Below are 56,456 nucleotides of genomic sequence, written 5' to 3'. Positions count from 1 at the left end.
GGGCCGCGCCAGCCGCGTTTGCGGTCGTAGGCGACAAGGCCGTCGATCAATGCCTTGCGGCCGATGCGCTGCAGGCGCGGGTCAAGCGTCGTGCGCACGGACAGGCCGCCAGCGTAGAGCTTGCCTTCGCCGTAGGCGTTGAACAGGGAGCGGCGAACCTCCTCGGCGAAGTATTCGGCGGCGAAGATGTGAGCGCCGCCAGCGCGCAGGTTGACGGTCAGTTCCTTGGCTTTCGCGTGCTCGGCTTCTTCCTCCGAGATGTAACCATTCTCCTCCATCTGGCCGATGATCCAGTTGCGCCGGTCAGTTGCACGCTTCTTCTGGCGGAACGGATGGTAGTTGTTCGGCGCTTTCGGAAGCGCCGCGAGATAGGCGGCCTCCTCGACCGTGAGATCCTTCAGCTCCTTGCTGAAGTAGGCGAGCCCGGCCGCTGCCACGCCGTAGGCGCCAATGCCGAGATAGATCTCGTTGAGGTACAACTCGAGGATCTTGTCTTTCGAATACGCGCGCTCGATGCGGATGGCGAGGATCGCCTCCTTGATCTTGCGGTCGATCGTGCGGTCGCTGGTCAGAAGGAAGTTCTTGGCGACCTGCTGCGTGATCGTGGACGCGCCTTCGGTGCGCCGGTCGCCGCCCTGGACCTTGTTCTCGACGAACTTGAAGACGGCGCGGGCGATGCCCTGCATGTCGAGGCCGCCGTGCTCGTAGAAGCGGCTGTCCTCCGCCGAGAGGAAGGCGGCGATGACGCGCTTTGGAATGGTGTTGATCGGCACGAAGATGCGCCGCTCGCGCGCGTACTCGGCGATCAGCGAGCCGTCGTGGGCGTGAATACGCGTCATCACGGGCGGCTCGTAGCTCGCCAGGCTCTCGTAGTCCGGGAGGTCCTTGGAGGCATTCCACAGCACGTAGCCGACCGCGGCCGAGCCCACGAGGAACAGCACCACGAACGCGCCAAAGCTCCAGCCGAGGAAGCTCAAGAGCAGACTCTTGCGCTTCCGGCCTCGCCTCCGGTGCTCCGGGTATGGTGGGGGCAGCGTTGGGGCTCGCATCCGCCTGGGGTCCGCTCGACCGATGTTCACTGGGGGCTAGTACGCTCGGCGCACTGCTATTGCATTGCAGCAACCCATGGATCAAGCCTGAACATTAACACGGAATGTGGCATCACGTCGTCCTAAACCCCGGATTTCCTAAATGGTTATTTGCCAATTGCCGCAGAGTGCCGCGACAGTCCGGTGCCAAAATCCGGAGGGGGCTTGGGGCAGGGAAATGCCCTTTTGCTCAGGGGCCTGCCGCGCCAGCCGTGCGTTTGGTGAAATAGGCGTCAACGGCCGCGGTTATGGCGGCCGCCACTTTCTTCCTCCACGCCGGCGTGTTCAGAAGCTTCTCGTCTTCCGTATTACTGAGGTAGCCGAGCTCGACCAGGACGGACGGCGCGTGCGTCTGCTTCAGTACCTTGAAGGCCGCGGCGCGCTGGGGCGTGCGGGCCAGGACCTTTACGGGCCTTAGTTTGCGTACCAGGGCATTGGAGAAATCGGCCGAGAAGTTTGCGGTCTCGCGCTTCATGAGGTCGAAAAGGATGCCCTTCACGGCGTCGTCATCCGCACCGTCGACGACGTTGATGCCGGCCACGAGATCGGAGGCGTTCTCCTTTTCGGCCATCCGCCGGGAGCGTTCGTCGGAAGCGCGCTCGGACAAAGTGTAGACGGTCGCGCCGCGCACGACCTGGGCGCCCTCTTGTTCCGGCAACGAATCCGCATGCAGGGAGATGAAAAGGTCGACGCCGTGCTTGGCCGATAGTCCGAGACGCTGATCGAGCGAGACGAAGACGTCGGAATCGCGGGTCATCCGCACGTCATAGCGGCCTGTCGCAACCAGCTGGCGTGCAACCTCCTTGCCGGCGGCGAGCACGATCTCCTTTTCGAGCAGGTTCGACGGGCTGATGGCTCCGCCGTCGATGCCGCCGTGGCCCGGATCGATCATGATCACGGGCTTTCCGGCGCTGCGGGGCGTCTCGTCTGTAGCCTTGACCGGCGGCTGCTCCTCGCTGTTCGCGGCTGCCTTGCCGGCTCCGGTGCCGACACCGAAGCTCGCTGGATCGGTCGTCACCATGTCGAAGGTGAAGACGATGCCCTTGCCGCCTGGCGCGGCGGTCATGCCCGCTTTCTCGATCCGCACGGGCCCTGCGGTGTCGAGCACGACACGCGCCTTGCGCTCGGCAAACTGGCCGTAGCGGAACGCGCTGACGAGGCCGCTTCCTTGCTGACCGGTGCTTTCGGGGAGGCGAAATTCGACATCCGGGAGGTCGACGATGACGCGGTACGGATTGGCGAGCGTGTAGATCTCGGCCGGGACGCCCACGGACAGATCGAGGCGGAAGGAGGTCCGGTGCTTGTCGCCGGACAGGGCGGCGTGGGTGGCAGCGGCCGTTTGATCGGCTGCGGCCGGCAGTCCACAGAATAAAGCGTGTATCAGCATCGCGACGGCGGCCGCCGTCCCGCGCAGGCTCAAAGACCCGGCCCTGATCCCCATCCCCGGTTGCACGCGGTCCCTATCGCGTTCGTGAGCAAATTATCACGTAGGCCCTACAAGTTAGGTCATATTTGGTGTTTTTGCGCAAGGTCCGGACTCATCCGGGCCTCGACGCGGATCGTAACCTAAAACATGCTTGCCACACTGCCACTGAACCCGTACAAAATTGAACTGCATCGTGTTCGAGTACGTCCTCTTCGCGCGGGAGTTCAGTCGGCTGTTGGATGCTCGGTCCGGTTGAGGCCGGTTTTCATTCCAGCCCGCTATTGCCCAGGTGCTCCGGAAGCGGATGGTGCGCACGGCCCGACGGCCGCTTCGGCGTGTGCTTCGTGATCGGCAGCACTGCCCGAACCCTGAAAATGGGTCTCAGGTCAGCGATGTGCCGGAATGCGTCGCCCCCGACGTCACGGTCCGGGACTAGCCTCGGCTGCGGTGCAGCTTGCCTGATCGGGCGTACGCGCCAGAGATCACTGGCCCCCTTCTTTTTCGGCGCGCGCGTCGCGTGCGCCCGGAATCATTCGTTCGAGACTCATGCAGATCGTTCGCGCAGTCCGTTCTTCAGCCTCCGAGCCCATTGCGGCTGGGGCGGGCGTGCGCGTGTCAACCTTCACCCCAACCTTCCCTTCAAACACAACAAAGGCGCGCGCCAAGACCAGGCCGCAAGTCGCCTCCGGCTGCACGGCCGGTTCCGGTGGTTCGGCACACCGGCGCGCAAAGGATAAAAATTCATGGCAACCAACAAGATGCTTATCGATGCCACCCACCCCGAAGAGACGCGGGTGGTGGTACTGCGCAACGGACGTGTAGAGGAATTCGATTACGAGAGCGCCGCACGTAAACTCCTGCGGGGCAACATCTATCTAGCCAAGGTCACCCGCGTCGAGCCGTCGCTTCAGGCGGCGTTCGTCGATTACGGCGGCAATCGGCACGGCTTCCTCGCCTTCAACGAAATCCATCCGGACTACTATCAGATCCCCATGGCGGACCGTCAGGCGCTTCTCGAGGAGGAAGCGCTCGCGGAAGCCGAGGAGGAAGCTGCCGCCGATGCGCGCGCCGAGCGGCTGGCCCGCCGGCGTGGTCCGACCCCCTCGAGCGATCGCCCGACCGAGGCCGGTGTGGATGCTGCACCCTCTGATGATGATGGCGATGTCGAGGAGAACGGCGACGATAACGGCGTTGTCGACGTGCACGCGGAAGGCGACGATGCAACCGACGACACCGACGACGATCCTCCGCAGGTGATCGCCGAGGCGACCGAGCGCGATGCCGTGCTGGTCGAGGAGGTCGGTGCACTGGAGACCGCGGCCGAGATCGACGCGGCGCCTGTGCCTGAGACGACCCGGGCCGAGGCAGACGCCCAGGACGCCAATGCCGTCACCGAGGAACAAGCCGCAGCCGCTACTGCGGACATTGGCCCCGAGGCGTCCGGCGAGGGCGCCGAGCCGGGTACCGTGCAGGTCGTGGCCAGCGCCACGGCGGAGCCCGAGGCCGTCGAAAGCGTCGGCTCGGAGGATGCGCTCGAAGAGCTGCCGTCACGCCCGCGGCGCAGGCCGCGCAGCTACAAGATTCAAGAGGTGATCAAGCGCCGGCAGGTGATCCTGGTCCAGGTGGTCAAAGAAGAGCGCGGCAACAAGGGCGCGGCGCTCACGACCTATCTGTCGCTGGCTGGCCGTTACACCGTACTCATGCCAAATACGGCGCGCGGTGGTGGCATCAGCCGCAAGATCACCAATCCGCAGGACAGGAAGCGCCTCAAGGCCATCGCGCAGGAGCTCGAGGTGCCGGAAGGCATGGGGCTTATCATCCGCACCGCGGGCGCCTCGCGCACGAAGCAAGAAATCAAGCGCGACTTCGAGTACCTGCTCCGGCTTTGGGAGAGCGTGCGTGACCTGACGCTCGAATCCACGGCGCCGAGCCTCGTCTACGAAGAAGGCAACCTCATCAAGCGCTCGATCCGCGACCTCTACAACAAGGAGGTCGAGGAGATCGTCGTCGCCGGCGAGCACGCGCAAAAGGATGCCAAGGACTTCATGCGCATGCTCATGCCGAGCCATGCGAAGAACGTCACCTTGCACCAGGATCCCGAGCCGCTGTTCACGAAATACGGCATCGAGCGGCAGCTCAATGCCATGTTCAGTCCTTACGTAACGCTGAAGTCGGGCGGCTACCTGGTCATCAATCAGGCCGAGGCGCTGGTCGCGATCGACGTCAACTCCGGCAAGGCGACGCGCGAGTTCTCGATCGAGGAAACGGCGCTCAATACCAATCTCGAGGCCGCGGACGAGATCGCGCGCCAGCTCAAGCTGCGCGACCTCGCGGGCCTTATCGTCATCGACTTCATCGACATGGAGGAGAAGCGCAACAACCGGGCCGTCGAGCGGCGGCTCAAGGATGCGCTGCGCTTCGACCGGGCCCGCATCCAGCTCGGGCGGATCAGCCACTTCGGCCTCATGGAGATGAGCCGGCAGCGGCTGCGCTCGGGCGTGCTCGAGGGTTCGACCTCGCAGTGCCCGCACTGTCAGGGCACCGGCATCATCCGTTCGACGGAAAGCGTGGCGCTCGCCGTGCTGCGCGCGCTCGAAGATGCGTTGATGCAGGGTGCGAAGACCTCGCTTGTCGCCACGACGACGACGCCGGTCGCACTCTATATCCTCAACAACAAGCGCCACTTCATCAACGAGATGCAGCAGCGCCAGGGCGTGTTCGTCACGGTGCAGGCGAGCGAGAAGCTGCAGGGCGCGAACTTCCTGATCGAGAAGGGGCACGCGCCGGCGGCGGTGGTGCGCCGCCCGGATCGGGCAGCAGTCAATATGGACTGGGGCTTCACCGGTGAAGGCGCCGAAGGTGAGGCCGGGGGCGAGATCGAAGCCGAAGAGGCTCCGACGCGCGGGGCCGATCAGTCCCGCGATCGTGATCGTGACAGGGATTGCGATCGCGATGAGAGTCGCGAAGGTGGCGGACGCCGGCGGCGGAGGCGGCGTGGTCGGCGTGGTGGCGAGGGCCGTGGCGAGCAGCGGGCCGAGGGCCGGCATGCGGACGACACCCAGCAGCCCTATCCCGATGATTTCGCTGACAATCAGGACGGCGGTGCGAACGGCTACGCGGTCCCTGCCGAAGGTTTCGGCGACGACGAGCCGGCGCCCGAGCGCGAGCCTGCTGATGAGGCGCGTGCCGATGACCAGCACGGCCGTGAAGGACAGGAGGACGGCAATGGCCGGCGTCGGCGGCGCGGCCGGCGCGGCGGGCGGCGTGGCCGTGAGCGGGCCCGCCAGGGTGAGGCAGGCAGCGAAGCCTCGGTTGCCGCCGAATCCGGCGATGCCGAGCACGAGGTCATGTCCGAGTCGGTCGAGGATGTGGGCGAAGACGCTCAGGTGGAGGCTCAGGCCGAAGAGAAGCCGGCTCCGGCCCGCGAGCCGAGGCGGCGCGGTGCCGAGCCGAAGGACGAAGGTCGCCGTGGCCGTTCCCGCGGCGCGGTTGATGTTGAATCCGAGGCTGTGACGGCTGCCAGTGAGGCGGTTGAGCCGGTGCGCAAGCCGCGGGCTCAGCCGGAAGCGGCTGAAGACGCGGTGTCGGCGGTGCAGGACGAGGCTGTCGTCTCGCGCGTCAGGGCTCGCCACGAGGTGACGTCGACCGAGCCCAAGCTCGAGCGCGTTGTCGTTTCGCCGGACAGCGGGGCAACCGAGGCCAGTGGCGAGGAGCCGGTCAAGCGTGGCTGGTGGCAGCGCCGATTGGGCGGCTGAGGCGGCGGGGAAAATCGATCCCACTATGCGAAGGCCGGGTCCCACGCCCGGCCTTCTTCATCTAAAATCTCATGTGTCGCGCCCATCTTGCTCGGCGCGACATTTTTTCCAGTTTTGGCGATCGCTTCGTGATTCCGGCAAATATTTCAATTCCTCCCCGCCGGGGTCTTCCCCTCGGCGGTCCGCGTTGCCTCAATTTTGTCTCAATTTGAACACGACCGGCTGATGAGTGCCGCCCCGTCATGCCGAGTGATCCGGGGGGATACCGACATCACAGTCAGCCCTTCGCTGAGTGACTCCGCGATCAGCGCATGATGTCACGCGGATGTACTTCGCCTTCTCCAGGCAGACATCCGCTGATGACTTCACATCTTCCAGGTCAGGAGCCGGGTGGGTAGCGGCTCTACTTCGCAAGCCCTGGAAATTGGTGGGACATCAAGGGAGTCTTTCATGAGTAAGTCGATTTTTGCTGCCGTGCTGGCATTGGGCGCTGCCGCCTTCCTCGCCGCACCTGCTGCGGCACGCGTTGAGTCCGGCGTGGTCAGCTCGCACTACGAACGTGATGGCCGACCGCTGCCGCGGGCGCAGAAGCAGCGGGCCAAGAAATACCACGCACCAAAGGCGCGTCGCGCTGGCGCTCACACTAACAAGAAGGCGTATCGCAGTAAGAGCGCCTACAAGAGCAAGAAGGCACCTGTCGGCCGCAAGGCGCGCCTTGCGAATCGCTCCATGACCGCCGTTGCGCGTTCCGGTGGCGGTGCCACCGCCTCGCGCGGGTGTCTGAAGCCGGCCGCAGCCGCGCTGCTCGCCCGCATCGAGTCGCAGTTCGGCGCGGTGAAGGTGATCTCGACCTGCCGTCCGGGTGCTCGCATCGCCGGCAGCGGCAAGCCCTCCAAGCACGGCTTCGGCCTCGCTGTCGATTTCGACGCGGGCGCACGCAAGCAGGCGATCGTCAATTGGCTGCGTGCCAATCACACCGCCGGTGGCACCATGACGTATGCGCGCATGAGCCATATCCATGTCGATATCGGTCCGCGCTTCGTGTCGCTCGGCGCGGGCGGCGGCAAGCGTCGGAGCTGATCCGGAAACGCTCGGATACGGAAAGGGGACGCCAGCGGCGTCCCCTTTTCCTTGTTCAAGGCCGCTTTCGTCAGCCTCGTGCCTTGAGGCGCGGCCATGCCTTGAGACGGCGTGCGGCTTCGGCCATGTCGGCCTCCGTCCCGGCGTAGGAAAAGCGCAGGAAGCGGTGGCCGCGCTCGGCGTCGAAGTCGAGACCCGGTGTTGTCGCGACGCCGATCTCCTCGAGCATGGCGCTGGCGAAGGCGCGCGAGTCGTCGGTGTGGGCCGAGACATCGGCATAGAGATAGAAGGCGCCGTCGGCGGGTGCGAGCGAGGCGAAGCCTGCCTCGGGCAAGGCCTCTAGCAGGAGCGCCCGGTTCCTGGCGTAGCTCGCCCGGTTGCGCTCGAGTTCGTCCACGCCCGCGAAGGCGCCGAGCGCTGCGACCTGCGATACGGCAGGCGCCGAAATGAACAGGTTTTGCTGCAGGCGCTCGAAGACCCGCACCAGAGACGGCGGCACCACCAGCCAGCCGATGCGCCAGCCGGTCATGGCGTAATACTTCGAGAAACTGTTGATCACGACGACATCGTCCGTGATGCTGAGCGCTGTCGTGGCGGGCGCCTCGTAGGTCAGGCCGTGATAGATCTCGTCGGACACGAACCAGAGCCCGTTCCGGTCTGCGTGGCGGATCAGCTCCGCAAGGCGCGCGGGCTCGATCATGGTTCCGGTGGGATTGGCGGGGCTCGCGATCAGAAGCCCGTCGAGGCCCACTTCGTCGTGAAGTTTTGCCACTGCGTCGCGTGTGGGCATCCAGCGCGTTTCGGGGCCGGTCTCAATCAACGGTGTTCGGCAGCCGAGCGCGGATAGAATGTGCCGATAGCACGGGTAGCCCGGCGAGGGCAGTGCAACACGGGCGCCCGTATCGAATAGCGCGAGGAAGGCAAGGATGAATGCCGCCGAGGAGCCCGTGCAGATGACAATGCGTTCGGCACCGATAGAGAGACCGTAACGCTCGCGGTAGCTGTCGGCGATGCGCTGGCGCAGGGCGTCGATACCGAGCGCCGCCGTATATCCGAGTGTCTCAGTCCCGAGCGCAGCGCGCGCGGCGGCAAGGGCGCTTTCAGGCGCGGGCGTGCCCGGCTGGCCCACCTCCATATGGATCACCGAACGGCCCTTCGCCTCGAGATCGGCGGCCGCGCGCATGACGTCCATGACGATGAAGCTCTGAATGTCGCTGCGCGCAGCGGGAGCGCGGCGTCTTTCGCCGGCGATGTTCCGAGGGCCGGAGTCGTCTTTGGCCATTGTCAGTTCCTTAGGGGCTATGCGTGCGCCTTCCTTTGGCCGTATTGAAGACGACCTCTGGCGCAGGGAAAAGCGATTTGGCGCCGGTTAACTGTCTCTGTTCGGGAAGCATTCCCCCGGCTGGTCGGTATGTGCGCCGCGGTCTTGCGTTGGCCGGCGCTCTATGACCATTTAACGTTTCCATTGTGATGTTTCGTAGTGTCCCCCGAGCGTTCGAACGACCGGTTGCAAAGCATGACGACATCGACCTCGAAATCCCTTATCCGCCGCGCACTCGCTCTCGGGCTTGCGGCCGGTATGCTTGCAGGCCTCGTGCCTGCAAAGCGCGCAGAAGCGCAGGGGCTGCCGCTGATCCGCGACACCGAGATCGAGCTTCTGCTCAACGACTATTCGCAGGGCATCTTCCGCGCGGCAGGGCTTGGCACGGGACGCGTTACGGTGCGTATCGTCAACAACGAGGCGTTCAACGCCTTCGTCATCGATGGACGCAACGTCTTTATGCACACTGGCGCGCTCACGCAAGCCAACACCCCCAACGAGGTGATCGGCGTGCTTGCGCACGAAGCGGGCCACATCGCGGGCGGGCACATGGCGGCGCTTCGGACGCGCATCGCCAAGGATCAGACACGCGCGCTCCTCATTCAGCTGCTCGGTATCGGCGCCATGATCGGCGGCGCGGCTTCGGGCGGCGACGCCGGTCGCGAGATCGGAAGTGCCGGACAGGGCGTCATGATGGGCGGCAACGAGCTCATCATGCGCGGCCTCACGGCCGAGCGGCGCTCGCAGGAATCGGCGGCCGACCAGGCGGGCCTGCAGTATCTCAATGCGACGAAGCAGTCGGGGCGCGGCATGCTGGCGACGTTCGAGCGGTTTGCCGGCGAGGAGCTTTTTTCGGATGCACACCGCACGGCGTTCGCACGCACGCATCCCGTGGCGACCGATCGCTTGGCGCGTCTTCGTCAGCTCGTCGAGAACAGCCCCTACTACAGCAACACGGATTCGCCGCAGCTTCAGCATCGCCACAACATGATGCGCGCCAAGCTTTCGGGCTACATGGAAGTGCCTACCATCGTGTTCAACCGCTATCCGCGCTCGGACAACAGCCTGCCGGCGCGCTATGCGCGGGCGATTGCGTCGTTCCGGCAGGGTACGAGCGGCTTCGACCAGGGCATGGCCGGCATCCAGTCGTTGATCAGCGAGCAGCCGAACAATCCCTATTTCTGGGAAGTGAAAGGCGACTTCGAGCAGAAGGCCGGGCGGCCGAAGCAGGCGATCACCTCTTTGCGGAAGGCGCTGCAGCTCCACAAGGGGGATGCGCCTTTGGTCGGCGTGCAACTCGCCCAGGCGATGCTGCAGACAAAGGAGCCGCAATACTCGGACGAGGCCATCTCTCTGCTGCGCAAAGCGGTGCAGCGCGAGCCGGATAACGCTACGGCTTATAATACCTTGGGGCAGGCGTATTATGATAAAGGCATGCTTCCGCAATCGGAGCTGGCGCGCGCCCAGGGCCTTTTCTATTTTGGCGCCCTGAAGCAGGCTCAGGAGTTCGCCAAGCGTGCCCAGGCGGGACTGCAGCCGGGCTCGCCGGACTGGGTCAAGGCCGACGACATCGTCAACTTCAAGCCGCAGACCTGACGCGGCGAGATCCTATGGCCGGGGACACGGATCCGCCGGTCCTATCATGGAGCATTTATGACCCAACCCGAGTCCACCAAGCCGAGCGCACCGTCGCGGACGAGCCTCGGCGCGCTGATCGCCGTGCCGCTCCTTGCCGCAACGGGCCTCTGGCTCGTCTTCGCAGGTGGCGCTGACACGAGCCGTGCCGTCTCCCCGACACTTGTCGGCGCCAACACGGACGCGTTCACGCCAGATCAGCGCCGCGCCATCGAAGGCATCATCAAGGACTATCTGGTCCAGAACCCCGAGATCTTCCTCGAAGTCCAGAGCGCACTCGAATCGAAGATGGTTGCGCAGGAGGCCGCGCGGACCAAGTCGCTGGTCGCCGAGCATGCCAAGGAGATCTACCGTGCTGCCGACGCACCCGTGGCCGGCAATCCGAACGGCGACATTACGGTTGTCGAGTTCTTCGATTATAACTGCGGCTACTGCAAGCGCGGCTTCTCCGAGATCGCCAAGCTCGTCGAGCAGGACAAGAACGTTCGCGTCGTGTTCAAGGAGTTCCCGATCCTGCGCGATGAGTCGGAACAAGCGGCACGTGTCGCGCTCGCCGCGCGCATGCAGGGCAAGTATTGGGAAGTGCACAGCGACCTAATCACGACCAAGGGCCTCGTCAACGAGGCGGTCGGGCTCAAGGTCGCCGAGAAGCACGGGCTCGACATCGAGAAGCTCAAGCGGGACATGGCCTCGCCCGAGGTCAAGGCGGAGCTGGATCGGGTCAAGCAGCTGGCGCAGACGCTGCAGATCAACGGCACGCCGCACTTCCTGGTCGGAGACCGAGCCATCGGCGGTGCGCCTGAGAACCTTTATGAGGTGCTCGAGCAACACGTCGTGGATCTCAGAAAAGAAGGCTGCAATTACTGCTGAGGCCGTGCTTTGGCCCGCGGAGGCCATGCGCGCCTGCGGGCGCCGCTAACGGGGCTTGGCGAAGGCGCCTGAGGCGTGGTTCGTCCGGGGATTGTCCGGATCCGGCCTATCTTTCAGATGGGCCGGGAACCTCGGGCTTGGCGCTCTTTCGCAGCCGCGGTAAAGCTGCTAGGGAACCCTACGGGGACGGCTGGTGCCCGTGCGTTCCGTCATTCCAGGACGTAAGTCCAGGGCGCCAAGGTTAACTTCCCGACATTCCTCAATCCGATCCTGCTCATGGCCAAACCGGTATTCGTTCTCAACGGTCCGAACCTCAATTTGCTCGGCGTGCGCGAGCCGGAGATCTATGGCCGCGACACACTCGATGACGTGCGCCAGCGCGCCGAGGCCCGGGCCCGGGCGCTCGGCCTTTCGATCGCGTTCCGGCAGACGAACCACGAGGGCGAGCTGATCGGGTGGATCCAGGAGGGGCGCGACGGCGCCTCGGGCATCATCCTTAACGCGGGCTCGCTGACGCATACGTCGATCGGCATCCTCGATGCGCTTACCGCGGCCGAGCTGCCCGTGATCGAGGTTCATCTCTCGAACATCTTCCGCCGCGAGGATTTCCGCCACCACTCCTATGTGTCGCTCGGCGCCAAGGGGGTGATCTGCGGTCTCGGCGTCCAGGGTTACGAGCTGGCGCTCGAGGCGATGGCGAAGCTCGTGGCGTGAGAGGCCCGGTGAAACGCAAATCCAAAGACAGCGACAAGAAGCCGAAAGGGAAGGGGCTAGCGCGTATGACGGCGAAAGACGAGGGCGAGAAGCCGAGTGGCGAGCAGCAGCTCATCCGAGAGCTTGCGCAGCTCCTGAACGACACGGGACTTTCGGAGATCGAGATCGAAAAGAGCGGTCTCAAGATCCGTGTCGCGCGCTCGGTGACGATCGCGGCGGCCGTGCCGTCGGCGCCGGTGCCTTTCGTGCCGACGGGCGCCTCCGCTCCGGCGACGGGCGCCGCTCCGGCCGCCTCGGGTGCGGCGGATCCCGCCAAGCATCCGGGCGCCGTCAAGTCGCCGATGGTCGGCACCGCCTACCGCTCGCCCGAGCCCAATGCGCCGCCGTTCGTCGAGGTCGGCCGCCGTGTGCAGCAGGGCGAGACGCTGCTGATCATCGAGGCCATGAAGACCATGAACCAGATCCCCGCTCCGCGCGCGGGCACCATCACGGCCATTCTCGTCGAGAGTGGCCAGCCGGTGGAGTTCGGCGAGCCGCTCGTCATCATCGAATAAGGGAGACGCGGCAGCGGGCAGCACGGCACAGGGCAGCAGGGTCTTCGTTCTTCGACCGCTGCCGGATGCCAGGCGCCTCTCGCCTCAGAAAAAAGAATGTTCGACAAGGTTCTGATCGCTAACAGGGGTGAGATCGCGCTGCGCATCCAGCGCGCGTGCAAGGAGCTCGGCATCGCGACCGTTGCCGTGCATTCGACGGCGGATGCGGATGCCATGCACGTCAGGCTCGCCGACGAAAGCGTCTGCATCGGATCGCCGCCCGCGAGCGACAGCTACCTCAACATTCCGCGCCTTCTGGCAGCCTGCGAGATCACGGGCGCCGACGCGGTGCATCCCGGTTACGGCTTCCTTTCCGAGAACGCGCGCTTCGCCGAGATCCTCGAAGAGCACGCGATCACCTTCATCGGCCCCACTTCCGAGCACATCCGGACCATGGGCGACAAGATCGAGGCCAAGGAGACGGCGCGGCGGCTCGGCATCCCCGTCGTGCCTGGTTCGGACGGCGCGGTCGCCAACGAAGCGCAGGCGATGAAGCTCGCCAAGGAGATCGGCTTTCCGGTTCTGATCAAGGCCACGGCGGGTGGTGGCGGTCGCGGCATGAAGGTGGCGCACACGGCAGCGGATCTCGGGCTCGCACTGTCCACCGCACGCGCGGAAGCCAAAGCGGCGTTCGGGAACGACGCAGTTTATATCGAAAAGTATTTGCAGAAGCCGCGGCATATCGAGATCCAGGTGTTCGGTGACGGCCGCGGCAATGCCATTCACCTCGGCGAGCGCGACTGCTCGCTGCAGCGGCGTCATCAGAAGGTGCTCGAGGAAAGCCCGTCGCCGGCGCTCAATGCCGCGTCGCGCAAGAAGATCGGCGAGATCGTCGCTTCGGCGATGCGCAAGATCAAGTATCGCGGTGCCGGCACGGTCGAGTTCCTCTATGAGGACGGCGAGTTCTATTTCATCGAGATGAATACGCGGCTCCAGGTCGAGCATCCCGTTACCGAGCAGATCACGGGTATCGATCTCGTGCTCGAGCAGATCCGCATCGCGTCGGGCGCGAACCTCTCTTACAAGCAGGACGACATCACGTTCTCGGGGCACGCCATCGAGTGTCGCATCAATGCCGAAAACCCGCGCACCTTCCGGCCGTCTCCGGGGCAGATCACTTATTGGCATCCGCCGGGCGGCCTTGGCGTGCGCGTCGACAGCGGCGTCTATCAGGGCTATCGCATACCGCCCTTCTACGACAGTTTGATCGGCAAGCTGATCGTTCACGGCAAGAACCGCAACGAGTGCTTGATGCGACTCAGGCGGGCGCTCTCGGAGTTCGTCATCGACGGCATCGAGACGACGATCCCGCTTTTCAGCGAGTTGATCCGCCAGCCGGACATTGCCAACGGGCTTTATGATATTCACTGGCTCGAGAAATATCTGGCCGCAAACGGCTGACGGTTCTCGCTTTGCTGAATGTAGAGGCAAGACGTAGGAGCGGGGGCGCGGCGGGACCAAGGTGCGAACAAGCCCGTAGTTCCCATCCACCGCGCGAATTTGATAGAGTCGTGTTTCGGGACGGAGGGGGCTAGCTGTCCGAACACAGGAGTTTGCCCTGATGGCGTCGCGCGACGACATCATGATCGAGATTACGCCGCAGGTCCTGCTCAAGGCCTACAGTTGCGGCATCTTTCCCATGGCCGAAAGCGCGGATGACCCGGCGCTTTACTGGATCGAGCCGCAGCACCGCGGGATCCTGCCCCTCGATATCGTGCACGTTCCGAAGCGTCTCGCGCGGACCGTCCGGCAGGGAGCGCTCCGGGTTGCCATCGATACCGAATACGAGGGCGTGATCGAGGGCTGCGCGGCGGAGCGCGCCGGGCGGCGCTCGACCTGGATCAACTCGCGCATTCGCGGCCTCTATCGTGATCTGTTTCGGCTCGGACACTGCCACACGGTCGAGGTGTGGAACGGGGATCGGCTGGTTGGCGGGCTTTATGGGGTCGCGCTGGGCGGTGCCTTTTTCGGCGAGAGTATGTTCTCGTACGAGCGGGATGCGTCTAAGATTGCGCTCGTGCACTTGGCCGGCAGGCTGATCGCGGGTGGCTTTACGCTGCTCGATACGCAATTCGTTACCGATCACCTTCGTCAGTTCGGGACCCTCGAGATCGACCGTGACGAATTCCATCGCCATCTCGACACGGCGCTGGGCGTGACGGCCGATTTCATGCGGCTGCCGCTCGATGCCTCGGGCGAGAAGATCCTCGATATCATCGCAAAGGCGCAGCGCGCGGCCGCCTGAGGCCAGGCGCACGGTGCCGGAACGCAAGGTCATCCCACACGTGAGCAAGAGCGACGGACAGACGGCCGAGCGGCGGGCCCGTGCGCCACAGAGGGCCGCCGGTCTCGAGGTGATCCGCACGCCCGGTCCGGAGGACTATCAGCTCATCGACAGTGGCGGAGGGCGCAAGCTCGAACGGTTCGGTAAGGTCGTCGTGGACCGGCCGGAGCCGCAGGCACTGTGGCAGCGGCAGAAGCCGGCCGAGGTGTGGAAGCAGGCGCACGCGGTGTTCTCCGCCTCGGCTGATGACGAGGAGAAGGGCAAGTGGCGTTTCGACAAGCCGGTGCCGGAGAGCTGGCCGGTACGCGTTGGCAGCGACGTCTCGGTGACGTGCCGGCTGCAGGGGCTCTGGCACGTTGGCCTGTTCCCAGAGCAGGTGCCGCATTGGGACTGGACGCTGGAGCGCATCGGGCGCGTCACCGGTGAGCGGCCGCGCGTTCTCAATCTCTTCGCCTACACGGGCGCGGCGTCGCTACTCGCCGCGCGGGCGGGTGCCGAGGTCACGCACGTCGATGCATCGAAGAAGGCCATCCAGTGGGCCAAGGAGAACCAGGTTGCGTCCGGTCTCTCGGATGCGCCCATCCGCTGGATCCTCGATGATGCGGCAAAGTTCGTGGCGCGCGAAGTGCGGCGCGGGCGGACCTATCACGCGATCCTGATCGATCCGCCGAAGTTCGGGCGTGGTCCGGAAGGCGAGGTGTGGGATCTGTTTCAGGGACTGCCCACGCTGATGCAGAATGCGGCGCAGTTGCTCGCCGATCCGTCGGCGCTCGTGCTCACGGTGTATGCGATCCGCGCATCCGCGCTGGCGTTCGAGCAACTCGCGGCGGACGTGCTGGCTGGTCGCGGCGGGCAGCTCTCGGCCGGCGAGCTTGCTCTTTCTGGCGGCGGCGATGGTGCGGCGGTGCCGACGTCTCTCTTTGTGCGGTGGACGTCATGAGTACCGCTGAGCCGCGCGTCATCACCAGCCTCACGAACGACCGCATCAAGGCGATCCGCGCGCTCGAGATGCGCAAAGAGCGCAAGGAGACAGGCCTCTTCGTCGCGGAAGGCGCGTCGATCCTGCTCACGGCGCGCGATGCGGGCTTCGTGCCGACGAGCCTCGTTTATCAGGCGGGCACGGCCACGACGCCGGTGGCGCGGGCGCTCGTGACGTGGGCGCTTGGCACGGGTGCTGACGTTCTCGAAGTGTCGGAAGCGGTGCTCTCGAAGCTCTCCGCGAAGGAAAACCCGCAGACGATGCTCGGTGTTTTCCGGCAGCGTTGGAGTGAGCTTCCGTCGCAAGCGGCGCGCGACGACTGCTGGCTGGCGCTCGAGGAGGTGCGCGATCCCGGCAACCTCGGCACCATCATTCGCACGGTCGACGCGGTTGGCGCCAAGGGCATCATCCTGATCGGCAACGCGTGCGATCCTTTTTCGCGGGAAGCGGTGCGGGCGACGATGGGATCGGTGTTCGCTGTGCCGCTGATCAAGACGTCGCGCGAAGCCTTTCTGGCGTGGCGCGCGAGCTGGCGGGGCGATGTCGTTGGAACGCACCTCGACGCGCGCGAGGATTTCCGGCATGCGGCCTACAAGGGGCCGGTGCTGCTGGTCATGGGTAGCGAGGGGCCGGGTCTATCCGACAGCCTGACGCGTTCTTGCTCGCGACTGGTAAAGATCCCGATGGCCGGGAAGCTCGATAGCCTCAATCTCGCCGTCGCAACGGCGCTGACGCTGTACCAGATCCGCGGCGGCGCGCTGACAATCTGACAGCTCAGATGCAGCGGCCGCCGTCGACCTCGAGGGCGACGCCGGTGATGAAGCTCGAGGCGGGATCGGCGAGAAACACGGCTGCGTTGGCGATGTCGGTCGGCTTCGACATGCGCCCGAGCGGGATGCCGGCGATGAAGCGGGCGCGCGTTTCGGCCGTATCGGGGGCGCCCATGAACTCTTCCAGCAGCCCCGTTTCGCCGATCACCGGATTGATGGCGTTGACGCGAATGTTGCGCGGGGCGAGCTCGGCGGCCATCGACTTCGTGAGCGTGATCACCGCGCCTTTGGAGCCGTTGTACCAGGTGAGACCCGGACGCGGGCGCACGCCAGCGGTCGAGGCCGTGTTGATGATCGAGCCGCCGCCGCGCTTTTCAAGCTCCGGCACCGCAGCGAGAGTTGTCAGGTAGATCGACTTCACGTTGACGGCATAGATGCGGTCGAACTCATCCTCGGTGACCGTCATCAGCGACTGATTGCGATGCGTAACGCCGGCATTGTTGACGACGATGTCGAGGCCGCCGAATGCACGCGTCGTCCGCTCGATCATTGCCGCAACGTCAGCAGATCGCGAAACATCGGCAACGATGGAGATCGCTGAATCTCCGATGGCCTCTACGACCTCGCGGGCGTGCACCGGATCAATATCGGCGACGGCAACCTTCGCGCCTTCCTGTGCGAAGGCCTCGGCGATGCCGCGACCGAAGCCCGAGCCTGCTCCGGTCACGATCGCGATCTTGCCGGCCAGCCTCATAGGTGCGCTCCCGTCTTTTACTTATCCGACGGGCGGCGCCGCGGCGCGGGCCGCCTCGATGCGATAGGGGCTTGCCGGGTAAGTGCCAAGCAGGCGCACCTCGCTCGAGAAGAACGACAGCTCCTCGAGTGCAAGCTGCACCAGCCGGTCGGCCGGGTGGCCCTCGATGTCGGCGTGGAACATGGTGGCGTTGAACGTGCCTTCGAGCTGGTAGCTCTCGAGCTTCGTCATGTTGACACCGTTGGTCGCGAAGCCGCCGAGCGCCTTGTAGAGCGCGGCCGGCACGTTGCGCACGCGGAACAGGAACGTGGTGATGACCGGGCCATCGCCAGGCTCGGCGTCGTCGGGGTCTTTAGCCAGGATCAAGAAGCGCGTGGTGTTGTGCGCTTCGTCCTCGACGTCGGCGCGCAGAATTTCGAGCCCGTAGGTCTCGGCGGCAAGCGTGGAGGCGATGGCGGCGAAAGCGGGATCGTTCTGCTCGGCGACGAGCCGGGCCGAGCCGGCAGTATCGGCCTCCGGCACCGGGGTCAGCCCCAGCGAGCGCAACGTCTTGCGGCACTGGCCGAGCGCTTGCGTGTGGCTCAGCACTTTCTTGACGGTCTCAAGTGTTGCCCCCTTGATGGACATCAGCTGGTGGCGCACGCGCAGGAAGTGCTCGCCGACAATGTAGAGGTTGGCGTTGGGTAGCAGGTGATGGATGTCTGCAACGCGGCCCGCGACCGAGTTCTCAATCGGGATCATGGCGTAGAAGACATCGCCCGATTTCACCGCCGCCAACGCGTCCTCGAAGGTCGGGTAAGCTACCGGCTCGTAGTCGGGATAGGCCTCGGTGCAGGCGAGGTGCGAGTTTGCGCCTGGCTCACCCTGATAGGCGATGCGTGTTTCAGCAGGGCTTGTGGACATGGGATGCGGCTCGTCGGTGACGGAAACGGAGAAAGGTGCGGGACGTCCGACGTCGCGTCAGACGCGGAAAGTGGGGCGAAAAACGAAGTTGGGGAATTTCATGCCCGACGCGCCTTTCTGACGAGCTTGCGGGCCCGTTCGAGGTCGTCCGGAGTATCGACACCGAGGGGAACGGTGTCAACGACGGCCACGTCGATGCGCATGCTGGCCTCGAGCGCGCGCAGCTGCTCCAGCCGCTCGCGTTTCTCGAGGTGCGATGGGGGAAGCGCCACGAAACGTTCCAGCGCCGTGCGCCGATAGGCGTAAAGACCGACGTGGTGATAGAGGGGCCCGTCGCCGTAGGGGGCTGTCGCACGTGTGAAATAGAGGGCGCGCAGCCGGTTCGGCTCGGCGAGCGGTGTGCCCACGACCTTCACGACGTTGGGATTGATGCGCTCGCTCTCGTCGGTGATCTCGGCGGCCAGGGTCGCGATGTGGGGCCCTTTGCTGGCGAGCACGGAGACGCAGGTGCGGATCAGGGCCGGGTCGATGGTCGGCAGGTCGCCCTGCACGTTGACGATGACTTCGGTCTCGGCATCGGGGTCGACACGGTTCAGGGCTTCGAAAATGCGGTCGGAGCCCGAGGCGTGGTCCGGGCGGGTCATCAGGGCCTCGCCGCCGGCTGCGCGCACGGCGGCGCAAATCTCCTCGGCATCGGCGGCCACCACCACGCGGCCCATCTCGGCTGCGTGGGCCTGGCGCCAGACGCGGACGATCATCGGCTCGCCCTCGATATCGGCCAGGGGCTTATCGGGGAGGCGCGTCGAGGCCATGCGGGCGGGAATGATGATCAGGTTTCTGGTCATATTGCTCGGTCTGGGTTGGCGCCGTCCCGTTCACGGACATTTGGCCCCATGGAAGGTAGAGGCCCTTCGCCTATTCTTGGCGCAGCACTGGATCGCTCGATGGGCGATTGCGGGCGCGCCGCCGGTCAAGAGCTGTAAACCGGCAGAACACGGGGTTGCAAGGTACGGCTTGGGTCTTGTAGATGCCTCTGGGATGGCGCGACGTGCCGGCAAGCTCTCCTTCCTCAGCCGACGACAACGGCGGGCTTGGACTCGAGCGCGAAGATGTGTCGTTAACTATTCACGGCCTTTGAAAAACGAATCGGAAAGCGGCTGCGGGGTGACGAGATGGTGGACTCATTTGAACTGAGCAAGTTTGCGGGCGCTGTGCTGGCGGCGCTGCTCGTCATCTTCGTTCCCAAGACGTTCATCGATATCGCGCACCAGTCGCACAGCGAGATCACCGGAGGCTACACGCTTCCGGCGCCGGCCGAGGGCGGCGGTGGGGCAACCGATGGTGGCGGCGCTGCCGCTCCGGCGGTCTTCGATCCGGCTCAGGTCATTGCCGCATTGCCGACGGCCAATCCCGACAATGGAGCTGGGACATTCAAGAAGTGCCTTGCCTGCCATTCGGCGCAGAAGGATGCAGCCAGCAAGGCCGGCCCGAACCTGTGGGGTGTGCTTGGACGTCCGCATGCCTCGTATCCGGACTTCAAGGGCTACTCCGATGCCATGAAGTCGAAGAATGTCGATTGGAACTACGCCGATCTTGCGCATTTCCTGCACAAACCACGCGAGTTCATGCCGGGCACCAAGATGATCTTTGCCGGCGTCTCCGACACGGGCGAGCTCGCGGATCTCATCGCCTACATTCGTACGCTTTCGGACAGCCCGCTGCCGCTGCCGGAAGCGACAGCTCCCGCTGCTCAGCCCGACGCTGGCGCAGCGCCGGCGCCCGCGCCTGAGACACCTGCGCCAGCACCTCAATAAGGCGCTCAGCGCCGTGGCGTGCTGCCGCATGCGCGCCTCGCGTTGCGATTTTTATTTCTTTCGATATTTCGAGCTGTTGTCCGCATTCGCGTCAGGCCGTGAGGGCGGGTTCAGCTTGCCGATCTTTAATCCGCATCCGGGCGAAGCCGTGCTAGGTACTGGACTTTCCTTGGGGCCGTCGGCGCTCGCTGCGGCCCGTGGAGCGGCGCGTCAGCATATCCGCTCCGCCCTTTTTCCTGACATGGGACAGTCGTGACGATGGCAGCGGATTTCATGGTTCTTAGGCGCAGCGCTTCCTTCTTTCCCTTTCTCGCAGCCCTGGCCATGCTCGCCATTCCCAGTGTCACCGTTCGTGCGCAGGAGCAGCCGGCCGCGCCAACCGCGCCCCCGCCCGCTGAGACGGCTCCTCCGGCGGAGGCCGCTCCACCTGCAGCTGCTCCCGCACCCCAGGCAAACGCTGCGGAACCTGTACGCCATCACGCTCTGTCGCTGATCGGCGAGCCGAAGTTCGGTGCCGACTTCAAGCACTTCGACTGGGTCAACCCGGACGCGCCAAAGGGCGGGGTCTTGCGGTTCGCAGCCGAAGGCACGTTCGACTCGCTCAACCCTTACTCGATCCGGGGTGTGCCGGCGGGCGCCGTGGCGATGATCTACGACTCGCTCATGGCTGGCAGCCCCGACGAGGAATCGACGGAGTATGGTCTCATCGCCGAGTGGGTGTCCTATCCGCCCGATTATTCGTGGGCCAAGTTCGGGCTCAGGCCAGAGGCTCGGTTCCATGACGGCCGCCCGATCACGCCGGAGGACGTCATCTTCAGCCTGGATGCGATCAAGAAAGCGCATCCTATGTATGCCCGCTACTACAAGAACGTCGTCAAGGCCGAGAAAACGGGCGATCACGAAGTCACCTTCACCTTCGACATCACCGGCAATCGCGAGCTGCCGCAGATCCTGGGGCAGCTGACGGTCTTTCCGAAGCACTTCTGGGAAGCGACGGGCCGCAACGGCGAGCCGCGCGATCTCGCCAAGAGCACGCTCGAAGTGCCGCTCGGCTCGGGGCCCTACAAGGTCAAGACGGTCGACACCGGCAACCGCATCGTGCTCGAGCGCGTCAAGGATTACTGGGCGCAGGATCTGCCGGTCCGGAAGGGGCAGTACAACTTCGACGAGCTGCGCTTCCAGTATTTTCGCGAGCGCACGGCGGCATTCGAGGACTTCAAGAGCGGGCGCGCGGATCTCTGGCGCGAGAACACGGCCAGCGCCTGGGCCACGCAGTTCGATTTCGAGGCCATCAAGAAGGGCTGGGCCAAAAAGGAGACCATCCCGACCAAGGGCGTGGCGAGGATGCAGGGCTTCGTGTTCAACACGCGGCGCGACAAGTTCAAGGATCCGCGCGTGCGCCAGGCTTTCAACTACGCTTTCGACTTCGAGGACCTGAACAGGAGCGTGCTGTTCGGCCAGTACACGCGTGTCGCGAGCTACTTCGACAACTCGGAGCTGGCGGCGAAAGGGCTTCCGCAGGGCCGCGAGCTCGAGATCCTCAGGGAGTTCGAGAAGGAGCTGCCGCCCGAGGTGTTCACCACGGAGTGGAAGAATCCGGTGTTCGCCTCGCGCGAGGACGTGCGCAAAAACCTCGCCGAGGCCATGCGGCTCTTCAAAGAAGCCGGTTGGGAAGTGCGCCAGGAGGAGGTCGAGGATCCGAACTGCGGATTTTTCTGCAAGGCGGGACGCGCGATCGGGCTCGGCACGGCCCGTAAGGAAGCGGTGCTGCGCAACGCCAAGGGCGAGCCGTTCACGGTGGAATTCCTGCTCGGCTCCGAGGCCTTCCAGCGGCATGTCGCGCATTATATCTCGAACCTCGCCAAGATTGGCGTGCGCGCGAGCGTCCGTGTCGTCGACCCTGCGCAGTACGAGCAGAGAGAGTCGAGCTTCGATTACGACATCATCATCGACAGTTTCCCGCAGTCGATGTCGCCCGGCAACGAGCAGCGTGACTTCTGGGGCTCGGCCGCGGCTGACCAGAACGGCACGCGCAACACCATCGGCATCAAGGATCCGGTGATCGACGCGATTATCGAGAAGTTGATCCTGGCCAAGGACCGCGAGGAGCTTGTCGCGTACACCCGCGCCCTCGATCGCGTGTTGCTGTGGGGGCATTATCTGGTGCCGCAGTGGTACAATCCGTACGAATGGCTCGTGACGTGGAATGTTTTCGGCCGGCCCGAGAAGCTTCCGTCTTTGACGAGCGCGGTCACCCAGGTCTGGTGGATCGATCCGGGCAAGGAACAGGCGCTCGCCGCGCACAGGAGATGACATCGACACGTGTCCCGGCGTTCGCGCGGAGGTGAGATGAGACAGTTGAGCGGCGTGCGGCTTGGAGTGGTTTTGGCCCTGGGGCTTGCGGCGGGGCTCGCGATGCCTGCTGGAGCGGAGCCGAGCCACGGGCTGTCGATCTTCGGTGATCTCAAGTATCCGCCCGACTTCAAGCATTTCGACTACGTAAACCCGGATGCCGCGAAAGGGGGACGCGCCTCGCAGATCGGCAGCGGTGGGCTAACGACCTTCGACAGCTTCAACCCGTTCATTCTCAGGGGCGATGCGGCGCAGGGCATGCCGCTCGTGTTCGATAGCCTGATGGCGCGGGCGCTCGACGAGCCGGATTCAGTCTACGGGCTCATTGCAGAGTCGGCGGACGTGGCGCCGGATGGCCTCTCGGTCACGTTCAAGCTTCGGCCGGAAGCCAAGTTCGCTGACGGCAGCGCGGTGACGGCCGAGGACGTCGTGTTCTCGTTCGAGACCCTCAAGGCGAAGGGGCATCCGGCCTATGCCATGCCGCTACGCGACGTGAAATCGGCAGAGGCGCTCGATGCGCATACCGTCCGCTATACGTTCGAGGGCGCGCTAATACGCGACCTGCCGACCACGGTCGCGACACTGCCGGTGCTGTCCAAAGCCTATTACACGACCAACGAGTTCGACCGCACGACGCTCGAGCCGCCGCTGGGCTCGGGCCCCTATAAGGTGGGGCCGTTCAAGGCCGGGACTTACGTCACCTACCTTCGGCGTGACGACTATTGGGGCAAGGATCTGCCGGTCAACCGCGGGATCAACAACTTCGACGAGGTTCGCTACGAATACTATCGCGATCGCACGCTCGAGCTCGAGAACCTGCTCGCGGGTAACTTCGACTTTCGCGAGGAATTCACGTCGAAGGATTGGGCTGGCGGCTACAATGTGCCGGCCGTCAAGGATGGTCGCATCAAGCTTTTGACCATTCCGGATGAGCGCCCCTCCGGCGCGCAAGGCTTCTTCATCAACACGCGGCGCGACAAGTTCAAAGACGTACGCGTTCGGCAGGCGCTGAACTACGCCTTCGATTTCGAGTGGAGCAACAAGAACTTATTCTTCGGGCTCTATACGCGCACGGCGAGCTATTTTGAGAACTCGGACCTCAAGGCGACCGGCAAGCCGTCGGCCGAGGAACTGAAACTTTTGGAGCCGTTCCGCGATAAGCTTCCGGAAGCCGTATTCGGCGAAGCGGTCTCGCCGCCGGTGACCGACGGCAGCGGCAACAACCGCACGCAGCTTCGCGAGGCCGCCAGGCTGCTCAAGGAGGCTGGCTGGGAGCAGACGCCGCAAGGTCTGCGCAACGCGGCCGGGCAACCGCTCACGATCGAGTTTCTGATCGATTCACCGGCGTTCGAGCGCATCGTGGCGCCGTACCTCAAGAACCTGAAGGCGATCGGGATCGACGCTTCCATGCGCCGCGTCGATGCGGCTCAATATGAGCAGCGCATGAAGAGCTTTGATTTTGACCTTACGACGCAACGCTATGCGCTGAGGCTGACGCCGGGCATCGAGCTCAAGAACTTCTGGGGCTCGCAGGCGGCGGCAATGAACGGTAGCTTCAATCTTGCGGGCATCGCCGATCCCGTGCTCGACCAGCTTATCGACAAGGTGGTGGCGGCGAAGTCGCGCGAGGAGCTTGTGACTGCCACGCGTGCCGCCGATCGCGTGTTGCGTGCGGGCTATTATTGGGTGCCGCAGTGGTACAAAGGTGAGCACAACCTCGCGTTCTGGGACAAGTTCGGATGGCCCGAGGTTAAGCCCAAGTATGAGCGCGGTGCGCTCGAAACATGGTGGTACGACGCCGAAAAGGCCGGGAAACTGGCCAAGCGATAGGGCTCAGCGTTTGACGCGCCCCGGGCGCATGAGGATATGATCATACGATGGCTGCCTATCTCCTCAAGCGACTGCTGCTGATCATTCCGACTATGATCGGCATCATGCTGATCAGCTTCGTGATCATTCAGTTCGCGCCGGGCGGTCCGGTCGAGCAGATGATCGCCAAGCTGACGGGTAGCGACATGTCGATCTCGGACCGGATCGGCGGAGGCGCGCGCGATACTCTGGGTGGAGGCAGTCAGCTCGGCCAAGGTGGAGGCGACAGTGTCACGTCGAAATACCGTGGCGCGCAGGGGCTCGACCCGGAGTTCATCAAGAGCCTCGAGAAGCAGTTCGGCTTCGACAAGCCGGCGCATGAGCGCTTCCTGCTCATGATGAAGAACTACCTGATGTTCGACTTCGGCAAGAGCTACTTCCGCGACGTGTCGGTGATCGAGCTGATCAAGGAGAAGCTGCCGGTCTCTATCTCGCTCGGGATCTGGATGACGTTGATCACCTATCTCATCGCGATCCCGCTCGGCATCCGCAAAGCTGTGCGGGACGGCGAGAAGTTCGACACCTGGACCAGTACGGTGCTGGTCATCGGGTATGCGGTGCCGGGCTTCCTGATCGCGGTGCTTTTGCTGATCGTGTTCGCGGGCTCTTCGTTCTTCCAGCTCTTTCCGTCGCGCGGGCTCACGTCAGACAACTGGGATCAGCTGTCGCTGATCGGAAAAGTGGTCGACTACTTCTGGCACCTGACGCTGCCGATCATCGCCATGGCGCTCGGTGCCTTCACGACGATGGCGTTCCTGACCAAGAACAGCTTTCTCGACGAGATCCGCAAGCAGTACGTCATCACAGCGCGCTCGAAGGGGCTCGGTGAGCGAGAGGTGCTCTACGGGCATATTTTCCGCAACGCCATGCTGTTGATCATCGCCGGGTTCCCGGCTGCGTTCGTCAGCGCGTTCTTCTCCGGATCGCTCTTGATCGAGACCATCTTCTCGCTCGACGGGCTCGGGCTGCTCGGCTTCGAGTCGGCGATCAAGCGCGACTATGCGGTGGTATTCGCGACGCTTTACATCTTCGCGCTGCTGGGACTTGTCGTGAACGTCGTCACCGATTTCGTCTATACGCTGGTCGATCCGCGCATCGACTTCGAGAGCCGGGAGGTCTAGCCATGGACGCCCGACGCGAAGAGGACATAGAGGAGGTGAGGCCGGATCTCATTCGGCCGCCGCTCTACACGCGCATGCTGCCACGGTTCAAGCTATCGCCGATCAACGCGCGCCGATGGGCGAACTTCAAGGCCAACCGGCGCGGCTACTGGAGCCTCATCCTCTTCCTGGTGCTGTTTGTGGTGACGCTGTTCGCGGAGCTGATTGCCAACGACCGGCCGTTGATCGCCCGCTACAAGGGCGAGACGCTGTTCCCGGTGCTGGTCGACTACCCGGAATCGAAATTCGGCGGCTTCCTGGCCGTCACCGACTACCGCGATCCGATGATCATCGACGAGATAGAAGCCAACGGCTGGATGCTTTGGCCGCCGATCCGCTACTCCTACGACACCATCAACAAGGACTATCCGAACCGCGTCGATTCTGAGGGGCGCTGCGTCATCGAGCGGGACGGCGTCTCGCATCAGGGTGGGCTCGGCTATCCGGCACCACCGCAATGGGCAGCGCGAGCCAAGCTCTGCGACGCGCCACCAGATCAGATGGAACGTTATCTCGCGATAGGAAACTGGAACTGGCTCGGGCTCGACAACCAGGGCCGGGACGTGCTGGCGCGCGTTATCTACGGGTTCCGCATCTCGGTTCTGTTTGGTCTGATCCTGACCATCTTTTCCAGCATTATCGGCATCGCCGCTGGCGCCGTGCAAGGCTACTACGGCGGCTGGATCGACCTCACGATGCAGCGCTTCCTCGAGATATGGGGCAACATACCGACGCTCTACGTGCTGATCATCATCGCGGCGGTGCTGGTGCCAGGATTCTGGACGCTGTTGTTCGTGCTCCTGGCGTTCCAATGGACGTCGCTCGTGGGTGTGGTGCGGGCGGAATTCTTGCGCGCGCGCAACTTCGAGTATGTACGCGCGGCGCGGGCGCTCGGGCTTTCGGACACCACCATCATGTGGAAGCACGTGCTGCCGAATGCGGCAGTCGCCACCGTCACGTTCATGCCGTTCCAGCTTTCGGGCTCGATCACAACGCTCACGTCGCTCGATTTCCTCGGGCTCGGATTGCCGCCCGGCTCGCCGTCGCTGGGCGAGCTTCTGCTGCAAGGCAAGGGTGATCTCGGCGCGCCGTGGCTCGGCATGAGCGCGTTCTTCTCGATCGCGATCATGCTGTCGCTGCTGATCTTCATCTTCGAGGGGGTGCGCGACGCGCTTGATCCCCGCAAGACCTTCGCGTGAGGAGGAGCGGGCTTATGTCGCGAGAAGTTCTCGTCAACGTCAAAAACCTCTCGGTCGCGTTCCGCGCGGGCGGCGTGACGACGACGGCGGTGAAGGGCGTGTCGTTCCGCATCAACCGGGGCGAGACGGTGGCGCTGGTCGGGGAGTCCGGCAGCGGCAAATCCGTGTCGGCGCTGTCTATCCTGCGGCTTCTGCCTTATCCCCCGGCGTCGCATCCCTCGGGTGAGATCTTTTTCGAGGGCAAGGACCTGCTCAAGGCGTCGGAGGCGGAGCTCAAGCGCATCCGCGGCGGGCGCATCGCGATGATCTTCCAGGAGCCGATGACGTCGCTCAATCCGCTGCACACCATCGAGCGGCAGGTCGGCGAGATGCTGAAGCTGCATCGGGGTCTGAATGGCGCGGCGCTGCGCGCGCGCATTCTCGAGCTTCTTACCAAGGTCGGTATTCCGGAGCCGGAAAAGCGGCTCGATGCCTTCCCGCATCAGCTTTCGGGTGGGCAGCGCCAGCGTGTCATGATCGCCATGGCGCTCGCCAACGAGCCGGATCTCTTGATCGCGGACGAGCCGACAACGGCGCTCGACGTGACGATCCAGGCGCAGATCCTCGAGCTTCTGCGCGATCTCCAGCGCGAGATGGGCATGGCACTGCTGCTGATCACGCACGACCTCGGTATCGTGCGGCGCATGGCGGAACGCGTCTACGTCATGCAGCGCGGCGAGATCGTCGAGGAGCAGCCGACCGAAGCGCTGTTCACTGCGCCGCAGCACCCTTACACACGCCATCTGCTCGCGGCCGAGCCCAAGGGAGCGCCGCCAAGTTTCGAAGCCGATGCGCCGGTGATTGCTGAGACGAACGATCTCAAGGTGTGGTTTCCGATCAAGCGCGGCTTGTTTCAGCGGACGGTGGACCACGTGAAAGCCGTCGACGGGCTCTCGGTCAAGATCCTCGCCGGGCAGACGGTGGGCGTGGTCGGTGAGTCCGGATCCGGCAAGACGACGCTCGGGCTCGCGATCCTGCGGTTGATTTCGTCGCAAGGACCGATCGTCTACATGGGCCAGCGTATTGACGGACTGTCGTCGAAGGAGATGCGGCCGCTCCGGCGGGAGATGCAGGTGGTGTTTCAGGACCCTTACGGGTCGCTGTCGCCGCGCCTCTCGATTTTCGGCATCATCGAGGAAGGGCTTCTGATCCAGAAGCCGGATTGGACGGAAGAGCAGAGGCGTGAGCGGGCGGCGGAGGCGCTGAAGGAGGTCGGCCTCGATGCGTCCGCGCTCGACCGGTATCCGCACGAGTTCTCTGGCGGTCAGCGTCAGCGCATCGCCATCGCGCGCGCAATGGCGCTCGAGCCGAAGTTCATCGTGCTCGACGAGCCGACGAGCGCGCTCGACATGAGTGTGCAGGCGCAGATCGTCGATCTCTTGCGTGATCTGCAGGCGCGCCGGAACCTCGCGTACGTGTTCATCAGTCACGATCTCAAGGTGGTGCGGGCGCTTTGCAACTATGTGATCGTTATGCGCAACGGGCGCGCCGTGGAGGAGGGACCTGCCGAGGAGATCTTTACGGCGCCCAAGGCCGATTACACGAAGGCGCTGCTCGCGGCCGCGTTCGATCTCAAGGTCGCGCATCGCGCTGCCGTCGCGGGCTGACGGTCACGGCGCGCGGCAGTTTTACGGATGGCCCGGCGGTTCGCTTCCAGATAGTCTCGTGAGCGCTGCAACTTTGCGGGCTTCAAGTTCCTCTGGTCAGGTTACGCTCCATGAATACGCCGCCGGATGTGGCGCGGTCGGTCTCGATCGAGACGACGATCGAGCAGCTCCGCTATTGGGTGCCGACGATCGCGGATGTCGCCTCCACGGTGGAAGCGCGCGACGGGCAGAGCTGGCTGCTGTCGATCGAGCCTCATATTGCAACGGCTTGCCCTGTCGCGATTGCGCTGAAACAAAACGGCCGGTTCGATATCTCGGTTGCTGGCGAGACCTACGAAGATTGCGCGCTGCAAAGTCTCGATCAGCTCGTGCGGCTGCTCGAGCGGATCGTCGAAGGCGACGTGATCCAGCGTCGGTGGGTGAGTACGGCGACGGGCGTTGCGGCCGACGTTGAGACGCTCGTGCGGCTTGATGAGGGCGTCGTTTGGCGTTCCGGGTCGCAGCCGGGCGGGAGCGCCGAGAGCCGCGATCGGCACTTCCTGCCGTATCGGCGAACGTACGGCGATTAAGCGCCTCTGTCGGGTGACGCTGCGAGGCGGCGGATGGTCGTGATAGGAGCCGACTGCCTGGCGATGCGCTCGGCGGCTTCGGGCAGTGTTTCGGCGGCGACTGCCATGTGGTGAGCGTTGGCGTGCACGAGCATGACGCCGTCGCTCATGATGCCGACGTGGCCCGGCCAGAAGATGAGATCGCCACGCTTCAAGCCTTCGAGGTCGCCTGGCACGGGAATCGCAGTGCCGAGCTCAGTGGCCTGCATATCGGTGTCGCGCGGGGCGGCTATGCCGGCTGCCTCGAGCGAGACCTGCACGAGGCCCGAGCAATCGATGCCGATGCGCGTACGGCCGCCCCACAGGTAAGGCGAGCCGATCAGGCGCTCGGCGATGTCGACGAAATCCCTCTCGAACCGGTCGCGCTCCGTCAGATGCCGCGTGATGACGAAGCCGCCGCGCTTGAGGCGGCAGAAGCGATCGTCCCATTCCGCCACGCAAACCTCTGCATTGAGCGGCAAATGCAGTAGTGGCGGTGTCTTGATGTCCGGGGCGGGGTAGATGAATGTGCCGAGCGCCTTGACGCGGTGGGTCATCGGCACGATTTCGCCGGTCAGTGTTGCGGACGGCAGGTAGCCGACGTAGCGGTCGCGCTCGAGCTGAACCCAGGCCCATCCGTCGGCTTCATCGTAGACGCGCACCAGCTCGCCGTAGAGCGCTTCCGTCTCGAGGCCGAGCTTGGCGTTCGGCTCGCGGCGCAGGGGAACGGCGGGGCGTATGACCTGCCGCACGATGCCGGGCGCATAGCGCGGTGCCGCCACGCGGTCGCGCAGCGACAACGCCGCGAGGTCCTGGCGGACGACATTGCGGCGCGGGTCGAGCGCCTGCTGCGGCAGCGGCGGCGGGGTGCTTCTCGCGGTCCCGTTTCCCCCTGCGTTCTCGTCCGTCATGAGGTGAACTCTTTGCTGATGACTGAGAAGATGGCGCGTGCCGTTTGCGGCTCGCCGCCCTTCGGGCCGAGGGGACGCGCGGCGGGGCGCCATCCATAAAGATCGAAGTGCGCGAAGCGGCGCGCATTCTTCACGAAGCGCTTGAGGAACAGCGCCGCCGTGATGGCGCCCGCGAAAGGCGCCTCATAGACGTTATTCATGTCGGCGACCTCGCTGTCGAGGTGGCGCTCATAGCCGGGCCAGAGCGGCATGCGCCAGAGCGGATCGCCGACTGCAGCGGCTTCGCTGGTAAGGGCGGTGGCAAATGCGTCGTCGTTGGTGAAGACTGCGGGAAGGTCCGGGCCGAGCGCGACGCGGGCAGCGCCGGTCAAGGTTGCGAACACGAGCACCGTGTCGGGACTTTCCTCGTCGGCGAGCGACAGCGCGTCGGCGAGGACGAGGCGGCCCTCCGCATCCGTGTTGCCCACCTCGACGGTTTTGCCGGCATGGCTCAGGAGGATGTCGCCAGGGCGGAAGGCGTCGCCCGCAATGCTGTTCTCGGCGGCGGCGATCAAGAGGCGCAGGCGTACGTCGAGGCCGCTCGTGATGATGAGCTCGGCGAGCGTCAATGCCGCCGCGGCGCCGCCCATATCCTTCTTCATCAGCAACATCGCCGACGCGGGCTTGATATCGAGGCCACCGGTGTCGAACGTGATGCCCTTGCCGACCAGCGTCAACGTTGGAGCCGTGGCGCTTCCGCCCGGCTTCTGCCAGCGCAGGTCGATGAGACGCGGCGCGCGCGGGCTGGCGCGGCCGACGGCGTGGATCATGCGGAAGCCCTTTGCGAGGAGGTCATTGCCAACTGTCGTCTCGAGGCTGGCGCCGTGATCGCGGGCGAGACGCGCGGCTGCGGCTTCGAGATCCTCGGGCGCGAGATCGGAAGCGGGCGTGTTGATCAGGTCGCGCCCTTTCCAGACCGAGCTCACCTGGTCGACGATCGCTTGATAGTCGAGCCTTTCTGGGATCTTGAGGCGCGCGGGCTGTGTGTCGGAGGCGCCGGTCTTGTAGCGGCGGAATTTGTAGGCGCCGAGACCCCAGGCGATGGCGGCGAGCGCGGCATGCGGTGTCTCGCGGCCAAGATGATAGAGGCCTGGAGGCAGACTTGCTGCGAGCTGTCCGATCAGAAGCTCCGAAGGGCCAGAAGGATCGCCGACCGCACCGTTGCCGAGGCCGAACGCGACGCCGGCAATGGTGCCGCCCTCGCCGGGGAGAAAAGCCTGCTTCTTCGCCGCGCTCGTGAAACGCGTCGTCTCGAGCCAGCGCTTGGCGGCGTCATCGAGCGTATCGATGCCGGACACGGGATTGGTATCCGAGGTTAGCCAGATCGGAATGCTCGGGCCCGTGGTGTCGTGAGGGGCCAGCACGTCAGTTGGAGACAGCGTGCTCGCATCGGCAGTTTTATCGGTCATGAATGTTGTTCTTTAGTCTCGGAGAAATTGGCGACTTGGACGCGCCATGCTTGATGGGGCATTATCCTTCCCACGCACGCAAACGCAATTGCAAGAGGGCAGGGGATGGCGGGTAACGGCTACCGACTGGTGATCGGCAACAAGTATACGTCGAGCTGGAGCCTGCGGCCGTGGCTGGCCCTGAAGCAGGCGGGTATTCCCTTCACGGAAGTCTATATTAACCTCCGGACACCCGAAAAAAAGGAGCAGATCCTGGCCCATTCGCCGGCCGGCAAAGTGCCGGTGCTGTGGGCGAACGATCTCATGATCTGGGACAGCCTTGCGATCCTCGAGTATCTGGCCGAGCGTCACCCTGACAAGGGTTTCTGGCCCGCCGATGCGGACGCGCGGGCGGTAGCGCGTGCGGCGAGCGCTGAGATGCACTCGGGTTTCCAGCCGCTGCGCGAGCACTGCCCGATGAAGTTTATTGCGACCGACCCGAAGGACGAGCATGCGGAGCCGGTGCAGGATAATATTCGCCGTATCGTCACGTTGTGGAAGGATTGCCGCGCACGGTTCGGCGCGGACGGGCCGTTCCTGTTCTCGCAGTTCTCGATTGCTGACGCGATGTATGCCCCGGTGGCCTCGCGGCTTCGGACCTATGTCGCCGACCTCGGCGCGTATGGTGACGATGGCACGGCCACCGCCTACATCGAGGCCCTTTTCGCATTGCCAGCAATGTCGGAATGGGGCGAAGGCGCAAAGCGGGAGCTGGAATTCCGTTAAAGGCTCGTTGTGCTCCGTTAATTGTTTATTGATCACTGTATCAGAAAGTGACGGAGGACGGGCTTCCGCCCGTGAACTCCCGTTACAAGACGAGCAGTGGAGACGTTTATGGCCGCCGATCTCGACGCGCCTCTGGTCCGGCCGGATCTGGTCAGACCGGTTCGGCGGCGTGGTTTGATCGTAGCGGTTACGGTGAGCCTGCTCCTCGGGGCCTGTGCGCAGGCGGGGAGCGACGACAGCTCCGGGCTGTTCTCGGCGCTGTCTCCGGAGCCCTCCAAGGAGGACGTGAAGCAGGCCGCACCGTCCGATCCTGCCGCTGCGACCGAGTATTGGGGCAAGATCTACGCGAAGAACCCGCGCGATCTCGATGCGGCGCTTGCCTATGCGCAGAATCTCAAGGCCACGGGCCAGAAGCGGGAGGCGCTTGCCGTCCTGCAGCAGGCCTCGCTCATTCACGGGACGAATCGTGATCTCGCGGCCGACTACGGACGTCTTGCGCTCGAGCTCGACCAGGTCAGCGTGGCCAAGAAGCTTCTCGAAATCGCGGACGATCCCGCCAATCCCGATTGGCGCATCGTGCTCGCGCGCGGCACGGCGCTCGCAAAGGAAGGCAGCTATCGCGATGCGATCGGCTTCTACGAGCGGGCGCAGGCGCTCAATCCGGAACACCCGTCCGTGCTCAACAATCTGGCGCTGGCCTACACCATGAGTGGAGAGCCCGACCGCGGCGAGCAATTGCTGAGGCGTGCGTCCGTTGCCGGTGCCGAGAATGCCAAGGTGCGCCAGAATCTCGCCCTCGTGCTCGGCCTGCAAGGCAAGTACGACGAGGCAACGCAGGTGGCTTCCGTCGATCTTCCGGCCGAGGACGCGCAGGCGAATACGGCGCTTCTGCGCAAGATGGTCAACGTCGATCCGAAAGCGGCTCCGGCTGCTGCGCCTCACCGCGAGCTGCCCGCCACGGCGACCTGGGCACCTGCCGTTGCCGAGGCCGATGCTCCCAAGGTGCGCCCTTCCCCGCCTGCCGCCGCTGCGCCGCGATTGCGCGCGAGCAAGATCGAGACGGAATCCGGAGCGTCTCAAGCGGGAAGCCGTTCGGCGAGCCTGTTCAGCGCCGAGTAATCATCCGCTGCTCGCGTCGGGACTTTCCTTTGCGCATCGCCCGGTGATGTCGTGTGATCCTCAACGTCGTGCGCGTTGAAGCTGGCGCGGGTGCCGGCCCTTCGCCGGCATGACGGGGATATCGTGAATCCAGACATGACGTCATAGCGGCCCGGAATCGGCGGTAACCGAGAATGGTCAGCTGGAGTGTTCTTGCCGTAAGACGCCTACTGGAACTTCCAGAACGTGATGGCGGCGGGGCCGAGGATCACGAGGAAGAGCACGGGCAGGAAGAACAGGATCATCGGCACGGTCAGCTTCGGTGGCAGGGCGGCCGCTTTCTTCTCCGCTTCCGACATGCGCATGTCGCGATTCTCCTTGGCCATGACGCGCAACGCCTGGCCGACAGGCGTGCCGTATCGCTCGGCCTGGATCAGCGCCGTCGTCACCGCCTTGACGCTCGGCAGCGCCGTTCGTTTCGCCAGGTTCTCGTAGGCGATCCGCCTGTCCGGCAAATAGGAGAGCTCCGCTGTCGTCAGCGACAATTCCTCGCCAAGCTCCGCGCTCTGGTTCGAGGCCTCCTTGGCGACCTTACCGAAGGCCGCCTCGACCGACATGCCGGATTGGACGCAGATCAAGAGCATGTCGAGGGCTTCGGGGAAGGTGGTTTTGATCGCCTGCTGGCGCTTCTGCACCAGGTTCTCAATGAAGAGGTTCGGCAGATAGTAGCCCGCCGCGGCTGCGGCCACGGCGTAGGCGAGCTTCATTGCCGCCGACGCCTGCGTGTCCGACAGTACAAACAAGTAGAAGAGAGCGGCCAGGAACACCAGCGGCGGGGCGACGACGCGGAAAAACATGAACGCGACGAGCGGGGCCTCACCTCGGAGACCTGCCATCTTCAGTTTGTTGCGCAGCTCCTCGTTGTCGAACTGGGAGCGCAGATCCAGGCGATCGACGATCTGCTGCATATAACCCTTGGGCGTCTGGCGAAGCTTTACGGTGCCGACGCGATCGCGGGTGAGCTCGGCGAGGCGCTGGGAGCGCAGCTTGTCCCGCTCGAGCGCCATCACGCGCATGCGCTGGTTCAGCTGGTCGCGCGCCAGGATCGGCATCACGATGGCAAGGATGGTTGCGAACGCCGAGACGGCGGCCAGCATGGTGGCCAGGAACGCCGGAGACATCACGGTATCGACGATCTCTTGCATGACGCGCTTCCTGAACCCGCTAGAACTTGAAGTTGATCATCTTGCGCATGACGAGGATGCCGATCGTCATCCAGAGCAGGCCGGCCAAGATGAAGATATTTCCGGTGCGTGTGTTCAGCAGTGGCGCCAGGTATTCGGGCGAGGACATGTGCACCATGAGCATTACGCCGGGTGGCAGGCAGCCGAGAATGAGCGCCGACGCCTTGGCTTCGGCGGAGAGCGCCTTCACCTTCATGGCCATCTTGAAGCGGTCGCGCAGCACGCCGGACAGGTTCGACAAGGCTTCGGCGAGGTTGCCGCCCGATTGCTGCTGAATGGCGATGACGATGGAAAAGAACTTCATCTCGGGCAGCGGCATGCGGCGCGTCACGCGCTCGAGCGCCTCTCCAAGAGGGACGCCGACGCGCTGCTGATCGACGACGTCCTGAAACTCGGCTGCGAGCGGCTGCGGACTTTCCTTGGCGATCACCGTGAGACATTCGTTCAGCGGCAGACCGGATTTGATGCCGCGCACGACAACGTCTATGGCATTGGCCAGCTCGGCCTGGAATTTCTTCTGGCGGCGGGCTGCAAGCTTGGCGAGCACTAGGCGAGGAAGGCCGAGGCCACCGACCAGGAGCGCTGCCATCAGGATCATGGGTGAGAGCGCTGCCGCCGATACGGGAAGCGACATCCGGGCGATCAACGCCATCAGCACGGACGAGCAAGCGCTCGCGATCCAGAAAGTCCTGGGCTCGATATCGAGGCCGGCCCGCTCCAGGCGGAGGCGCAGCGTGATCTTCTCGCGCGCCTTCTTTCTCGCCTCCATATCCTTCAGGCTATCGACGACCTGCTTCTTGCGCTGGGCGGCGAGCTCGGCTGCGGATTGGGTCGCGATCTTACGCGTGCGCGTTTCGCTGACGCCCGCGACGCGCTTGTCTTTCACCCGATCGGCCGAGATGTAGGGATACATGATGGCGTAGACCGCTGCCGCGATCGCAACAGCCGCTACCATTGCCGTCAAGAGCGGCATCAGGCTCGCTTCGTCCATGTTCCCCTCCCCCCTTTCGTCAAATCTGGGTTTCGCCCATCGGGGTGCCGTTGGCGTCGAGCATCTCGGCGGCGGCGAGGGCGCCGGCGAGGCGTCCTTCTTCCTTGTAGTATTGCGCGCGCTCCCAGAACGCGGGTCGCGCGATGCCGGTCGAGCGGTGATGGCCGGTGAGGCGGCCGTAGGCGTCCTCGCCCGTGATCTCGTATACGATTAGGTTCTGGAGGGTGATGATGTCGTCCTCCATGCCGACGACCTCGGTGATGTGCGTCACCTTGCGGGAACCGTCGCGCAGGCGAGCGGCCTGGATGATGATGTCGATGGAACCGACGATCATCTCGCGGATGGTGCGGATGGGAAGCGTGAAGCCGCCCATCATGATCATGCTTTCGAGGCGGCTCAAGGCCTCGCGCGGGCTGTTGGCGTGCAGCGTGCCCATGGAGCCATCGTGGCCGGTGTTCATGGCCTGCAGCAGGTCGAACGCCTCGGGGCCGCGGACCTCGCCGACGATGATCCGCTCCGGGCGCATACGCAGGCAGTTTTTCACCAGATCGCGCATGGTGATCTCGCCTTCGCCTTCGAGGTTTGGCGGACGGGTCTCGAGACGGACGACATGTGGTTGCTGCAACTGAAGCTCGGCCGAGTCCTCGCAGGTAATGATGCGCTCGTCGGAATCGATGCAGCCGGTCAGGCAGTTCAGAAGCGTGGTTTTACCGGATCCGGTGCCGCCGGAGATCAGAACATTGCAGCGGACGCGTCCGATCACCTCGAGGATCGTCTTGGCCTGGGGCGTGATGGCGCCGAAGCGCATCAGCTGGTCGAGGGTAAGGCGGTCTTTCCTGAACTTGCGGATGGTGAGGACCGGGCCGTCGATGGCGAGCGGCGGGGCGATGACGTTGACACGGGAGCCGTCGGGCAGGCGCGCGTCGCATATGGGGCTCGATTCATCGACGCGCCGGCCGACCTGGCTCACGATGCGCTGGCAGATGTTCATGAGCTGCTGGTTGTCAGCGAAGCGCACGCCCGTCTTCTGCGTCTTGCCGCCGACCTCGATGAAGGTGGTCGCTGCGCCATTGACCATGATGTCGGCGATGTCGTCGCGTGCCAGCAGCGGTTCGAGCGGGCCGTAGCCTAGGACGTCGTTGCAGATGTCCTCGAGCAGCTCCTCCTGCTCGGCGATGGACATGACGACGTTCTTGACCTGGATGATCTCGCTGACGATGTCGCGGATCTCCTCGCGTGCCGCCGCGCTATCGAGCTTGGCGAGCTGCGTCAGGTCTATGGTGTCGATCAACGCGTTGAAGACCGTCGTCTTGACGTCGTAGTACTCTTCGGAATGGTGGCGCTGCGGCTCGACGGGCTCCTCGCGCGGAGGGGGAGGTGGCGGAGGCGGCGCGGCGGTCTTCGGCGCGGGTTGCGGTGCGGGCGCGGTCGCGGGGGCGGCAGGGTTCTGAGGAACTCTCCGCTGCTGTCCAGGATCGCTGGTCCGCCTGCCGAACATCTCAGTCTCCGTCAGCGTTTGAGCATGAGCTTTTCAAGGATCGGTGCGAAGGGCGAGCGCTTCTCGGCCTTCACTTCCTTACGGTGCGCGAGGGCGAGCGCGATGTCCCGGAAAGCCTGCACCGACTTCGCCTTCGGATTGAATTCCTCGATCATCTGTCCGTTGTTGGCCGCCTGGCCGAAGCTCTCACAGTCGAAATCGATGATGGCGAGCGTCTTGAGGCCGAGCGCGGTCTCGAACTCCTTCGGCGTGATCTCGGGCCGCTTCTGCATGTTGGCCATGTTGAGCACGAGGTGCGGCGGAGCATCGTTCTTGCGCGCCTGCCGCAAGAGATCGACGATGTTCTTGGCGTTGCGCAGATTGGCGAGGTCCGGAATCGCGGTGAGGACGATCTCGTCGGCCTGCAGCAGGAGGCTCCTGGTCCACGGCGCCCAGACGTGAGGCAGGTCCACCGCGACGAACGGCACGTTCTGGCGCACGACGTCCACGACCGTCTCGCAGGCTTCCGGAGTTATCTCGTAATCGCGGTCCAGAACCACGGGCGCGGCAAAGATCGAGAGATGCTTTGAGCAGGTGGTGAGTAGGCGATCGAGCAGCACCTCATCCAGGCGATCCGGGTTCTGCAGCGCGTCGGCGATGCCCTGGACCGGGTCCTGGTTGAAATCGAGGCCGGTGGTGCCGAACGGCAGGTCCATGTCGGCGATGACGATGTCGTTCGCCAGCACCTCCGAGAGCGTCCAAGACACGTTATGGCAAAGTGTCGACGAGCCGACGCCGCCTTTGGCGCCGACGAACGCGAACACCTGGCCGACGGGATCGGAGGCCGGGTTGTTGTAAAGGCTGGAGAGGCACTCGAGCAGCTCGAACGACGTGACGGGCGTGACGAGGTATTCCGAGATGCCGCGTTTGATGAGCTCGCGGTAGAGAACGACGTCGTTGGCGCGGCCGATAATCACGACCTTTGTGCCCGGATCGCAGCTCTGCGCCAGCTCCTCGAGCTCGGCCAGAAGCTCGGCTTGCGGAGACTGCGACTCGAGGATGATCAGGTTCGGTGTCGGGCTTTCCTCGTAATGCGCAATAGCAGCGGCGGTGCCGCCCATCTGGATCGTCACGTGCGCCTTGTTCAGGCGACGATCCTCGGATGCGGCCTGGATGATCTCGGCGATGTCCGACGTCTGGCAAAAGGCCTGAATCGAGATGCGCGGCAGCGGGCGCGCGCGGTCGCTCAACGCCGACGTGGGAATGGTGTCGTCGCCGAGAGCATAGGGAGACGGTGCCTCGAACGGGTCGGATCCGGGTCTCTGCAGCGCTTTCGACATCAGTGTTCCACCGTCACTTGGCAATCCTGACCTTCTCGTCTTCGCTCTTCTCCGACCCCGTGGATTTGCCGTTGCGGTAGTGGTCCCAGACGACGTCGCGGCGTTCGCTCGGGCGGTCGCTTTCCGTGCGCGGGCCGATCAGGTCGGCGGGGTTGGCGACGGAGACGGCGAGGTTGTGCTGGTTGGCGCACCCGAAATTCGGGTAGTTGGTGTTGTCGCGTTGGTTGGCGAGGTTGGTCGGCCAGTAGCCGCAGACGGGCGCCTCGGCGACGTAGCGCAGATAGGTGACGCGAACGGGCGCATCCGAATGGCCATCGGTGTGGTAGGCCTCGACTGCGATCGAGGAGTCGGCAAAGCCCATGTCGCCCAGGATCTGGCGGATCTCGCCGACGGCGTTCATGGCTGCGATTTCGTTGGCGCCGCCGCCGGGCGCCTGGATCACGAGGCGGCTGTTGCCCGCATCGACTGCGCGGGAGCGATCGGCGAACTCGAGCACGTCGGCGCGCTGACGCGGGCTCAGGCCGCGCGAGCCCGCCGGAATGCGGATCTGCATCGTCTGCGGCTGCTGCGAGACGATGATCGGGTGACGTTGCGACGGATCGATCATGGACCAGCCGGCCACCTGCGGTGCGGTCGGATCGTTCCTGCAGCCGGCCGCGGCTGCGGCGGCAAGCAGCGCAAGCGCGATCGGCGCTGCGCGCCGCGTGCGTTGGGCATTCGAAGCCGGCCGGGAAGCAATTTCATATTTCATCGTTGCGTCTCCAGCCAGCCCTATTCGACGATGAAACCGTAATCGCCCTTGAGGTCGCCGATCGGGGCGACGGTCTCGGTGCCGTAAATGCGATTGAGGTGGCCCATGAAGTTCGCCTTGCGGTCGGTCGCTTCGGCGAGGCCATCGAGCGGACGCGCGAGCTGCTTAAGCGCCACGGGCTTCACGAGATAGGGTGTGACGATCACGACCAGCTCCGTCTCGCGCTTGATGAAGTCGCGGCTGCGGAACAGGGTGCCGAGGACGGGCACATCCTTGAGGCCGGGGAATCCGTCGATGTTCTGGCGCACGTCGTCTGAGATCAGGCCGGCAAGGGCGATGGAGCCGCCGGACGGCAACTCTACGGTGGAGTTGGCCTGGCGCTTCTTCAGGGCCGGGATCTGCGTCGAGTCGATGACGACCGCGCCGGCGCTCGAAAGCTCGCTCACCTCGCTTTCGATCTTGAGGCTGATGCGGCCCTCCGACAGCACGACCGGCGTGAAAGAAACGCCGACGCCGAACTCCTTGAAGGTGACGGACGTCTGGCCGTTGGAGTCCTTGACTGGGATCGGATACTCGCCGCCAGCCAGGAATTTCGCAGGCTCGCCGGAGATCGCCGTCAGGTTGGGCTCGGCCAGTGTGCGCACGAGACCGTCGCGCTCGAGCGCACGCAGTGCCTTGCCGATGCGGTAGTCGCCGTTGCTCCACCCGGTCACAGTGCCAGAGTTGCCGAAGGTTCCGGACGGGCCGCTGTTATAGAAGCAAGAGACGCCGGCGCAGGGACCGGTGCCGTCCATGTCGATCCCGGGTACGGGCAGCGATCCGAGGCCGGCTGCCGTCGTCAGCGGCAAGGCGTTGGCCGTCAGCAGGCTCCAAGTGAAGTTGCCGGCGTTGATGTCGGCCGCGAGGTTGACGCCGAACTGCTTCAGCAACTCACGCTGTACCTCGGCCACCACGACGCGGAGCATGACCTGCTCCTCGCCCTCGACGCCGAGCATGTTGATGACCGACTTGGCCTTGTCGTCGGAGCCTTTGCCCGCAGACATGGCGTCGCTGGCGTTGATGATCATGGTGCCGCCGGCGGAAGCGCTGGCCGATTGGCCAATGCCAAACGCGTCGGGATTGGAGGCGGCGAAGGCGCGCGCGATGTCGGTGGCGCGGTTCGAGTCGATGGGTGTGCGCACCGAGCCGATCAGCACGATCGACTTTCCGGCCATTTCGACACGGATGTTCGAGCCGGGGATCAAGCGCGCGAGCAGCGTCTCGAGCCCGCCGACATCGGCGCCGACCGTGATGTCGAGTGTCAGGATCTGGCGGCCGCGCGCGTCGAAGAAGAAGGCGTTAGTCTGGCCCGGTTTTTTGGCAATCAGGAACACGCGGTTCGAGGTCTGCACAACAGCGTCGACGCTCTGCGGATCGGAGACCAGCACGTCGCGCAGCTCGAAGTCGAACTCGACCAGCATCGACTTGCCGGCGCCGAGCGCGACGGAGCGGGTTTGCGGTCCATCCGCGCCTTCAGCGCTGATGCGCATGAGGGATGCGCCATCGCCGTTCGCGCCGGCGGCAGTGGCCATGACCAGCCCGGCAACGATGGCCCCGCACAGAGAGAGCAGGAGCGAGGTAGAGGTCTTGCGCATTCGTTATCGGGCCTTCCGACGGACCAAACTCGAGAACTGCTCAGTTGACGCTGTAGGCGCGCGAGGCGGTGCCATACCGCAGTACGCGAATCGCCGTGCTTTCCTTGGTGGACGGGTCCGCGCCTTCCGTCGGGCCTTGATTGACGTCGAGATCGGCGATCGAGCGCAGCGACAGCGAAATCTCACCCATTGAATTCGACAGCGCGAGAAGCTCGGCCTGGCGCGCGGTCAACTCGAGGGTCGCGGTGCTGGCGCTGCCGGCGGTTTTCTTGCCTTCCTTGATCTCGATCTCCTGGCCGATGGCGAGAACGCGCACGTTGCCGAAGAGGAGATCGCTCACGTAATCCTCCTGGCCGCTGCGGTTACGCACGCGGCGGATCAGGATGACGTCGACGCGGTCGTTCGGCAGGATCAAGTTGCCGACGGCTGTCTCTTCCTTGATGCGAGTCGAGATGGCACGCATGCCGACTGGCAGGATCGCCGCCAGAACGCCGCCCTGGCCGGCCTTGACCAGCTTCTGGTGCGTGATCGGCTCGCCCTTCATGACGGGCGCGCGGGCGATCGAGCCCGCGAGATCGGCGATGGCGTTGGGTGCTGAAGACCGCGTGATGTAACCTGCCGTCACGGCCTCTTTCGGCCACGGCTGCCACTGAAAGGTGCTGTCAGTCGTAATGTGGCCGAGGCCGATGTCGCTGCGGGCGACAAGCACTTCGCTCGACGCGACCTTGACCTGGACTGTCCGTTCTACGGGCGGCTTGTTGACCATGCCGCGCACCATGACGAAAGCGAGTGCGCCGGCCGTCAGCGCTATGGCTAATCCGAAAAGCTGAGGCCGTTTCATCGCACACGTTGTCCCATACGGCCATTTTCTGGCCGAACCTTTTGCTCAGGGCGAAAGATTGAAGGACAAACGTCAATGCGCCGTTAATTTCTGTTCCGATTTGGGGCGCTTAGCCGACGGACGCGACAACCCAGGGCGTGATCGGAAAGACGAAGAGAGCGGCCGCGGCGATAGCGATGCCGTAGGGAATGCCGCCGCCCTGGCGGTGCAGGCGCATGGCCCAGTCGGGAGCGCGGATGCCGAGGACGGGAAGCTTCCTGTAGTACAGGATGGCTAAGGCGAGAAGGCCGCCGCAGACGGCAGTCAGCGTCAGGAACGCCAGCAGCTGGTCGAAGCCGATCCAGAGAGCGCCAACCGCCAGCAGCTTTGCATCGCCGCCGCCGAAGCCTCCGACGGCAAACAATGCGATGCCGGCCGCGAGCACCACGGCGCCGGCTGCGATATGCATCATAATGTCGGATGCTCCGAGGCCCATCAGCGGGGCCGCCGCGAAGAATGCCAGCATGAGGCCCAGCGTGACCCGGTTCGGGATGGTCATGGTCAGCAGGTCCATGGCGGCCGCGAAGGCCATGACGGCCGCGAAGGCCATGAGAATTGTCGATGCAATCACGAACATGCACCTTCGGAAGACGGCCGTTCGGCTTTCATTTTCGCTCAAACTCGCCGGTTGAGGGTCAGTAATCGAACGTCGAATATTTAAGTGAAGGGTGCGTTAGCGGTTGCTCAGTCGGGAATTTGCTCTTTGACAGTGTCGAAGAGCTCGGTGAGGCCTGCCGTGACGTTGCTCAAGCCAACCACGATACCCATCCCCACGAGCGCAGCGATAAGCCCGTACTCGATGGCCGTGCCGCCCGTTTCATCAGCCAAGAAGCGCTGAATTAGAGATGTCATTACACGGTGTCCCGTTGCGTGTGTGCCTTCGTTGCGATGAAGGCCATCTGGCGGATCCAGATGGCCTTCCTAACCATTGGCCCGGTATGGCCGCGCGATTAGCCTTCGCCGCCGCCAGCGGTCGGATTGTCGAGCTTTCCGCCGACGTCCGTGAAGATGTCGTTAAGGGCCTCCTGGAGGGTGGAAAGGCCAGCGATGATGCCGACGCCGACGATGGCGGCGATCAGGCCGTACTCGATTGCCGTGGCGCCCGACTCGTCCTTCACAAAGCGCGAGAGAATGTTCGTCATGATTTAAGTTGCTCCCAATTGACTTGCCTAGTTCCGCGCGGGGACGTGCCATCGCGTCTGAACCAGCAGACAATCTACGCCCGCGGAATTAATTCGAAGTAAAATATGCAATTCCTCGCAGGATAAATCGTCTATCATGCGTTTATTTTATGAATAAATTTTGATATTTCTTGGATCTATGCAGTATAGTATCTAATATTTCTAGTATTTTTCTTCGTCATCCGTGTGTGAGAGGCATTATTCCTGATCTATTCGTAATCTAATATGGTATTTATTTGCGTTCATGCTGTGCGATGTCGGCTGTCGCGGACGAGCAATAATGACGTTCTTCGACGCCCGTCGGGTCGTAGGATCTTTTGATCGTCGCGACTATTTCTCTCTTATCTGGAAGGTCTACCTAGGTACGGTCCGAAAAATTTAGGCCCGCCGACCTTGTGGTCGACGGGCCCAGGTTGAACCGTTTCCGAGATACGCGCGCTACTCGTACTTGCCGTGGCAGTGCTTGTACTTCTTGCCCGAACCACACGGGCAGGGCGCGTTGCGCGAGATCTTGCCCCAGGTGGCCGGATCGCTCGGGTCGAAGGCTGCTGCCGCTCTACGAGTCTGGAGCGGTGCGCGTTTCTCCGGGGCCTGGCTGCCACGGCCGCGCGCGGCGATGGCGGCATCGACCAGGGCCAGCTCCTCGTTGAACTCGTCGCGGCCGGTCTGGGGATCGAGGTGATGGGCGAACATCTCGGGCAGCTCCGGCTCCTCGAGCTCGGGCGGCTCCTGGCCAGGCGGCGCGAGCTCGACGTGCATCAGCTGCCCCGTGGTTGCCTCGCGCAGGCGCGCCAGCATGCTCTCGAACAGAACGAACGCCTCGCTCTTGTACTCGTTGAGCGGATCGCGCTGGCCATAGGCGCGGAAGCCGATCACCTGGCGCAGGTGCTCGAGCGTCACGAGGTGCTCGCGCCAGAGATGATCCAGCGTTTGCAGCAGCACCATCTTCTCGATTTGGCGATAGGTGTCCGGGCCGATCTCGGCGGCCTTCTTGGCGGCCTTCTCGTCGACGGCCGTCTTCAGACGCTCGAGGATCTCTTCGTCCGCGATGCCTTCCTCGGCAGCCCAATCCTCAAGCGGAAGGTCGAGACCGAAGATGGCCTGCACCGCCTCCTTGAGCCCGGCCATGTCCCACTGTTCGGCGTAGGCGCGCTCGGGGATAAAGCGCGAGACGAGATCCTGGACGACCTGATGGCGCAGCTCGGCCACGGTCTCCGAGACGTCGTCCTCTGCCATGATGTCCTTGCGCTGGTCGAAGATGACCTTGCGCTGGTCGTTCATCACATCGTCGTATTTCAGGATCTGCTTGCGGATGTCGAAGTTGCGCGCCTCGACCTTCTTCTGGGCCATCTCGAGGCTCTTGTTCATCCACGGATGGGTGATCGCCTCGCCCTCCTGCAGGCCGAGCGTCTTCAACACGCTCTCCATGCGGTCGGAGCCGAAGATGCGCATCAGGTCGTCGTCGAGCGCGAGATAGAACTTGGAGCGGCCGGGGTCGCCCTGACGGCCTGAACGGCCGCGCAGCTGATTGTCGATGCGCCGGCTCTCGTGGCGCTCCGTGCCGACGACGTAGAGACCGCCCGCATCGAGCGCGGTCTTCTTCTGCTCGTTCACGGCCTCCTGGACCTCGGTGCGCTTCTTGGCAATGTCGTCCTCGGTCGGCGTGCGGCTGGCGGCTACCTCCTCGGCGACCCAGTCGCGCAGCTGATACTCGACGTTGCCGCCGAGCTGAATGTCGGTGCCGCGGCCGGCCATGTTGGTCGCGATGGTGACGGCGCTCGGCTTGCCGGCCTGGGCGATGATGCCGGCCTCCTGCTCGTGGTAGCGCGCGTTCAGCACCTGGTGCGGAAGGGGATCGTTCTTGCCCTTCGCCGAGCCGATCTCGATCAGATAGGCGCCGATGTCGTTGAAATAGGTCTTGAGATCGCCCTCGGCCGTCGTCTTGCCGTCCTTGGCTGCCTTCATCTTCTCAGCCTGAGCGAGTAGTGATTTGCCAAGGTTTTCTATGTACTTGCGATCCTTGAGCAGCTCAGAGAGCTGCTCCGACTTCTCGATCGAGGTGGTGCCGACGAGGATCGGCTGGCCGCGCCGGGAGCAGTCGGCGATCGTGGTGACGATGGCCGCCAGCTTCTCCTTCTGTGTGCGGTAAATCTCGTCGTCCTCGTCGATGCGCGAGATGGTGAGATTGGTCGGGATCTCGACGACGTCGAGGCCGTAGATGTCCATGAACTCGGAGGCTTCCGTCAGAGCCGTGCCGGTCATGCCGGCAAGCTTCTTGTAGAGGCGGAAGTAGTTCTGGAAGGTGATCGAGGCCAGGGTCTGGTTCTCGGGCTGGATCTCGACGTTTTCCTTGGCTTCGAGTGCCTGGTGCAGACCTTCGGAATAGCGGCGGCCCGGCATCATGCGGCCGGTGAACTCGTCGATGATGACGACCTCGCCACCTTTGACGATGTAATCCTTGTCGCGCTGGAACAGCTTGTGAGCTTTCAGCGCCTGATTGACGTGGTGGACGAACGTGACGTTCTCGATGTCGTACAGCGAGCCCTTGAGCAAGCCTGCCTCAGCCAACAGGCCTTCCATGCGCTCGTTGCCGGCCTCGTTGAGCGTGACCTGGCGCTGCTTCTCGTCGAGCTCGTAGTCTTCTGTCGTGAGCTTGGGGATCAGCTTGTCGACGGCGACGTAGAGGTCGGCGCGATCCTCGAGCGGACCGGAGATGATCAGCGGCGTGCGCGCCTCATCGATCAGAATGCTGTCCACCTCGTCGACGATGGCGAAGGCGTGGCCGCGCTGGACCATTTCGTCCTTGCGCAACTTCATGTTGTCACGCAGGTAATCGAAGCCCAGTTCGTTGTTGGTGGCGTAGGTGACGTCGGCGGCGTATGCCTCTTTGCGCTGGTCGTCGTCGAGGCCGTGCACGATGTTGCCGACGGTCAGGCCGAGGAAGCGGTAGATCTGTCCCATCCACTCGGCGTCGCGCTTGGCGAGGTAGTCGTTGACGGTGACGACGTGCACGCCTTCGTCCGCAATGGCGTTGAGATAGACAGCGAGGGTCGCGACGAGTGTTTTGCCTTCACCCGTCTTCATCTCGGCAATGGCGCCCTCGTGCAGCACCATGCCGCCGATCAGCTGCACGTCGAAATGGCGTTGGCCGAGCGTGCGCTTGGCGGCTTCGCGAACGGTCGCGAAGGCCGGCACAAGGAGATCGTTCAGAGAGGCTCCGGCGCGGAACTGCTTGCGGAACATCTCGGTGCGGGCTCTGAGCTCGTCGTCGGTGAGCTTTTCGATCTCGGGTTCGAGAGCGTTGATGGCCTCAACGCGAGAGCGATAGCTCTTCACGCGCCGCTCGTTGGACGAGCCGAAAATCTTCGAGGCGAGCGTGCCGAAGGAGCCAAGGGAGAGCATCAAGTTTCATTCCTCAAATCATGGACTTGGCGGAGATGCGCGGGGCAACTGGGCGTCGATCACGCACAAAGGGTCGTGCTCGCTCTCCAGGTCGCGTCCGGCGGTCACACACCAAGAACTGGGGAGCCGCGGGAGCGCCAGTCCGGCCGATCGGCCATATGGGGGCAGACATAAGGATCGCCGCCCATAATTGTCAACGCGCGGACGGGCAATCCCTCTCGGGAGTTTTTTCGCCTTTGTTAAGCCAGCTTCTTGAAAAAAGCGGGGCAAGCATTTGCAATTGTTTACTTGGCAGGGGGGCGCCGCCTCGTCTATGGATGCCCCCAATTCTTGAACCTTACACGCGCCTTACGCGGCACTTACCTTCGCCCCGCGCGTTGAAATCAGCGCATAGCTTCGTGCCTCGGCGCCAGAACCCCAAGGAGACACCCCCGTGAAACGAGTTACAGCCGCCCGCCTTACCGCGTTCGCACTCGCCGGAGCGGCGCTCTTGAGCGGTCCCGCGTTTGCCGATGATGCCGTCGTGGCCAAGCTCAATGGTGTCGAGATCAAGGAATCCGACCTTGAGATGGCGGAAGCCGAGGTGGGATCCGAGCTCCACAGCATCCCCGAGGACAAGCGCAAGCGCCTGCTTCTCGAATTCATGATCGAGATGCGCCTCTTCGCCGATGCGGCGGATGGGCAGAAGCTGACCAGCGGGCCGGAATTCGAGAAGCGCCTTGCCTATTGGAACATGCGGGCCAAGCGCGACGCCTTTTATGAGGCGTCTGTGCGGGGTGGCATCAGCGAAGGCGTGGTGCGCGGCATCTATGACGACAAGGTCAAAATGATCCCGCGCGAGGACGAGGTCGAGGCCAGCCATATCCTCGTCGACAGCGAGGACAAGGCCAAAGAGGTGCTCGGCAAAGTCGAGAAGGGTGAGGACTTTGCAAAGCTCGCCGAGGAATATTCGAGCGATCCCGGATCCAAGGCCAACGGGGGTAAGCTCGGCTACTTCGGCAAGGGCCAGATGGTGAAGGAGTTCGAGGCGGCCGCTTTTGCGCTGAAGAAGGGCGAGGTCTCGAAGCCGGTCCAGAGCAAGTTCGGCTGGCACATCATTAAGGTCGAGGACCGGCGCGAGAAGCCGCTGCCGACCTATGAGCAGGTGAAGGACCAGATCCTCGACAGCATGGTACAGCAGAAGGGCCAGCAGGTGGCCCAGGATCTGCGCGGCAAGGCGAACATCGAGTACGTGGATGCCGAGATCCGCGAAGAGGTGCGCAAGGAGACTGCTATGGCAGCCGCGCGCAAGAAGCTGCAGGAGCAGCAGTTCGAAGAGCAGATCAAGCAGATGGAGCAGAAGGGTGGCGACGCCGGGAAGCCGGCGGGCGAGGCAGACAAGAAAGCGGAATAACCTCTCCGCTGGCTTGCCGCGCTGCGGGCTGCTATGTGGCGGACGATCGCCACCGGGGAACCCGTATGTCCAGCCAGCTTGCCTTGCTCATCGCCATCCTATGTGAAGTTGCCGCGACGTCGGCGCTCAAGGCATCGGACGGTTTCCGCAATCTGCTGCCTTCGATCGTGGTCGTGATCGGGTATGGCGCCGCGTTCTATTTTCTCTCGCTTGCGCTTCGCGCCATCCCGATGGGCGTGGCCTATGCCCTCTGGTCGGGCATCGGCATCGTTCTTATCTCGATCGCAGGCTGGCTGATTTACGGACAGCGGCTCGATCCGGCCGCTGTGGTCGGAATTGGGCTGATCATTGCCGGTGTCTTCGTTCTGCAGCTTCTCTCGCGTACGTCCGGCGCCTGACGCGATCTCGTGCGTCTGCCGGCCGGGCCAAAGTCCGGTTCCTTGTGTAGGGGTTGAGCCTCCGTCCGCTTTCCTTGGAGCTTTGTAATATGGGCAAGGTCACGTTCCGCTCGCCGTTCGTGCCCGAGGAGCTGGCGCAGCTCGCGCCGCTCGACGGGGTGCGTTTTGCCACCGCCGAGGCCGGCATCCGCTACAAGGGCCGTACGGATCTTCTGGTCGGGGTCGTGGACGAGGGTACGACCGTTGCCGGCGTGCTGACGCAGTCCAAGACGGCTTCAGCGCCGGTGCTCGCCTGCCGAAAGCACCTCAAGAAGGGCGAGGCGCGGCTCTTGATCGTCAATTCCGGTAACGCCAATGCCTTTACGGGGAAGAAGGGCCGCGAGGCGGTCGATATCACCGTCGATGCCGGGGCGGCAGCTGCGGATTGTGAGCGTCATGAGGTTTTCGTCGCGTCCACGGGCGTGATCGGCGAGCCGCTCGACGCCGGGCGCTTCGCGCACCTGATCGAGGGTCTCGTCAAGCGCGCCGAATCGGACGCCTTCGAGGCGGCGGCGCGCGCGATCATGACGACGGACACGTATCCGAAGCTCGCGACGCGGCGCGCGCTGATCGGCGACGTCGAGGTGACGATCAACGGCTTCTGCAAGGGTGCCGGCATGATCGCGCCCGATATGGCGACGATGTTGTGCTTCATCTTCACCGATGCGGCGATCGCCGCGGCGCCGCTGCAGGCGCTGCTCGCGGAGCATGTCGAGACCACCTTCAATGCCATGACCGTGGACGGCGACACCTCGACCAGCGACACGTGTCTTCTGTTCGCAACAGGGGCCGCGCGTGCGCGCGGCCAGGAGCCTGTGACGAAAACGGGCTCCAAGAAGCTCAAGGCATTCTCTGCTGCGCTGCACGATCTGATGCAGGATCTGGCTATCCAGGTGGCGAAAGATGGCGAGGGGCTCTCGAAATTCGTCACTTTCGTCGTGCAGGGTGCGGAAACTCACGAGGCGGCGCGCATCATCGCGCTCTCGTGTGCCAATTCGCCGATCCTCAAGACGGCGATTGCGGGCGAGGATCCGAATTGGGGGCGCGTCGTCATGGCGGTCGGCAAGGCCGGCGAGGCGGCAGATCGCGACAAGCTCGCGATCTGGTTCGGCGAGCACTGCGTGGCGCGCGACGGGGAGCGAGCCCAGGAGTATGACGAGGCGACGGTCGCCGCCTATATGAAGGGCCGCGAGATCGTGATCCGCGTGGATGTTGGCGTCGGAGACGGCGCGGCACATGTCTGGACCTGCGATCTCACGCACGACTACGTGACGATCAATGCGGATTACCGGAGCTAGACCGTTGGACAACGATGTTTCGACGCCTGATTTCTGGATCGAGCGCTGGCAGAGAGGCGAAATCGGCTTTCATCAACCCGAGGGCAATGACCTCCTGGTCAAGCACTGGCCTTCGCTCGGGCTCGCGCCGGGGAGCACCGTGCTCGTGCCACTTTGCGGCAAGAGCTTTGACATGGTTTGGCTCGCGGCGCAGGGCTACCGCGTGATTGGCGTCGAGCTTTCGCCGCTCGCGGTCGACGACTTTTTCCGCGAACAGGGCATCGAGGCGGACACGCATACCGAAGGCCGCTTTGTCGTGCGCTCGGCAGGTCCGATCTCGATCTGGTGCGGGGACGTGTTCGATCTCACGGCGGATCTCTTGAGTGAGGTGGCCGCCGTCTACGACCGCGCGGCGCTGGTTGCTTTTCCGCGGTCGTTGCAGGGGCGTTATGCGGCGAAGCTCGTCGAGGCTCTGTCGGAGCGGGTTCAGATTCTGCTCATCTCGCTCGCCTATCCGGTGGGGCAGATTCCGGGGCCGCCGTTCTCGACGCCTCTCATGAACGTCGCAGAGATGTTCGGTGACGTGTACGATATCGACGTTCTGGAGAATCGGGACGGGCTGGCGCAAAGCCCGAACCTCAAGGCGCGCGGCGTGACGTCGCTCGAGGAGACGGCGTATGTGCTGAGGCGCAAGGCCTGAGCTTCTCTACAACGCGACGATATCCGGTGCGGAGCGGATGGTCTCGTAGACAAGCGACAAGTCGGCCGCCGTCGTGCAGTAGGGCGGCATGACGTAGATCGTATTGCCGAGCGGTCGCAGCAGCACGCCATGAGCGAGAAAGTGCGTGCGCAGCGCGATGCCTGCGGAGGCCAGATAGCCGGCATCGGCAACCTTGAGGTCGACGGCGGTGATGGTGCCGAGGCGGCGCGGGTTCTCGAAACGATCGTCGGCTTCAAAGGTCCGGATCTGTTTGTCTTGATGCTCGGCGAGCGCGCCGATGCGCTTTAAGACGGGCTCGTTCTCCCAGACCTCGAGATTGGCGAGGGCTGCCGCGCAGCAGACCGGGTTCGCCGTGAAGCTCGACGAATGGAAAAACGTGCGCGCGCGGTCCTCGGAATAGTGGGCATCGAAGATGCGTTCGGTGGCGAGTGTCGCTGCGAGCGGTAGGACGCCGCCGGTCAGGCCCTTGGCGAGGCAGAGGATATCGGGCGTGATCTTGGCCTGCTGGCAGGCGAAGAGCGTTCCGGTGCGGCCCCAGCCGGTCATGACCTCGTCGGCGATGAAGAGTGCACCGTGACGCTCGCAAATGCGTTTCATCTCGGCCAGCGTTTCGGCGGTGTAGATCAGCATGCCACCGGCGCCCGCGATCAACGGCTCGACGATCAGCGCGGCGAGAGGCTCCTCGCGGCAGGCGGCGTCGAGCGCGTCGAGGGTTTCCTGCCCGCGGCCGGCGTGCGGGAACGGGATGCGCACGACATCGAACAGGAGCGGCTCGTAGGCGGCGTTGAAAACGCCGCGTGCGCCGGCCGACATGGTGCCGATGGTGTCGCCGTGATAGCCGTGCTCGAATGCGGCGATGCGGGTGCGCGGCGCGCCGATGTTGCGCCAATAGCCGAGCGCCATCTTCAACGCCACCTCGACCGACGTCGAGCCGCTGTCGGAATAGAAGACGTGGGCGAGGCCGCGTGGCGCCATTTCGATCAGTTTGTCGGCAAGCCGTTCGGCCGGCTCATGCGTGCAGCCCGCGAAGATCACCTGGTCCAGGCGGTCGATTTGCTTGTGGACGGCTTCTACGATCGGCGTGTAGCGGTGGCCGTGAGTGATGACCCACCACGATGAGATGGCATCGAGGATGCGGCGGTTATCGGGCTGTTCCAGCCAGGCGCCTTTGGCGCGGGAGATGCGCATGGGGGCCGGCTCGAGGGCATGCTGGGTAAAAGGGTGCCAGACCGTGTTGCGCGCCATCAACGGAAGTCCTCAAGACGGAAATGCTCGGCGAAGGCTGAGGCCAGGTTGTCGCGCGTGAGCGGGGCGATGCGCGGCAGGCGGCCGAGGCGGCGCGCGTTGCCCATGTCGACGATGGTGCGCTCGCTGTCCGGCACCTCATCGCCGACGAAGGCGATGCCGAGGATCGGGATGTTGCGGCCATTCAAGGCTTCGATCGAGAGCAGGCTGTGGTTGATGGTGCCGAGGCTCGTGCGTGCCACGAGGACGACGGGCAGGCGCCAGGCGGAGAAGACGTCGATCATCAGCGTCTGCCGGTTGACGGGCACCATGAGGCCGCCCGCACCTTCGATCACGAGCGGGCCGTCGATGTCGGGTAGCGCAAGTTGGGCGAGGCTGATCTCGCGGCCTTCGGCCTCGGCGGCGCGATGGGGCGAGGCCGGCAGTTTGAGCCGGTAGGCCTCCGGGTGGATGCGATCCGGCGGCAGGCCGCTCAGCTCGCGCACGCGCGCGCTGTCGCCGCCGTCTTCCAGGCCGGATTGGATCGGCTTCCAGTAGGTGGCGCCAAGCGCGTCGGCGAGCGCCGCCGCGAAGACTGTCTTGCCGACGTCGGTATCCGTGCCCGTGACGACGATGCCCTGCGTTCGGTGACGCGTCATGCCGGCACCTGCGGGAGCACGGCTGCCAGCGTGTCGAGCAGGCGCGCGGTGGCGTCCTCGCCCGCATTCAGCGTCAACGAGATGCGCAGGCGCGCCGTACCTTCCGGCACGGTGGGTGGACGCACGGTGCGGACATCGAAGCCTTCCGCTACCAGCGCCTGCGCGACCGATAGGGCGCGAGCATCGGCGCCGAGGATCACGGGCTGGATGTGCGAGCCGGTGGGCGCGATCCCGCAGCGTCGCTCGAGCTCGCGACCCGCGAATGCGACGAGGCTGGCGAGGCGTGCCCGCCGGCCGGCTTCATCGCGCCGGACGATGTCGAGGGCGGCGCGCACGGCTGCTGCCATCAGCGGCGAGGGTGCGGTCGCGTAGATGAAGGGCCGCGCACGATTGATGAGGTAGTCGCGGAGCAGGCGCGGGGCGAGGATCAGCGCGCCGCTGGCGCCGAGGGCCTTGCCGCAGGTGTGCAGCGAGATCACGTCGGCTGAGCCTTCGAGCGCATGCGCAAGGCCGCGTCCGTCCGGGCCGAGCACGCCGGTCGCGTGCGCTTCGTCGACGACGAGATAGCCGTCATGGCGGCGGACGACCGTGATCAGGTCGTCGAGCGGGGCCGTGTCGCCGTCCATCGAGTAGAGGCTTTCGACCGCGATCCAGGGTCGGCCGACGCCTCCGGCCGAGCGCCAGCGCGTGATGGCGTCGTCGAAGCTCAGGGCGTCGTTGTGTGCAGCCTCGGCGATGCTGGCTTTGCCGGCCCGCATGCCGTCGATGGTCGAGGCGTGGATCAGGGCATCGTGGACGACGAGATCGCCGCGCGCGGGGAGCGTCGCAAAGAGCGCGTAGTTCGCTAGAAAGCCGCCGCCGAGGTAAAGGCAACTCTCGGTGCCGAAGAAATCCGCCGCTTCCGTCTCGAGGGCCTCGTGCTCGGGATCGTTGCCGCGCAGGAGGCGCGAGCCACCGGCTCCGACGGCGACGCCGCGGTCGAGTGCGCGCGCCACGGCGTCGGTCAGCTCCGACGATGCCGCAAGCCCAAGGTAGTCGTTCGAGGAAAAGTCGATGCCGCTGCGGGGCTGAAGCGCGCGCAGCCGTCCGCGACGCTCAAGCGCCTTCAGCGCCCGCTCGTGGCTGTCTGACATGACGTGTGTCCGCTGCAGCCGCAGCCGGCGTGCTCTGCGTCGGTCTCTATATCCGCTGTCGCCCCGTCCTGGCTGCCCTCGAGCGCCATCGGCTCGATGCCGAGCTTGCCGAACAGCACTTGATCCTTGTCCTCGCCGGGGTTGTCGGCCGTCAGCAGCGTGTCGCCACAGAAGATCGAGTTGGCGCCGGCGAAGAAGCACATGGCCTGCATCTCGTCGCTCATCTCGGTGCGGCCGGCGGAGAGGCGCACGAAGGATTTCGGCATCATGATGCGGGCGAGCGCGATGACGCGCACAAAGGCGATCGGGTCGACCTTCTGGCGGTTCTCGAGCGGCGTACCGGGGATCGGGATCAGCATGTTGATCGGCACGCTTTCAGGATGCTCGTCGAGGTTGGCGAGCGTCACCAGCATGTCGATGCGGTCGTCGTCGGTTTCGCCCAGGCCGATTATGCCACCCGAGCAGACCTTAATGCCGGCTTCACGCACGCGCGCCAGCGTATCCAGGCGGTCGGCGAAGGTGCGAGTCTTGATTATCTCAGAGTAGTAGCGCTCGGAGGTGTCAATGTTGTGATTGTAGTAGTCGAGGCCTGCATCCTTCAGCATCACGACGTCGTCGTCGGAGAGCATGCCGAGCGTCATGCAGGTTTCCATGCCGAGCGCCTTCACGCCCTCGACCATGGCGACGACCGTTTCCATGTCGCGCGATTTCGGCGAGCGCCAGGCGGCGCCCATGCAGTAGCGCGTGGCGCCCTGGGCCTTGGCCTTGCGCGCCTCGGAGAGGACGCGCTCGACCTCCATCAGCTTCGATGCCTTGAGGCCGGTGCCGGCGGCGTGGTGGGCGGACTGGCTGCAGTAGCCGCAATCCTCGGCGCAGCCGCCGGTCTTGATCGAGAGCAGGCGGGCGAGTTGCACCTTGTTGGGGTCAAAGTGGCGGCGCTGGACGCTGGCGGCCCGGAACAGGAGGTCGTTGAACGGCAGGTCGTGAATGGCTTGGGCCTCGGCGCGGGTCCAGTCGTGGCGGACCTGGTCCGCGGCGGGCGTCGGGACGACGTGCACGTTCATCGAGGATCTCTCCGTTGCTTCGGGACGATGTTTGCACCGCGGAGGGACGGGACTGCAAGGTTCAATTTGTCCGCCTCCGGCCCTCGACCAGCCCTCGGTATGTGAATTGTCAACCATATAGGTCCAATCGGGGGTTGCGCTTCCCCTGGACATAGTCAAGGCTCTTCAGTGCTCGTTCGATTTGCGTCGATGAACGGCTTAAAAATCGAACTATTTGGGGAGACTACGATGGACCTGACATCACTTCTCATCCAAGCGGTCAGCGGTGCGATCGGCGGCAACGCCGCAGCGGCTGCGACCAAGAACGACGCGCTCGGTACGCTCGGCAACACCATTGCCGGTGCGCTGGGTGGCGGCATCGGCGGTCAACTGCTCGGCCCGCTTCTGGGGCTCGGCACGGCGGCTGCCACGTCCGGACTCGACATCAACGCTGTGCTCTCGGGCTTTGCTACCGGCGGCGTCAGCGGTGCGATCACGGCGCTCGTGCTCGGCTTCCTCAAGTCCAAGTTCGCGGCATGAGACAGTCAAAGGCGTAGGGTCGGGTATCCGAGGGAGGCGGATGCCCGACCCTTTATCTGAGTGGGAGCCTAACCCGCGATCTTTCCGCCGCCGCGTCGCGTGATAGCGACGATGGCGGGCCGTGGCGGTACGCCGTCCTGGAAATCCGGCCAGCGCGTGGTCGGGGCCGCGAATGTCGAGATGACGTCGCCGCCGATCTCCGTCTCTCCCGGATGCTGGACGGCGACGAAGAATGTCTCGAGGTCCGGCGTGAAGCACGGGCCGCACATCTCCGCTCCCACAGGCACCTGAAAGAAGCAGCGTGAGGTTCCGCGTTGCGGGCCTTCCGTCTCGACGGCCCATATGCCGTCGGTGCGCCCGGTCTTGCGTGCCGAATTTCCATCCGTCGACACCCACAGGCGACCATCGGCGTCGACTGCGAAGTTGTCGGGCATGCCGAACCAGCCGTTGTCGGTGGTTGCCGGATTGAACGTGGCGCCGACCTCGGCAATGGCGGGGGAGCCGCACTTGATCAGGATGTTCCAGATAAAGGTATCGGCGGCGTGGTCGCCGCCGTCGGGCACGATCTCGATGATGTGGCCGAAGGCGTTGCTGGCGCGCGGATTGGCGGCGTCGGTCCGGTCGTTCTTGCGCTTGGTATTGTTGGTCAGCGCCAGGTAGACCTTTCCGGTGCGCGGATTGACGTCGATATCCTCGGGACGATCCATGCGGGTGGCGCCGAGAAGATCGGCGGCGAGGCGGGTGTGGATCAGCACCTCGCCCTGATCACGGAAACCGTTGGCTTCCGTGAGCCAGACCTGGCCGTCGTTATTCGGGTGGCCGTGGATAAGGGGCAACCATTGGCCCGTGCCGTCGGCATGGAAGCGTGCGACCGAAAGCACGCCGTTGTCGAGCAGGTCTTTGTTGGCGGCATGGTTCTCGGGATCGACCTTGCCGTCTGTCACGAAGCGATAGACGTAGTCGAAGGCCTCGTCGTCGCCCTGGTAGATGACGAAGCGGCCGTCGCTGTTCACGACGTTGCCGGCACCCTCGTGCTTGAAGCGGCCGAGGGCGGTGCGCTTGACCGGTGTCGAGGTGGGATCGAACGGGTCGATCTCGACCACCCAGCCGAAGCGATTGGGCTCGTTGGGCTCCTTCAGCGTATCGAAGCGGTCGTGAAAGCGGCCCCAGGCGTACCATTCCGCCGGGGCGCCGTAGCGGCGCAGCGCGCGAGCTTCTGTCGTTAGCGGCTCGGCGGCGGCCTTGCTCCAGAAGTAGCCGTTGAAGTTCTCCTCGCAGGTGAGCCACGTGCCCCAGGGCGTGATGCCGCCGGCGCAGTTGTTCAGCATGCCGTGCACGCGGGTGCCGGTGGGATCGGCCGACGTCTTCATACGCTCATGTCCGGCAGCCGGGCCAGAGACGTGCATTTCGGTCTCGGCTGTGATGCGGCGGGCGTATTTCGAATCCGGAACGAGGCGCCATTTGCCGTTTTCGCGACGGACTTCGAGCACAGAGCCGCCGTGCGCCATCATCTCGGCGTCGACGATCTCGCGCGTCACGGCTGAGAAGTTCGCGTTCTTGTCGCTGCGCGGCGTCAGACCCGGAAACATCAACTCGCCGTTGGTGTACTCGTGATTGACCACGAGCAGGCCGTGGTCGGCGCGGCCATCGAGTGGAATGAAGCCCAGGAAATCGTTGTTGTAGCCGAACTGGCGCGTTTGAGCGGCGGCATTGGGACGCCCAGGCTCGAAGCGCTCGGCGCCTGGCAGCACAGCGTCTCCCCAGCGGATCAGAATGTCGGCGTCATAGCCTTCGGCGACGTGGTGGGTCTCGGAACCCGGGGCGACGGTGAGCTCCGGGAAATCGAACGTCGCCGTCGCGGCCGGGGCTTTCTGCGCAGCCTCAGCTGCCTTCAACGCTTCAGGCCACAGGACCTCGGCTGCGACCGACACTGCGACCATGCCGCGGATCAGGTCGCGCCGTGACAGCCGCGCGGCGACCAGATCACCGAGCGTCGGGTTGTCGGTCGTGTTTGAGCCGGTGTTCTCGGCTTCTTCGAAGGCGACGGAGGAGGGAAGCGTGGGGTGCGGCATGGAACGGTCCTTGGAAACACTGTCCATGACGGTTTG

General features: G+C 64.3%; 48 protein-coding genes (1 of these 48 only partly in view). 24 read left to right on the top strand and 24 right to left on the bottom strand.

All coding sequences use genetic code 11. From position 1 onward, the window contains the following. Both CS1GBM3_RS10155 and CS1GBM3_RS10150 read right to left on the bottom strand, forming a co-directional pair. Positions 1-1,049, bottom strand: partial view of a penicillin-binding protein 1A gene (locus CS1GBM3_RS10155; protein WP_083567413.1) — the start only. It extends 1,519 nt beyond the left edge of the window; 1,049 of the gene's 2,568 nt are visible here — the first part of the coding sequence; it begins with the start codon at positions 1,047-1,049; its stop codon lies off the left edge, out of view. 229 nt (positions 1,050-1,278) lie between these two features. Next, entirely contained in the window at positions 1,279-2,508 is a 1,230-nt protein-coding gene (locus CS1GBM3_RS10150) for an N-acetylmuramoyl-L-alanine amidase (RefSeq protein ID WP_244534622.1), read from the bottom strand. Positions 2,509-3,257: 749 nt separating this feature from the next. Between CS1GBM3_RS10150 and CS1GBM3_RS10140 the strand changes: the two genes are divergently transcribed. Continuing rightward, positions 3,258-6,269 carry an Rne/Rng family ribonuclease gene (locus CS1GBM3_RS10140; protein ID WP_072395106.1) on the top strand — a complete coding sequence of 1,004 codons (3,012 nt, stop codon included), beginning with the start codon at positions 3,258-3,260 and terminating at the stop codon, positions 6,267-6,269. Between the two features lie 450 nt (positions 6,270-6,719). After that, entirely contained in the window at positions 6,720-7,349 is a 630-nt protein-coding gene (locus CS1GBM3_RS19795; protein ID WP_171946473.1) for a D-Ala-D-Ala carboxypeptidase family metallohydrolase, read from the top strand. A gap of 70 nt (positions 7,350-7,419) precedes the next feature. Here the strand turns inward: CS1GBM3_RS19795 and CS1GBM3_RS10130 are convergent, their stop codons facing one another. Further along, positions 7,420-8,631 carry a pyridoxal phosphate-dependent aminotransferase gene (locus CS1GBM3_RS10130; protein ID WP_072395105.1) on the bottom strand — a complete coding sequence of 404 codons (1,212 nt, stop codon included), beginning with the start codon at positions 8,629-8,631 and terminating at the stop codon, positions 7,420-7,422. Positions 8,632-8,865: 234 nt separating this feature from the next. Between CS1GBM3_RS10130 and CS1GBM3_RS10125 the strand changes: the two genes are divergently transcribed. The 8 genes from CS1GBM3_RS10125 to CS1GBM3_RS10090 all read left to right on the top strand — a co-directional run bounded on the left by CS1GBM3_RS10125 (position 8,866) and on the right by CS1GBM3_RS10090 (position 16,515). Further along, positions 8,866-10,266 (top strand): M48 family metalloprotease, encoded by a 1,401-nt coding sequence (locus tag CS1GBM3_RS10125; protein WP_072395104.1) that lies wholly within the window; start codon positions 8,866-8,868, stop codon positions 10,264-10,266. A 57-nt stretch (positions 10,267-10,323) separates the two neighbouring features. Then, a complete protein-coding gene (locus CS1GBM3_RS10120; protein WP_072395102.1) occupies positions 10,324-11,175 on the top strand; it encodes a DsbA family protein in 852 nt (283 codons plus the stop codon). Positions 11,176-11,451: 276 nt separating this feature from the next. Continuing rightward, positions 11,452-11,889 carry a type II 3-dehydroquinate dehydratase gene (gene aroQ, locus CS1GBM3_RS10115; protein ID WP_072395100.1) on the top strand — a complete coding sequence of 146 codons (438 nt, stop codon included), beginning with the start codon at positions 11,452-11,454 and terminating at the stop codon, positions 11,887-11,889. Between the two features lie 65 nt (positions 11,890-11,954). After that, the gene (gene accB / locus CS1GBM3_RS10110; RefSeq protein WP_072397400.1) at positions 11,955-12,443 is read left to right on the top strand and encodes an acetyl-CoA carboxylase biotin carboxyl carrier protein; all 489 of its coding nucleotides are present in this window, start codon (positions 11,955-11,957) and stop codon (positions 12,441-12,443) included. A gap of 96 nt (positions 12,444-12,539) precedes the next feature. Further along, positions 12,540-13,883: an acetyl-CoA carboxylase biotin carboxylase subunit gene (gene accC / locus CS1GBM3_RS10105; protein ID WP_072395098.1), complete on the top strand. Its 1,344-nt coding sequence runs from the start codon at positions 12,540-12,542 to the stop codon at positions 13,881-13,883. Positions 13,884-14,043: 160 nt separating this feature from the next. Further along, on the top strand, positions 14,044-14,727 hold the full coding sequence (gene aat / locus CS1GBM3_RS10100) for a leucyl/phenylalanyl-tRNA--protein transferase (protein WP_072395096.1): 684 nt from the start codon (positions 14,044-14,046) through the stop codon (positions 14,725-14,727). Between the two features lie 40 nt (positions 14,728-14,767). After that, positions 14,768-15,706, top strand: a complete 939-nt coding sequence (locus CS1GBM3_RS10095) for an RsmD family RNA methyltransferase (RefSeq protein ID WP_244534621.1) — start codon at positions 14,768-14,770, stop codon at positions 15,704-15,706. After that, positions 15,703-16,515 carry a TrmH family RNA methyltransferase gene (locus CS1GBM3_RS10090; protein WP_072395094.1) on the top strand — a complete coding sequence of 271 codons (813 nt, stop codon included), beginning with the start codon at positions 15,703-15,705 and terminating at the stop codon, positions 16,513-16,515. The genes CS1GBM3_RS10095 and CS1GBM3_RS10090 overlap by 4 nt, the downstream gene beginning before the upstream one ends. A 4-nt stretch (positions 16,516-16,519) precedes the next feature. Here the strand turns inward: CS1GBM3_RS10090 and CS1GBM3_RS10085 are convergent, their stop codons facing one another. From CS1GBM3_RS10085 to CS1GBM3_RS10075, 3 genes are all read right to left on the bottom strand, one after another. Continuing rightward, positions 16,520-17,269, bottom strand: coding sequence for a glucose 1-dehydrogenase (locus CS1GBM3_RS10085; RefSeq protein WP_072395092.1), 750 nt, complete (start codon positions 17,267-17,269; stop codon positions 16,520-16,522). Between the two features lie 21 nt (positions 17,270-17,290). Next, on the bottom strand, positions 17,291-18,172 hold the full coding sequence (locus CS1GBM3_RS10080; protein WP_072395090.1) for a prephenate dehydratase: 882 nt from the start codon (positions 18,170-18,172) through the stop codon (positions 17,291-17,293). 98 nt (positions 18,173-18,270) lie between these two features. After that, entirely contained in the window at positions 18,271-19,017 is a 747-nt protein-coding gene (locus tag CS1GBM3_RS10075; RefSeq protein ID WP_072395088.1) for a 3-deoxy-manno-octulosonate cytidylyltransferase, read from the bottom strand. Between the two features lie 327 nt (positions 19,018-19,344). On the opposite strand from CS1GBM3_RS10075, the gene CS1GBM3_RS10070 reads away from it, so the two are divergent. The 7 genes from CS1GBM3_RS10070 to CS1GBM3_RS10040 all read left to right on the top strand — a co-directional run bounded on the left by CS1GBM3_RS10070 (position 19,345) and on the right by CS1GBM3_RS10040 (position 28,781). Continuing rightward, positions 19,345-19,986: a c-type cytochrome gene (locus CS1GBM3_RS10070; RefSeq protein ID WP_244534620.1), complete on the top strand. Its 642-nt coding sequence runs from the start codon at positions 19,345-19,347 to the stop codon at positions 19,984-19,986. 258 nt (positions 19,987-20,244) lie between these two features. After that, positions 20,245-22,299, top strand: coding sequence for an extracellular solute-binding protein (locus CS1GBM3_RS10065; RefSeq protein WP_244534619.1), 2,055 nt, complete (start codon positions 20,245-20,247; stop codon positions 22,297-22,299). A gap of 36 nt (positions 22,300-22,335) precedes the next feature. Then, positions 22,336-24,168 carry an extracellular solute-binding protein gene (locus CS1GBM3_RS10060; RefSeq protein WP_072395084.1) on the top strand — a complete coding sequence of 611 codons (1,833 nt, stop codon included), beginning with the start codon at positions 22,336-22,338 and terminating at the stop codon, positions 24,166-24,168. 47 nt (positions 24,169-24,215) lie between these two features. Next, on the top strand, positions 24,216-25,328 hold the full coding sequence (locus tag CS1GBM3_RS10055; RefSeq protein ID WP_072395082.1) for a microcin C ABC transporter permease YejB: 1,113 nt from the start codon (positions 24,216-24,218) through the stop codon (positions 25,326-25,328). A 74-nt stretch (positions 25,329-25,402) separates the two neighbouring features. Further along, the gene (locus CS1GBM3_RS10050; RefSeq protein WP_139247986.1) at positions 25,403-26,566 is read left to right on the top strand and encodes an ABC transporter permease; all 1,164 of its coding nucleotides are present in this window, start codon (positions 25,403-25,405) and stop codon (positions 26,564-26,566) included. Positions 26,567-26,580: 14 nt separating this feature from the next. After that, complete coding sequence (locus CS1GBM3_RS10045; RefSeq protein ID WP_072395078.1) at positions 26,581-28,212, top strand: ABC transporter ATP-binding protein; 1,632 nt, start codon at positions 26,581-26,583, stop codon at positions 28,210-28,212. A gap of 110 nt (positions 28,213-28,322) precedes the next feature. After that, positions 28,323-28,781, top strand: a complete 459-nt coding sequence (locus CS1GBM3_RS10040; RefSeq protein WP_072395076.1) for a hypothetical protein — start codon at positions 28,323-28,325, stop codon at positions 28,779-28,781. Here the strand turns inward: CS1GBM3_RS10040 and CS1GBM3_RS10035 are convergent. Both CS1GBM3_RS10035 and CS1GBM3_RS10030 read right to left on the bottom strand, forming a co-directional pair. Further along, a complete protein-coding gene (locus CS1GBM3_RS10035; protein ID WP_083567403.1) occupies positions 28,778-29,710 on the bottom strand; it encodes a C40 family peptidase in 933 nt (310 codons plus the stop codon). The two genes, CS1GBM3_RS10040 and CS1GBM3_RS10035, sit on opposite strands and share 4 nt — an antisense overlap. Further along, a complete protein-coding gene (locus CS1GBM3_RS10030) occupies positions 29,707-31,158 on the bottom strand; it encodes a leucyl aminopeptidase family protein (protein WP_072395074.1) in 1,452 nt (483 codons plus the stop codon). The genes CS1GBM3_RS10035 and CS1GBM3_RS10030 overlap by 4 nt, the downstream gene beginning before the upstream one ends. Positions 31,159-31,263: 105 nt before the next feature. On the opposite strand from CS1GBM3_RS10030, the gene CS1GBM3_RS10025 reads away from it, so the two are divergent. After that, entirely contained in the window at positions 31,264-31,923 is a 660-nt protein-coding gene (locus tag CS1GBM3_RS10025) for a glutathione S-transferase family protein (protein ID WP_072395072.1), read from the top strand. 108 nt (positions 31,924-32,031) lie between these two features. Then, positions 32,032-33,042, top strand: a complete 1,011-nt coding sequence (locus CS1GBM3_RS10020) for a tetratricopeptide repeat protein (RefSeq protein ID WP_072395070.1) — start codon at positions 32,032-32,034, stop codon at positions 33,040-33,042. A 206-nt stretch (positions 33,043-33,248) separates the two neighbouring features. On the opposite strand, the gene CS1GBM3_RS10015 is transcribed toward CS1GBM3_RS10020, so the two are convergent. The 11 genes from CS1GBM3_RS10015 to secA all read right to left on the bottom strand — a co-directional run bounded on the left by CS1GBM3_RS10015 (position 33,249) and on the right by secA (position 45,921). Further along, entirely contained in the window at positions 33,249-34,226 is a 978-nt protein-coding gene (locus tag CS1GBM3_RS10015; protein ID WP_072395068.1) for a type II secretion system F family protein, read from the bottom strand. A gap of 19 nt (positions 34,227-34,245) precedes the next feature. Continuing rightward, the gene (locus tag CS1GBM3_RS10010; protein WP_072395059.1) at positions 34,246-35,256 is read right to left on the bottom strand and encodes a type II secretion system F family protein; all 1,011 of its coding nucleotides are present in this window, start codon (positions 35,254-35,256) and stop codon (positions 34,246-34,248) included. A gap of 19 nt (positions 35,257-35,275) precedes the next feature. Beyond that, positions 35,276-36,754, bottom strand: a complete 1,479-nt coding sequence (locus CS1GBM3_RS10005) for a CpaF family protein (protein WP_072395057.1) — start codon at positions 36,752-36,754, stop codon at positions 35,276-35,278. Positions 36,755-36,765: 11 nt separating this feature from the next. Next, positions 36,766-38,073 (bottom strand): AAA family ATPase, encoded by a 1,308-nt coding sequence (locus CS1GBM3_RS10000; RefSeq protein ID WP_072395055.1) that lies wholly within the window; start codon positions 38,071-38,073, stop codon positions 36,766-36,768. A 13-nt stretch (positions 38,074-38,086) separates the two neighbouring features. Further along, entirely contained in the window at positions 38,087-38,824 is a 738-nt protein-coding gene (locus CS1GBM3_RS09995; protein ID WP_072395053.1) for a CpaD family pilus assembly protein, read from the bottom strand. A 20-nt stretch (positions 38,825-38,844) separates the two neighbouring features. Further along, the gene (locus CS1GBM3_RS09990) at positions 38,845-40,458 is read right to left on the bottom strand and encodes a type II and III secretion system protein family protein (protein ID WP_072395050.1); all 1,614 of its coding nucleotides are present in this window, start codon (positions 40,456-40,458) and stop codon (positions 38,845-38,847) included. Between the two features lie 40 nt (positions 40,459-40,498). Continuing rightward, positions 40,499-41,299, bottom strand: coding sequence for a Flp pilus assembly protein CpaB (gene cpaB, locus CS1GBM3_RS09985; protein ID WP_072395048.1), 801 nt, complete (start codon positions 41,297-41,299; stop codon positions 40,499-40,501). Positions 41,300-41,408: 109 nt separating this feature from the next. Then, entirely contained in the window at positions 41,409-41,915 is a 507-nt protein-coding gene (locus tag CS1GBM3_RS09980) for an A24 family peptidase (protein ID WP_072395046.1), read from the bottom strand. Positions 41,916-42,022: 107 nt separating this feature from the next. Next, positions 42,023-42,190, bottom strand: coding sequence for a Flp family type IVb pilin (locus CS1GBM3_RS09975; protein WP_072395044.1), 168 nt, complete (start codon positions 42,188-42,190; stop codon positions 42,023-42,025). Positions 42,191-42,288: 98 nt separating this feature from the next. After that, positions 42,289-42,480, bottom strand: coding sequence for a Flp family type IVb pilin (locus CS1GBM3_RS09970; RefSeq protein WP_072395042.1), 192 nt, complete (start codon positions 42,478-42,480; stop codon positions 42,289-42,291). 477 nt (positions 42,481-42,957) lie between these two features. Next, positions 42,958-45,921, bottom strand: coding sequence for a preprotein translocase subunit SecA (secA, locus tag CS1GBM3_RS09965; RefSeq protein ID WP_072395040.1), 2,964 nt, complete (start codon positions 45,919-45,921; stop codon positions 42,958-42,960). A 433-nt stretch (positions 45,922-46,354) separates the two neighbouring features. On the opposite strand from secA, the gene CS1GBM3_RS09960 reads away from it, so the two are divergent. From CS1GBM3_RS09960 to CS1GBM3_RS09945, 4 genes are all read left to right on the top strand, one after another. After that, complete coding sequence (locus CS1GBM3_RS09960; RefSeq protein ID WP_072395038.1) at positions 46,355-47,314, top strand: peptidylprolyl isomerase; 960 nt, start codon at positions 46,355-46,357, stop codon at positions 47,312-47,314. Positions 47,315-47,379: 65 nt separating this feature from the next. Beyond that, positions 47,380-47,712 carry a DMT family transporter gene (locus CS1GBM3_RS09955; protein WP_072395036.1) on the top strand — a complete coding sequence of 111 codons (333 nt, stop codon included), beginning with the start codon at positions 47,380-47,382 and terminating at the stop codon, positions 47,710-47,712. Between the two features lie 89 nt (positions 47,713-47,801). Then, positions 47,802-49,049 carry a bifunctional glutamate N-acetyltransferase/amino-acid acetyltransferase ArgJ gene (gene argJ / locus CS1GBM3_RS09950; RefSeq protein ID WP_072395034.1) on the top strand — a complete coding sequence of 416 codons (1,248 nt, stop codon included), beginning with the start codon at positions 47,802-47,804 and terminating at the stop codon, positions 49,047-49,049. A 4-nt stretch (positions 49,050-49,053) separates the two neighbouring features. Further along, on the top strand, positions 49,054-49,728 hold the full coding sequence (locus CS1GBM3_RS09945) for a thiopurine S-methyltransferase (RefSeq protein WP_244534618.1): 675 nt from the start codon (positions 49,054-49,056) through the stop codon (positions 49,726-49,728). A gap of 6 nt (positions 49,729-49,734) precedes the next feature. Here the strand turns inward: CS1GBM3_RS09945 and CS1GBM3_RS09940 are convergent, their stop codons facing one another. Genes CS1GBM3_RS09940 through bioB form a run of 4 tightly spaced genes read right to left on the bottom strand, consistent with a single transcriptional unit; the run spans position 49,735 to position 53,829 of the window. Next, on the bottom strand, positions 49,735-50,994 hold the full coding sequence (locus tag CS1GBM3_RS09940; protein ID WP_072395030.1) for an adenosylmethionine--8-amino-7-oxononanoate transaminase: 1,260 nt from the start codon (positions 50,992-50,994) through the stop codon (positions 49,735-49,737). Then, positions 50,994-51,632 carry a dethiobiotin synthase gene (bioD, locus tag CS1GBM3_RS09935; protein WP_072395028.1) on the bottom strand — a complete coding sequence of 213 codons (639 nt, stop codon included), beginning with the start codon at positions 51,630-51,632 and terminating at the stop codon, positions 50,994-50,996. The genes CS1GBM3_RS09940 and bioD overlap by 1 nt, the downstream gene beginning before the upstream one ends. After that, the gene (locus CS1GBM3_RS09930; RefSeq protein ID WP_072395026.1) at positions 51,629-52,765 is read right to left on the bottom strand and encodes an 8-amino-7-oxononanoate synthase; all 1,137 of its coding nucleotides are present in this window, start codon (positions 52,763-52,765) and stop codon (positions 51,629-51,631) included. Before CS1GBM3_RS09930 ends, bioD begins: the two co-directional genes overlap by 4 nt. After that, positions 52,738-53,829 (bottom strand): biotin synthase BioB, encoded by a 1,092-nt coding sequence (gene bioB / locus CS1GBM3_RS09925; protein WP_072395024.1) that lies wholly within the window; start codon positions 53,827-53,829, stop codon positions 52,738-52,740. The genes CS1GBM3_RS09930 and bioB overlap by 28 nt, the downstream gene beginning before the upstream one ends. A gap of 228 nt (positions 53,830-54,057) precedes the next feature. On the opposite strand from bioB, the gene CS1GBM3_RS09920 reads away from it, so the two are divergent. Next, entirely contained in the window at positions 54,058-54,348 is a 291-nt protein-coding gene (locus tag CS1GBM3_RS09920) for a hypothetical protein (protein ID WP_072395023.1), read from the top strand. Between the two features lie 68 nt (positions 54,349-54,416). On the opposite strand, the gene CS1GBM3_RS09915 is transcribed toward CS1GBM3_RS09920, so the two are convergent. Next, positions 54,417-56,420 (bottom strand): PhoX family protein, encoded by a 2,004-nt coding sequence (locus CS1GBM3_RS09915; RefSeq protein WP_072397396.1) that lies wholly within the window; start codon positions 56,418-56,420, stop codon positions 54,417-54,419. Positions 56,421-56,456 lie beyond the last annotated feature (36 nt).

Origin of the sequence: Hyphomicrobium sp. CS1GBMeth3 (assembly GCF_900117455.1) — a bacterium.
Lineage (GTDB): Bacteria > Pseudomonadota > Alphaproteobacteria > Rhizobiales > Hyphomicrobiaceae > Hyphomicrobium_C.
Note: the sequence above shows the minus strand (reverse complement) of the source record. Positions and strands in the feature narration are given on the sequence as shown.

What these genes read in the sequence shown, in the direction of transcription:
- CS1GBM3_RS10140 (WP_072395106.1), top strand. Translation starts at nt 3,258, where the DNA reads ATGGCAACCAACAAGATGCTTATCGATGCCACCCACCCCGAAGAGACG.
- CS1GBM3_RS19795 (WP_171946473.1), top strand. Translation starts at nt 6,720, where the DNA reads ATGAGTAAGTCGATTTTTGCTGCCGTGCTGGCATTGGGCGCTGCCGCC.
- CS1GBM3_RS10130 (WP_072395105.1), bottom strand. Translation starts at nt 8,631, where the DNA reads ATGGCCAAAGACGACTCCGGCCCTCGGAACATCGCCGGCGAAAGACGC.
- CS1GBM3_RS10125 (WP_072395104.1), top strand. Translation starts at nt 8,866, where the DNA reads ATGACGACATCGACCTCGAAATCCCTTATCCGCCGCGCACTCGCTCTC.
- CS1GBM3_RS10120 (WP_072395102.1), top strand. Translation starts at nt 10,324, where the DNA reads ATGACCCAACCCGAGTCCACCAAGCCGAGCGCACCGTCGCGGACGAGC.
- aroQ (WP_072395100.1), top strand. Translation starts at nt 11,452, where the DNA reads ATGGCCAAACCGGTATTCGTTCTCAACGGTCCGAACCTCAATTTGCTC.
- accB (WP_072397400.1), top strand. Translation starts at nt 11,955, where the DNA reads ATGACGGCGAAAGACGAGGGCGAGAAGCCGAGTGGCGAGCAGCAGCTC.
- accC (WP_072395098.1), top strand. Translation starts at nt 12,540, where the DNA reads ATGTTCGACAAGGTTCTGATCGCTAACAGGGGTGAGATCGCGCTGCGC.
- aat (WP_072395096.1), top strand. Translation starts at nt 14,044, where the DNA reads ATGGCGTCGCGCGACGACATCATGATCGAGATTACGCCGCAGGTCCTG.
- CS1GBM3_RS10090 (WP_072395094.1), top strand. Translation starts at nt 15,703, where the DNA reads ATGAGTACCGCTGAGCCGCGCGTCATCACCAGCCTCACGAACGACCGC.
- CS1GBM3_RS10085 (WP_072395092.1), bottom strand. Translation starts at nt 17,269, where the DNA reads ATGAGGCTGGCCGGCAAGATCGCGATCGTGACCGGAGCAGGCTCGGGC.
- CS1GBM3_RS10080 (WP_072395090.1), bottom strand. Translation starts at nt 18,172, where the DNA reads ATGTCCACAAGCCCTGCTGAAACACGCATCGCCTATCAGGGTGAGCCA.
- CS1GBM3_RS10075 (WP_072395088.1), bottom strand. Translation starts at nt 19,017, where the DNA reads ATGACCAGAAACCTGATCATCATTCCCGCCCGCATGGCCTCGACGCGC.
- CS1GBM3_RS10070 (WP_244534620.1), top strand. Translation starts at nt 19,345, where the DNA reads ATGGTGGACTCATTTGAACTGAGCAAGTTTGCGGGCGCTGTGCTGGCG.
- CS1GBM3_RS10065 (WP_244534619.1), top strand. Translation starts at nt 20,245, where the DNA reads ATGGCAGCGGATTTCATGGTTCTTAGGCGCAGCGCTTCCTTCTTTCCC.
- CS1GBM3_RS10060 (WP_072395084.1), top strand. Translation starts at nt 22,336, where the DNA reads ATGAGACAGTTGAGCGGCGTGCGGCTTGGAGTGGTTTTGGCCCTGGGG.
- CS1GBM3_RS10055 (WP_072395082.1), top strand. Translation starts at nt 24,216, where the DNA reads ATGGCTGCCTATCTCCTCAAGCGACTGCTGCTGATCATTCCGACTATG.
- CS1GBM3_RS10050 (WP_139247986.1), top strand. Translation starts at nt 25,403, where the DNA reads ATGCTGCCACGGTTCAAGCTATCGCCGATCAACGCGCGCCGATGGGCG.
- CS1GBM3_RS10045 (WP_072395078.1), top strand. Translation starts at nt 26,581, where the DNA reads ATGTCGCGAGAAGTTCTCGTCAACGTCAAAAACCTCTCGGTCGCGTTC.
- CS1GBM3_RS10040 (WP_072395076.1), top strand. Translation starts at nt 28,323, where the DNA reads ATGAATACGCCGCCGGATGTGGCGCGGTCGGTCTCGATCGAGACGACG.
- CS1GBM3_RS10035 (WP_083567403.1), bottom strand. Translation starts at nt 29,710, where the DNA reads ATGACGGACGAGAACGCAGGGGGAAACGGGACCGCGAGAAGCACCCCG.
- CS1GBM3_RS10030 (WP_072395074.1), bottom strand. Translation starts at nt 31,158, where the DNA reads ATGACCGATAAAACTGCCGATGCGAGCACGCTGTCTCCAACTGACGTG.
- CS1GBM3_RS10025 (WP_072395072.1), top strand. Translation starts at nt 31,264, where the DNA reads ATGGCGGGTAACGGCTACCGACTGGTGATCGGCAACAAGTATACGTCG.
- CS1GBM3_RS10020 (WP_072395070.1), top strand. Translation starts at nt 32,032, where the DNA reads ATGGCCGCCGATCTCGACGCGCCTCTGGTCCGGCCGGATCTGGTCAGA.
- CS1GBM3_RS10015 (WP_072395068.1), bottom strand. Translation starts at nt 34,226, where the DNA reads ATGCAAGAGATCGTCGATACCGTGATGTCTCCGGCGTTCCTGGCCACC.
- CS1GBM3_RS10010 (WP_072395059.1), bottom strand. Translation starts at nt 35,256, where the DNA reads ATGGACGAAGCGAGCCTGATGCCGCTCTTGACGGCAATGGTAGCGGCT.
- CS1GBM3_RS10005 (WP_072395057.1), bottom strand. Translation starts at nt 36,754, where the DNA reads ATGTTCGGCAGGCGGACCAGCGATCCTGGACAGCAGCGGAGAGTTCCT.
- CS1GBM3_RS10000 (WP_072395055.1), bottom strand. Translation starts at nt 38,073, where the DNA reads ATGTCGAAAGCGCTGCAGAGACCCGGATCCGACCCGTTCGAGGCACCG.
- CS1GBM3_RS09995 (WP_072395053.1), bottom strand. Translation starts at nt 38,824, where the DNA reads ATGAAATATGAAATTGCTTCCCGGCCGGCTTCGAATGCCCAACGCACG.
- CS1GBM3_RS09990 (WP_072395050.1), bottom strand. Translation starts at nt 40,458, where the DNA reads ATGCGCAAGACCTCTACCTCGCTCCTGCTCTCTCTGTGCGGGGCCATC.
- cpaB (WP_072395048.1), bottom strand. Translation starts at nt 41,299, where the DNA reads ATGAAACGGCCTCAGCTTTTCGGATTAGCCATAGCGCTGACGGCCGGC.
- CS1GBM3_RS09980 (WP_072395046.1), bottom strand. Translation starts at nt 41,915, where the DNA reads ATGTTCGTGATTGCATCGACAATTCTCATGGCCTTCGCGGCCGTCATG.
- CS1GBM3_RS09975 (WP_072395044.1), bottom strand. Translation starts at nt 42,190, where the DNA reads ATGACATCTCTAATTCAGCGCTTCTTGGCTGATGAAACGGGCGGCACG.
- CS1GBM3_RS09970 (WP_072395042.1), bottom strand. Translation starts at nt 42,480, where the DNA reads ATGACGAACATTCTCTCGCGCTTTGTGAAGGACGAGTCGGGCGCCACG.
- secA (WP_072395040.1), bottom strand. Translation starts at nt 45,921, where the DNA reads ATGCTCTCCCTTGGCTCCTTCGGCACGCTCGCCTCGAAGATTTTCGGC.
- CS1GBM3_RS09955 (WP_072395036.1), top strand. Translation starts at nt 47,380, where the DNA reads ATGTCCAGCCAGCTTGCCTTGCTCATCGCCATCCTATGTGAAGTTGCC.
- argJ (WP_072395034.1), top strand. Translation starts at nt 47,802, where the DNA reads ATGGGCAAGGTCACGTTCCGCTCGCCGTTCGTGCCCGAGGAGCTGGCG.
- CS1GBM3_RS09940 (WP_072395030.1), bottom strand. Translation starts at nt 50,994, where the DNA reads ATGGCGCGCAACACGGTCTGGCACCCTTTTACCCAGCATGCCCTCGAG.
- bioD (WP_072395028.1), bottom strand. Translation starts at nt 51,632, where the DNA reads ATGACGCGTCACCGAACGCAGGGCATCGTCGTCACGGGCACGGATACC.
- CS1GBM3_RS09930 (WP_072395026.1), bottom strand. Translation starts at nt 52,765, where the DNA reads ATGTCAGACAGCCACGAGCGGGCGCTGAAGGCGCTTGAGCGTCGCGGA.
- bioB (WP_072395024.1), bottom strand. Translation starts at nt 53,829, where the DNA reads ATGAACGTGCACGTCGTCCCGACGCCCGCCGCGGACCAGGTCCGCCAC.
- CS1GBM3_RS09920 (WP_072395023.1), top strand. Translation starts at nt 54,058, where the DNA reads ATGGACCTGACATCACTTCTCATCCAAGCGGTCAGCGGTGCGATCGGC.
- CS1GBM3_RS09915 (WP_072397396.1), bottom strand. Translation starts at nt 56,420, where the DNA reads ATGCCGCACCCCACGCTTCCCTCCTCCGTCGCCTTCGAAGAAGCCGAG.